The organism is Pseudoxanthomonas yeongjuensis, from assembly GCF_010093345.1.
Classification (GTDB): Bacteria; Pseudomonadota; Gammaproteobacteria; order Xanthomonadales; family Xanthomonadaceae; genus Pseudoxanthomonas_A; species Pseudoxanthomonas_A yeongjuensis.
Genome location: NZ_PDWT01000001.1, coordinates 1,493,441 through 1,548,545 on the forward strand (window position 1 = coordinate 1,493,441; position 55,105 = coordinate 1,548,545).

The 55,105-nt window shown below is 64.6% G+C and carries 57 protein-coding genes and 1 riboswitch (2 of these 58 cut by a window edge); of the genes, 22 read left to right on the plus strand and 35 right to left on the minus strand.

From position 1 onward, the window contains the following. A protein-coding gene (locus tag CSC74_RS06735; RefSeq protein WP_162313593.1) for a cytochrome b crosses the window boundary here: on the plus strand, positions 1-229 show its 3' end. It extends 392 nt beyond the left edge of the window; 229 of the gene's 621 nt are visible here — the last part of the coding sequence; its start codon lies beyond the left edge, outside the window; its stop codon occupies positions 227-229. Continuing rightward, the gene (locus CSC74_RS06740; RefSeq protein ID WP_162313594.1) at positions 219-803 is read left to right on the plus strand and encodes a YceI family protein; all 585 of its coding nucleotides are present in this window, start codon (positions 219-221) and stop codon (positions 801-803) included. The genes CSC74_RS06735 and CSC74_RS06740 overlap by 11 nt, the downstream gene beginning before the upstream one ends. 151 nt (positions 804-954) lie before the next feature. Here CSC74_RS06740 and CSC74_RS06745 read toward each other — a convergent pair whose 3' ends face one another. Further along, positions 955-1,176 carry a glutaredoxin family protein gene (locus tag CSC74_RS06745; RefSeq protein ID WP_162313749.1) on the minus strand — a complete coding sequence of 74 codons (222 nt, stop codon included), beginning with the start codon at positions 1,174-1,176 and terminating at the stop codon, positions 955-957. A 79-nt stretch (positions 1,177-1,255) separates the two neighbouring features. Between CSC74_RS06745 and CSC74_RS06750 the strand changes: the two genes are divergently transcribed. Beyond that, positions 1,256-2,638, plus strand: coding sequence for an L-serine ammonia-lyase (locus CSC74_RS06750; RefSeq protein ID WP_162313595.1), 1,383 nt, complete (start codon positions 1,256-1,258; stop codon positions 2,636-2,638). Positions 2,639-2,642: 4 nt separating this feature from the next. Then, on the plus strand, positions 2,643-3,314 hold the full coding sequence (locus CSC74_RS06755; RefSeq protein ID WP_162313596.1) for an alpha/beta fold hydrolase: 672 nt from the start codon (positions 2,643-2,645) through the stop codon (positions 3,312-3,314). Positions 3,315-3,638: 324 nt separating this feature from the next. Here the strand turns inward: CSC74_RS06755 and CSC74_RS06760 are convergent, their stop codons facing one another. The 4 genes from CSC74_RS06760 to metX form a co-directional block, all read right to left on the minus strand. After that, on the minus strand, positions 3,639-4,061 hold the full coding sequence (locus CSC74_RS06760) for a helix-turn-helix transcriptional regulator (protein WP_211369558.1): 423 nt from the start codon (positions 4,059-4,061) through the stop codon (positions 3,639-3,641). A 126-nt stretch (positions 4,062-4,187) separates the two neighbouring features. Then, entirely contained in the window at positions 4,188-5,267 is a 1,080-nt protein-coding gene (locus CSC74_RS06765) for a homoserine dehydrogenase family protein (protein WP_162313597.1), read from the minus strand. Continuing rightward, positions 5,264-6,508, minus strand: a complete 1,245-nt coding sequence (locus CSC74_RS06770) for an O-succinylhomoserine (thiol)-lyase (protein WP_162313598.1) — start codon at positions 6,506-6,508, stop codon at positions 5,264-5,266. Before CSC74_RS06770 ends, CSC74_RS06765 begins: the two co-directional genes overlap by 4 nt. Further along, positions 6,505-7,572, minus strand: coding sequence for a homoserine O-succinyltransferase MetX (gene metX / locus CSC74_RS06775; RefSeq protein WP_162313599.1), 1,068 nt, complete (start codon positions 7,570-7,572; stop codon positions 6,505-6,507). Before metX ends, CSC74_RS06770 begins: the two co-directional genes overlap by 4 nt. Before the next feature lie 79 nt (positions 7,573-7,651). Continuing rightward, positions 7,652-7,768: riboswitch (SAM riboswitch) on the minus strand. Positions 7,769-7,885: 117 nt separating this feature from the next. Here metX and CSC74_RS06780 point away from each other — a divergent pair. The 6 genes from CSC74_RS06780 to CSC74_RS06805 all read left to right on the plus strand — a co-directional run bounded on the left by CSC74_RS06780 (position 7,886) and on the right by CSC74_RS06805 (position 15,299). Beyond that, the gene (locus CSC74_RS06780; RefSeq protein ID WP_162313600.1) at positions 7,886-8,977 is read left to right on the plus strand and encodes an NHL repeat-containing protein; all 1,092 of its coding nucleotides are present in this window, start codon (positions 7,886-7,888) and stop codon (positions 8,975-8,977) included. Beyond that, complete coding sequence (locus CSC74_RS06785; RefSeq protein ID WP_246192966.1) at positions 8,977-9,906, plus strand: peptidoglycan DD-metalloendopeptidase family protein; 930 nt, start codon at positions 8,977-8,979, stop codon at positions 9,904-9,906. Before CSC74_RS06780 ends, CSC74_RS06785 begins: the two co-directional genes overlap by 1 nt. 168 nt (positions 9,907-10,074) lie before the next feature. Then, complete coding sequence (locus CSC74_RS06790) at positions 10,075-11,679, plus strand: peptide chain release factor 3 (RefSeq protein ID WP_162313752.1); 1,605 nt, start codon at positions 10,075-10,077, stop codon at positions 11,677-11,679. 3 nt (positions 11,680-11,682) lie between these two features. Further along, positions 11,683-12,600, plus strand: a complete 918-nt coding sequence (locus CSC74_RS06795; RefSeq protein ID WP_162313601.1) for a CPBP family intramembrane glutamic endopeptidase — start codon at positions 11,683-11,685, stop codon at positions 12,598-12,600. A 9-nt stretch (positions 12,601-12,609) separates the two neighbouring features. Beyond that, positions 12,610-13,281 carry a PAQR family membrane homeostasis protein TrhA gene (trhA, locus tag CSC74_RS06800; RefSeq protein WP_162313602.1) on the plus strand — a complete coding sequence of 224 codons (672 nt, stop codon included), beginning with the start codon at positions 12,610-12,612 and terminating at the stop codon, positions 13,279-13,281. Positions 13,282-13,349: 68 nt separating this feature from the next. Then, positions 13,350-15,299 carry an AsmA family protein gene (locus CSC74_RS06805; protein WP_162313603.1) on the plus strand — a complete coding sequence of 650 codons (1,950 nt, stop codon included), beginning with the start codon at positions 13,350-13,352 and terminating at the stop codon, positions 15,297-15,299. Positions 15,300-15,301: 2 nt separating this feature from the next. On the opposite strand, the gene CSC74_RS06810 is transcribed toward CSC74_RS06805, so the two are convergent. From CSC74_RS06810 to mtgA, 3 genes are read right to left on the minus strand one after another with little or no spacing between them, the layout of a single operon-like run. Further along, on the minus strand, positions 15,302-15,730 hold the full coding sequence (locus tag CSC74_RS06810; RefSeq protein ID WP_162313604.1) for a CBS domain-containing protein: 429 nt from the start codon (positions 15,728-15,730) through the stop codon (positions 15,302-15,304). Further along, positions 15,690-16,718 carry a glycosyltransferase family 2 protein gene (locus tag CSC74_RS06815; protein WP_162313605.1) on the minus strand — a complete coding sequence of 343 codons (1,029 nt, stop codon included), beginning with the start codon at positions 16,716-16,718 and terminating at the stop codon, positions 15,690-15,692. The genes CSC74_RS06810 and CSC74_RS06815 overlap by 41 nt, the downstream gene beginning before the upstream one ends. A 2-nt stretch (positions 16,719-16,720) precedes the next feature. After that, positions 16,721-17,449 (minus strand): monofunctional biosynthetic peptidoglycan transglycosylase, encoded by a 729-nt coding sequence (gene mtgA, locus CSC74_RS06820; RefSeq protein ID WP_246193019.1) that lies wholly within the window; start codon positions 17,447-17,449, stop codon positions 16,721-16,723. Positions 17,450-17,529: 80 nt separating this feature from the next. Here mtgA and CSC74_RS06825 point away from each other — a divergent pair, with 80 nt between their 5' ends. The 4 genes from CSC74_RS06825 to CSC74_RS06840 all read left to right on the plus strand — a co-directional run bounded on the left by CSC74_RS06825 (position 17,530) and on the right by CSC74_RS06840 (position 22,599). Further along, entirely contained in the window at positions 17,530-18,819 is a 1,290-nt protein-coding gene (locus tag CSC74_RS06825; RefSeq protein WP_162313606.1) for an aspartyl/asparaginyl beta-hydroxylase domain-containing protein, read from the plus strand. Further along, positions 18,816-19,709 carry an Hsp33 family molecular chaperone HslO gene (hslO, locus tag CSC74_RS06830; protein ID WP_246192968.1) on the plus strand — a complete coding sequence of 298 codons (894 nt, stop codon included), beginning with the start codon at positions 18,816-18,818 and terminating at the stop codon, positions 19,707-19,709. Before CSC74_RS06825 ends, hslO begins: the two co-directional genes overlap by 4 nt. A 103-nt stretch (positions 19,710-19,812) precedes the next feature. Further along, entirely contained in the window at positions 19,813-20,673 is an 861-nt protein-coding gene (locus CSC74_RS06835; RefSeq protein ID WP_162313608.1) for an XOO1806 family protein, read from the plus strand. 183 nt (positions 20,674-20,856) lie between these two features. Next, entirely contained in the window at positions 20,857-22,599 is a 1,743-nt protein-coding gene (locus CSC74_RS06840) for a tetratricopeptide repeat-containing sulfotransferase family protein (RefSeq protein ID WP_162313609.1), read from the plus strand. 22 nt (positions 22,600-22,621) lie between these two features. Here CSC74_RS06840 and CSC74_RS06845 read toward each other — a convergent pair whose 3' ends face one another. The 14 genes from CSC74_RS06845 to CSC74_RS06910 all read right to left on the minus strand — a co-directional run bounded on the left by CSC74_RS06845 (position 22,622) and on the right by CSC74_RS06910 (position 35,537). Further along, positions 22,622-23,596 carry a class I SAM-dependent methyltransferase gene (locus CSC74_RS06845; RefSeq protein WP_162313610.1) on the minus strand — a complete coding sequence of 325 codons (975 nt, stop codon included), beginning with the start codon at positions 23,594-23,596 and terminating at the stop codon, positions 22,622-22,624. 79 nt (positions 23,597-23,675) lie between these two features. Beyond that, positions 23,676-26,258 carry a TonB-dependent receptor plug domain-containing protein gene (locus CSC74_RS06850; RefSeq protein ID WP_162313611.1) on the minus strand — a complete coding sequence of 861 codons (2,583 nt, stop codon included), beginning with the start codon at positions 26,256-26,258 and terminating at the stop codon, positions 23,676-23,678. A gap of 296 nt (positions 26,259-26,554) precedes the next feature. Beyond that, a complete protein-coding gene (locus CSC74_RS06855; RefSeq protein ID WP_162313612.1) occupies positions 26,555-28,342 on the minus strand; it encodes a phosphoenolpyruvate carboxykinase (GTP) in 1,788 nt (595 codons plus the stop codon). Between the two features lie 110 nt (positions 28,343-28,452). Continuing rightward, positions 28,453-29,196, minus strand: coding sequence for a helix-turn-helix domain-containing protein (locus CSC74_RS06860; protein ID WP_162313613.1), 744 nt, complete (start codon positions 29,194-29,196; stop codon positions 28,453-28,455). A 102-nt stretch (positions 29,197-29,298) separates the two neighbouring features. Beyond that, the gene (locus tag CSC74_RS06865; RefSeq protein ID WP_162313614.1) at positions 29,299-29,793 is read right to left on the minus strand and encodes a GNAT family N-acetyltransferase; all 495 of its coding nucleotides are present in this window, start codon (positions 29,791-29,793) and stop codon (positions 29,299-29,301) included. 61 nt (positions 29,794-29,854) lie between these two features. Further along, complete coding sequence (locus CSC74_RS06870; protein ID WP_162313615.1) at positions 29,855-30,328, minus strand: AAC(3)-I family aminoglycoside N-acetyltransferase; 474 nt, start codon at positions 30,326-30,328, stop codon at positions 29,855-29,857. 72 nt (positions 30,329-30,400) lie between these two features. Further along, positions 30,401-30,892 carry an SRPBCC family protein gene (locus CSC74_RS06875; protein ID WP_162313616.1) on the minus strand — a complete coding sequence of 164 codons (492 nt, stop codon included), beginning with the start codon at positions 30,890-30,892 and terminating at the stop codon, positions 30,401-30,403. Positions 30,893-30,982: 90 nt separating this feature from the next. After that, complete coding sequence (locus tag CSC74_RS06880) at positions 30,983-31,363, minus strand: VOC family protein (RefSeq protein ID WP_162313617.1); 381 nt, start codon at positions 31,361-31,363, stop codon at positions 30,983-30,985. A 95-nt stretch (positions 31,364-31,458) separates the two neighbouring features. Next, positions 31,459-31,845, minus strand: coding sequence for a hypothetical protein (locus CSC74_RS06885; protein WP_162313618.1), 387 nt, complete (start codon positions 31,843-31,845; stop codon positions 31,459-31,461). Between the two features lie 102 nt (positions 31,846-31,947). Then, positions 31,948-32,367, minus strand: a complete 420-nt coding sequence (locus CSC74_RS06890; RefSeq protein ID WP_211369559.1) for a hypothetical protein — start codon at positions 32,365-32,367, stop codon at positions 31,948-31,950. Positions 32,368-32,490: 123 nt separating this feature from the next. Continuing rightward, a complete protein-coding gene (locus CSC74_RS06895) occupies positions 32,491-33,426 on the minus strand; it encodes a DUF4097 family beta strand repeat-containing protein (protein ID WP_162313619.1) in 936 nt (311 codons plus the stop codon). A 10-nt stretch (positions 33,427-33,436) separates the two neighbouring features. Then, positions 33,437-33,949: a hypothetical protein gene (locus CSC74_RS06900; protein WP_162312392.1), complete on the minus strand. Its 513-nt coding sequence runs from the start codon at positions 33,947-33,949 to the stop codon at positions 33,437-33,439. Further along, the gene (locus CSC74_RS06905) at positions 33,946-34,512 is read right to left on the minus strand and encodes an RNA polymerase sigma factor (RefSeq protein ID WP_162313620.1); all 567 of its coding nucleotides are present in this window, start codon (positions 34,510-34,512) and stop codon (positions 33,946-33,948) included. Before CSC74_RS06905 ends, CSC74_RS06900 begins: the two co-directional genes overlap by 4 nt. A gap of 416 nt (positions 34,513-34,928) precedes the next feature. Next, the gene (locus CSC74_RS06910; protein WP_162313621.1) at positions 34,929-35,537 is read right to left on the minus strand and encodes a TetR/AcrR family transcriptional regulator; all 609 of its coding nucleotides are present in this window, start codon (positions 35,535-35,537) and stop codon (positions 34,929-34,931) included. Between the two features lie 176 nt (positions 35,538-35,713). On the opposite strand from CSC74_RS06910, the gene CSC74_RS06915 reads away from it, so the two are divergent. The 4 genes from CSC74_RS06915 (at position 35,714) to CSC74_RS06930 (ending at position 40,236) form a co-directional block, all read left to right on the plus strand. Further along, positions 35,714-36,703 carry an alpha/beta fold hydrolase gene (locus CSC74_RS06915; protein WP_162313622.1) on the plus strand — a complete coding sequence of 330 codons (990 nt, stop codon included), beginning with the start codon at positions 35,714-35,716 and terminating at the stop codon, positions 36,701-36,703. Beyond that, positions 36,700-39,180, plus strand: coding sequence for an acyl-CoA dehydrogenase (locus CSC74_RS06920; RefSeq protein WP_162313623.1), 2,481 nt, complete (start codon positions 36,700-36,702; stop codon positions 39,178-39,180). Before CSC74_RS06915 ends, CSC74_RS06920 begins: the two co-directional genes overlap by 4 nt. 186 nt (positions 39,181-39,366) lie before the next feature. Beyond that, positions 39,367-39,846, plus strand: a complete 480-nt coding sequence (locus CSC74_RS06925; protein ID WP_162313624.1) for a hotdog fold domain-containing protein — start codon at positions 39,367-39,369, stop codon at positions 39,844-39,846. 3 nt (positions 39,847-39,849) lie between these two features. Beyond that, positions 39,850-40,236: a hypothetical protein gene (locus tag CSC74_RS06930; RefSeq protein WP_162313625.1), complete on the plus strand. Its 387-nt coding sequence runs from the start codon at positions 39,850-39,852 to the stop codon at positions 40,234-40,236. A gap of 82 nt (positions 40,237-40,318) precedes the next feature. On the opposite strand, the gene CSC74_RS06935 is transcribed toward CSC74_RS06930, so the two are convergent. The 4 genes from CSC74_RS06935 to CSC74_RS06950 form a co-directional block, all read right to left on the minus strand. Then, a complete protein-coding gene (locus tag CSC74_RS06935; protein ID WP_162313626.1) occupies positions 40,319-40,672 on the minus strand; it encodes a DUF1304 domain-containing protein in 354 nt (117 codons plus the stop codon). 103 nt (positions 40,673-40,775) lie between these two features. Beyond that, complete coding sequence (locus CSC74_RS06940) at positions 40,776-41,972, minus strand: NAD-dependent epimerase/dehydratase family protein (RefSeq protein ID WP_162313627.1); 1,197 nt, start codon at positions 41,970-41,972, stop codon at positions 40,776-40,778. Then, the gene (locus CSC74_RS17720; RefSeq protein WP_162313628.1) at positions 41,969-42,253 is read right to left on the minus strand and encodes a DUF1304 family protein; all 285 of its coding nucleotides are present in this window, start codon (positions 42,251-42,253) and stop codon (positions 41,969-41,971) included. The genes CSC74_RS06940 and CSC74_RS17720 overlap by 4 nt, the downstream gene beginning before the upstream one ends. Further along, positions 42,253-43,599 (minus strand): NTP/NDP exchange transporter, encoded by a 1,347-nt coding sequence (locus CSC74_RS06950; RefSeq protein ID WP_211369560.1) that lies wholly within the window; start codon positions 43,597-43,599, stop codon positions 42,253-42,255. The genes CSC74_RS17720 and CSC74_RS06950 overlap by 1 nt, the downstream gene beginning before the upstream one ends. Positions 43,600-43,827: 228 nt before the next feature. On the opposite strand from CSC74_RS06950, the gene CSC74_RS06955 reads away from it, so the two are divergent. Then, the gene (locus CSC74_RS06955) at positions 43,828-45,423 is read left to right on the plus strand and encodes a GMC family oxidoreductase (protein WP_162313629.1); all 1,596 of its coding nucleotides are present in this window, start codon (positions 43,828-43,830) and stop codon (positions 45,421-45,423) included. Here CSC74_RS06955 and CSC74_RS06960 read toward each other — a convergent pair. Together CSC74_RS06960 and CSC74_RS06965 are read right to left on the minus strand one after the other, a co-directional pair. Further along, a complete protein-coding gene (locus tag CSC74_RS06960; protein WP_162313630.1) occupies positions 45,420-46,172 on the minus strand; it encodes a hypothetical protein in 753 nt (250 codons plus the stop codon). The two genes, CSC74_RS06955 and CSC74_RS06960, sit on opposite strands and share 4 nt — an antisense overlap. 5 nt (positions 46,173-46,177) lie before the next feature. After that, positions 46,178-48,115: a M48 family metallopeptidase gene (locus CSC74_RS06965; protein WP_162313631.1), complete on the minus strand. Its 1,938-nt coding sequence runs from the start codon at positions 48,113-48,115 to the stop codon at positions 46,178-46,180. On the opposite strand from CSC74_RS06965, the gene CSC74_RS06970 reads away from it, so the two are divergent. Continuing rightward, a complete protein-coding gene (locus CSC74_RS06970) occupies positions 48,114-48,296 on the plus strand; it encodes a hypothetical protein (RefSeq protein WP_162313632.1) in 183 nt (60 codons plus the stop codon). The two genes, CSC74_RS06965 and CSC74_RS06970, sit on opposite strands and share 2 nt — an antisense overlap. 152 nt (positions 48,297-48,448) lie before the next feature. On the opposite strand, the gene CSC74_RS06975 is transcribed toward CSC74_RS06970, so the two are convergent. Next, positions 48,449-49,051 (minus strand): LemA family protein, encoded by a 603-nt coding sequence (locus CSC74_RS06975; protein ID WP_162313633.1) that lies wholly within the window; start codon positions 49,049-49,051, stop codon positions 48,449-48,451. An 81-nt stretch (positions 49,052-49,132) separates the two neighbouring features. Between CSC74_RS06975 and CSC74_RS06980 the strand changes: the two genes are divergently transcribed. Next, positions 49,133-50,521, plus strand: a complete 1,389-nt coding sequence (locus CSC74_RS06980; RefSeq protein ID WP_425501425.1) for a serine hydrolase domain-containing protein — start codon at positions 49,133-49,135, stop codon at positions 50,519-50,521. Between the two features lie 237 nt (positions 50,522-50,758). Here the strand turns inward: CSC74_RS06980 and CSC74_RS06985 are convergent, their stop codons facing one another. Continuing rightward, positions 50,759-51,118 (minus strand): hypothetical protein, encoded by a 360-nt coding sequence (locus CSC74_RS06985; RefSeq protein ID WP_162313634.1) that lies wholly within the window; start codon positions 51,116-51,118, stop codon positions 50,759-50,761. Between the two features lie 128 nt (positions 51,119-51,246). Beyond that, positions 51,247-51,693: a hypothetical protein gene (locus CSC74_RS06990; RefSeq protein WP_162313635.1), complete on the minus strand. Its 447-nt coding sequence runs from the start codon at positions 51,691-51,693 to the stop codon at positions 51,247-51,249. On the opposite strand from CSC74_RS06990, the gene CSC74_RS06995 reads away from it, so the two are divergent. Then, positions 51,692-52,279, plus strand: coding sequence for a hypothetical protein (locus CSC74_RS06995; protein ID WP_162313636.1), 588 nt, complete (start codon positions 51,692-51,694; stop codon positions 52,277-52,279). The genes CSC74_RS06990 and CSC74_RS06995 overlap by 2 nt on opposite strands. Positions 52,280-52,722: 443 nt before the next feature. On the opposite strand, the gene gcvH is transcribed toward CSC74_RS06995, so the two are convergent. The 4 genes from gcvH to CSC74_RS07015 all read right to left on the minus strand — a co-directional run. Further along, positions 52,723-53,118, minus strand: coding sequence for a glycine cleavage system protein GcvH (gene gcvH / locus CSC74_RS07000; RefSeq protein WP_162313637.1), 396 nt, complete (start codon positions 53,116-53,118; stop codon positions 52,723-52,725). An 89-nt stretch (positions 53,119-53,207) separates the two neighbouring features. Further along, on the minus strand, positions 53,208-54,314 hold the full coding sequence (gcvT, locus tag CSC74_RS07005; RefSeq protein ID WP_162313638.1) for a glycine cleavage system aminomethyltransferase GcvT: 1,107 nt from the start codon (positions 54,312-54,314) through the stop codon (positions 53,208-53,210). Positions 54,315-54,472: 158 nt separating this feature from the next. Then, the gene (locus CSC74_RS07010; protein ID WP_162313639.1) at positions 54,473-54,982 is read right to left on the minus strand and encodes a hypothetical protein; all 510 of its coding nucleotides are present in this window, start codon (positions 54,980-54,982) and stop codon (positions 54,473-54,475) included. 4 nt (positions 54,983-54,986) lie between these two features. After that, on the minus strand, positions 54,987-55,105 hold the 3' portion of the coding sequence (locus CSC74_RS07015; protein WP_162313640.1) for an NfeD family protein. 313 nt of this gene lie beyond the right edge of the window; the window shows 119 of its 432 coding nt (coding positions 314-432); its start codon lies beyond the right edge, outside the window — the gene reads right to left on this strand; it ends in the stop codon at positions 54,987-54,989.

Here is a 55,105-nt window from a genome sequence, read left to right on the forward strand (position 1 = left end):
CCCGCCCGACGAAGCCTTGCGCAACCTGGCGCACGAGGCGCACGAATGGGGCTTCTGGGTGCTGCTGGCGCTGGTCGTCGCCCACGCCGGCGCCGCGTTCTACCACCACTACTTCCAGCGCGACGCCACCCTCGTCCGCATGTTGCCGCGGCGTTCATCGGCGAGAGCCGATAACGTCCCCGCCCCCCCGTCCGACCCGAAACCCGAGGAATCTCCCCATGTCCCCTGATCCCAAGACGCGCAGCTTCACTTCGCCCGCGCTGACCGCCGCCGCGCTGGTGGCGATGATGGCCACCGCGCCCGCATTCGCCGCCGATTACGTGCAGGCCGCCGGCTCGACCCTGGTCTTCGCCAGCAAGTACGACGGCGAAGTGTTCACCGGCAAGTTCGCCAGCTTCACCACCACGCTGAGCTTCGACCCGGCCAACCTGGCGACCTCGAAGCTGGACGTGGTGATTCCGCTGGCCGGCGCCAGCACCGGCAACGGCGATCGCGACTCGACTCTTTCCAGCGGCGATTTCTTCAATGTCGCCAAGTTCGCCCAGGCCCGCTACAGCGCCAGCAAGTTCCGCTCGCTCGGCGGCAACCAGTATGCCGCCGACGGCAACCTGTCCCTGCGCGGAGTCAGCAAGCCGGTGACCCTGACCTTCACCTGGACGCCGGGCGCGCAACCGGTGCTCAGCGGCAAGGCCACGGTCAAGCGCCTGGATTTCGGCGTCGGCAGCGGCGACTGGGCCGACACCAGCAACATCCCGAATGAAGTGGCGGTGAGCACCAAGGTCGTGTTCAAGCCCGCGAAATAACGCACCCCGTAGGAGCGGGCCTTGCCCGCGATGCCTTTGGCCTTTGTAGATCCGAGCTTGCTCGGATGCCCTGGCTTCAAGGCGAAAAGCATCCGAGCAAGCTCGGACCTACGAAGATCAGGAACCAGGGCATCGCGGGCAAGGCCCGCTCCTACAGGAAGGCTTGCAAGCGTTCGCCATCGAACGGCCAATCCAGTTCCGCTCCCGTGGCCTCATCGCGCAACACCGGCACGCGCACGCCGTAACGTTCCTCCAGCGCCGCGTCATCGTCGATGAACACGCTCTCGAACTCCGGCACGCGGGCTGTGGCCAGCACCTCCAGGGCCAGGTCGCAGAGGTGGCAGTCGTCGCGCTGGTAGAGGATCAGGGGCAAGGCTCGTTTCTCGCGTCCATGGGTGGCGATGGTTGCCGCACGCAGGCAGTCCGTGCGGCCGAAGGCATAGAATAGCGGCATGGCAGTCAGCACTTTCGACCTTTTCAAGATCGGCATCGGGCCGAGCTCCTCCCACACCGTCGGGCCGATGCGCGCCGCGGCGCGTTTCATCGCGCGCTGGCTCGAAGAGCCCGGGCGCCTGCAGGAGGTTGCCCGGGTCCGTGCCGAGGTATTCGGCTCGCTGGCCCTGACCGGGCGCGGCCACGGCACCGACAAGGCGGTGCTGATGGGCCTGGAAGGGCACATGCCCAACCTGATCGACCCGGACGTGATCCCGACCGCGTTGGCGCGCATCCGCGGCGAGAAGAAGCTGCTGCTGGCCGGCCGCCATGAAGTCGCCTTCGACGAGAAGCGCGACCTGGTGATGAACAAGCGCCAGAAGCTGCCGTACCACACCAACGGCATGCGCTTCACCGCCTTCGATGCCAATGACGAGGTGATCGCCACGCGCGATTACTACTCGGTCGGCGGCGGTTTCGTGGTCAACCAGGACGATGCGGCCTCGGATCGCATCGTCGCCGACAGCACCGAGTTGCCGTATTCGTTCAAGAGCGGCGACGAGTTGCTGGCGAAATCGGCGGGCAGCGGGCTGAGCATCGCGCGGATGATGTTCGAGAACGAGAAGGTCTGGCGCAGCGAGGAAGAAATCCGCGCCGGCCTGCGCGAAATCTGGAACGCGATGCAGAGCTGCGTGGCCCGCGGCATCCGCCAGGAAGGCACCCTCCCCGGCGGCCTGCATGTCACCCGCCGCGCGCCCGCCCTGTTCGCCGAACTGTCGGGCAAGCCGGAAGCGGCGATGCGCGATCCGTTGACCACGCTGGACTGGGTGAACCTTTACGCGCTGGCGGTGAACGAGGAAAACGCCGCCGGTGGCCGCGTGGTCACCGCACCGACCAATGGCGCGGCCGGGATCATTCCGTCGGTGCTGCATTACTACGATCGTTTCTGCCCCGGCGCGAACGAGGAAGGCATCTTCACCTTCCTGCTTACCGCCGCCGCCATCGGCATCCTGTACAAGGAAAACACCTCGATCAGCGGCGCGGAAGTCGGTTGCCAGGGCGAGGTCGGCGTGGCCTGCTCGATGGCCGCCGGCGGCCTGGTCGCCGCGCTGGGCGGCACGTCGAGCCAGATCGAGAACGCGGCCGAGATCGGCATGGAGCACAACCTGGGCCTGACCTGCGATCCGATCGGCGGCCTGGTGCAGATTCCTTGCATCGAGCGCAATGCGATGGGCGCGGTCAAGGCGATCAACGCCGCGCGCATGGCCGCGCGCGGCGACGGCAAGCACAAGGTGTCGCTGGACAAGGTCATCAAGACCATGCGCGACACCGGCCGCGACATGCAGGACAAGTACAAGGAAACCAGCCGCGGCGGGTTGGCGGTGAACGTGATCGAGTGCTGATGGCGTGACCAGGTTCGTGCTGCTGCCCGGCATGGACGGCACCGGCGAGTTGCTCGCCGAATTCGCAGCGGCACTCGCGCCCGGGTTCTCCACGACCATCGTGGACTATCCGAAGGACGTCGCCCTGGACTACGGCGCGCTCACCACGCTGGTTCGCGGGCAACTTCCGCAAGACCAGCCCTACGTACTGGTTGCCGAATCCTTCTCCGGTCCAGTCGCGATCCGTCTCGCGGCCGGAAACCCCCAGGGCCTGCTTGCGATAGTGCTATGCGCCTCCTTCGCCAAGGCACCGCGACCGCGATTGCGGGCATTCACCGGTTTGCTGCGAAGCATGCCTTTCCGCAGGACGCCTGCCGCACTGTTGATGCCGCTGTTGATGGGCCGATGGTCGTCGCGCGAATGGGCCCGCCGGGTGCGGGCCACGATTCGTTCTGTCGAACCCGCAGTGCTGCATCACCGCTTGGTGGAGGTCGCCACGGTCGATGACAGCGCACTGATCGCGGACATCGCCTGCCCGTTGCTGTATTTGAAGGCGAGCCGGGATCGCCTGGTGCCGCACGATGCATGGACGACCATCCGCGACCTGAGCCGCCATGCGGTGTGCATCGAGATCGAAGGCCCGCATTTCCTGCTGCAGGCCAAGCCGGAGGAATGCGCCGCTGCGATCAGGCGTTGAATCCGAATCGAGATCCCGCAGGATCGAGCATAGCGACGTCCGCTCCACCCTCTCCCCCTGCGGGAGAGGGACAGCTTCGCGCAGCGAAGCAGGGAGAGGGGCGGCTTTTCCTGCAGAACACGCCGGGTTTCGCCCGGCGCTTCCCTCTTCCGCCCTTCGGGCACCCCGCCTTCGCGGGGGCAGGTTCTTCTCCCACAAGGGGAGAAGGGAAACTGTCGACATAACAACCCGGGAAATCTCCCCGAGTGCTGCGCCTATTGCGGGACGAGGCGGCCGAGCTTTTCCACTTTTCTGAAAAGGCCGCCCAGCCGATACGCGACAGCGTTAACCGGCTGCCGTCTTGCAAGCCGAAGGACTGGCGGCGCACTTGTCGGCGATCCGGTTGTCGCGATTCGCCAGGTCCGCGCCGACCCGGTAGCCGGCCATCACCATCAACATCAGCAGGATGGCGACCCACAATGCGATCCGGGCGATTTCCAAGGGCGGTTGCGGATGCTTCAGTGTCGCTTCGGCAGACGGGCCAATCGCTGGCATTGGCTCCAGCGTGGGTGTCAGCCGTGCCGGTTCCATGCCGAAGGCCGCCGCGATCGCCATTTTCGATTCCAGCGACGCGTTGCCGTCTGCTTCCAACCGCTGCACGGTCCGTGCGCTCAGGCCGGCCACGCTCGCCAGGTGTTCCTGCGACCAGGCGCGCTCTTCGCGCAACGCCTTGATCAGCTTCGTATCCACTTTCATTTCTACTGCCATGTGCCGGACCCTCGAGGATGATAAATGCCTCGGCAAGCGTGGTCCACGCATCCCACGGGCACCACGACGCGGACACGACAGGATTACGACAGTAGCCGTCGTTCCTGGAGGAGCGAAAGAAGCTGGCTATCCGTTGGCGATGCTCAATACATCATCCAGCAGCGCCGCAGCGGTGACTTCCGCCCCCGCGCCCGGTCCCTGGATCAGCAGCGGCTGCTCGCGATAGCGGTCGCTGAAGATCGCGACCCGGTTGTCGGTGCCGCTCCCGCCGCACAGAGGGTGGTCGGCCGGCAGGGCCTGCAGGCCGACACTGGCGCCTTCTCCATCGAAACGACCGAGGAAGCGCAGCTTTTCCCCCTTCCGGTACGCATCCTTGAAGCACGTGGCGAACGGCGCGTCCAGTAGTTCGAGCGCGCCATCCAGTTCATGGACCGCAAGCGCCGCCAGCTCCACCGGGACCAGCGACTCCACCCGCACCTCTTCCGCCGACAACGACAGTCCGGCGGCGCGCGCGAGGATCAGCAGCTTGCGGCGCACGTCCTCGCCGGACAGGTCGAGGCGCGGATCGGGTTCGGTGTAGCCGGCTTCACGCGCCTCGCGCACGAAACCCGAGAACGGGCGCATGCCGTCGTACTGGTTGAACAGCCACGCCAGCGAACCCGACAACACGCCTTCCACCCGATGGATTCGATCACCGCCGGCCACCAGCGCACGCAGGCTGCGCAGCAGCGGCAGGCCCGCGCCGACCGTGGCGCTGTCGCCGTAACGCGCACCCGAAGTCCGTACCGCGTCGGCGATGGCGTGGGCCCGGATCGACGCGCCGCCGCTGCCGAGCTTGTTGGCGGTGACCACGTGCACGCCGCGCGCCAGCCATTCGGCATGGCGATCGGCGACGATCTCGCTGGCCGTCGCATCGACCAGCACATCGCCGCGGCGCAACGCCTCGGTCTCGGCCCAGGGCGGCAGGTCGCTGGTATTCGGAAGCGATGCGCGCGCATTCTCCAGTGCTTGTTCGGGCGTCCCCTCGCAATCGTGGAGCACGCGAGAATTGGCCAGCCACGCGAATGCGGGTAATCCCGGATTTCCCTGCTGCAGGCGCTCGTATCGCTCCACGAAAGCAGTGCCGACCACGCCGGTGCCCAGCAACGCCAGCCTGGATGCCGGCACCGATCGATACGCCGTCGCCAGCTGGACGACACTGCTCATGCGTCGACCAGCACGCGTTTGTCCTCGGCGTCTTCCCGGGCCACGGTGCGCTCCGCGCGCAACAACGCCCGGGACAGGTCGGCGACCAGGTCTTCGGTCGATTCGATGCCCACCGACAGGCGCAACAGGCCGTCGGAGATCCCGGCTTTGGCCCGCGCTTCCGCGGTCATCGCTGCATGGGTCATCGAGGCCGGATGCGCGATCAGGCTTTCCACCCCGCCCAGCGATTCGGCCAGGGTGAAGTACTGCAGGCCATCGACGAAGGCACGCACCGCCGCCTCGCCCCCATGCAGTTCCACACTGAGCATCGCGCCGAAGCCTTTCTGCTGGCGCGCGGCCACGGCATGGCCGGGGTGCGAGGCCAGGCCGGGGAAATACACTTTCGACACCGCCGGATGTTCATCCAGCAAGGTGGCGATGGCGGTTGCGTTTTCCTGGTGCACGCGCAGGCGCGCGTCCAGGGTGCGCAGGCCGCGCAGGGTCAGGAAGCTGTCGAATGGCGAGCCGGTGATGCCCAGCGCGTTCGCCCACCACACCAGTTTTTCGTGGGTGGCGGCATCGCGTGCGACCACAGCGCCGCCGACCACGTCGCTGTGGCCGTTGATGTACTTGGTGGTGGAATGCAGGACCAGGTCGGCGCCGAACTCGAGCGGCTTCTGCAACGCCGGCGACAGGAAAGTGTTGTCGACCACGGTCAGCGCGCCGACCTTCTTCGCCGCCTCGATGACGAAGCGCAGGTCGGTGATGCGCAGCAGCGGATTGGAAGGGGTTTCGATCAGGACCAGCTTCGGCGACTGCGCCAGCGCCTCGGCCAGCGAACGCGGATCGGTCAGATCGGCGGTGATCAGCTCGAAGTGGCCTTTCTTGGCGAGCGCGTTGAACAGGCGCCAGCTGCCGCCGTAGGCATCGTGCGGAACGACCAGACGGTCGCCCGGCTCCAGCAACGCGTTCAACACCAGGGTGATCGCGGCCATGCCGGTGGACGTGACCACTGCGCCATGGCCGCCTTCCAGTTCCGCCAGCGCCTCGGCCAGCAGGTCGCGGGTCGGATTGCCGCTACGGGTGTAGTCGTACTGGCGCTTGTTGCCGAAGCCGTCGAAGCTGAAGTTGGAGGACAGCACGATCGGTGGCGTGACCGCGCCATAGGCGGTGTCGCGGTCGATGCCGGCACGCACTGCGGACGTGGCGGGACTACATTCCTGATCAAGGCTGGAAGCTTCGTTCTCGTTGTGGCGGCTCATGCGGTTTCTCCATTTTCGTTGCGGTCGGCATCGCGCAGCGCGGCTACCAGGATGTTGTCGATGCGGTCGGTTTCCTTGAGGAAGGCGTCGTGTCCGTAAGGCGAACGCAGCACGCGCAACTGTCCGCGCGTGCCCAGGCCTTCGACCAATGCCACTGAATCGGCCAACGGCACCAGGCGATCGCCCTCCACCGCGACCACCACGGTCGGTACGGCGACCTGTACGGGATCCAGGCGATGCAGGTCGATGGACTCGGACAGGCGCAAATAGGCATTGACCGGGGTGCGCGCCACGTATTGCGCGCCGGCGGCGTCCAGGTAGTCCTCGGCGGCGCAGCGCACGCGGCCGTTGATGACTTCGGGGGCGGCGTCGAAGCGCTCGTCGAATTCCTCCGGCGTGCGGTAGCTGAGCATGGCGAACTGCCGCGCCAGCGAAAGTCCCTGCGCGTCGGCGCATTGCAGCTGGCCCAGGGCCACGGCCTTGCGCTGCAGCGAGCGCCAGGCAGCGGCATAGGGATGCGCGCGATGGGTGCCGCTGACCGCGACCAGTTTGCGCAGGCGCGCGGGATGGCGCGCAGCCAGTTGCAGGCCGACCAGTGCGCCGTAGGAATAGCCAACGAAGGCGTGCAGCTTGCTGATATGCAGCGTGTCCAGCAACTGGACGATGGCGTCGGCCTGGTCGGCGGTTTCCAGCGGCACGTCGAGCTTGCCGTCCGCGCCGAGGTAATCGATGGCGAGCAGGCGGACGCTTGCGGGATCCAGCGCGCGTCCGCTTTGCGCCAGCGCGTTGGCCCAGCCGTTTTCGGGAAAGGTTTCGCTGGCCACGACGTGCCGATGCGCGGAAATGCCGCCGGCCACCAGTACGACCGGCAGGCTTGCTTCGCCGATCAATTCGTAGCGCAAGGTGACCTGGCGGATGCCGGCGTGGCGCAGTTCCAGGCGCAGGCTGATTTCGCCACGCAGCTCGCGCACGGCATCGGCACGCGGCTCGTGCGGCGATGGCTCGTACACCGACGGCGGAAGCGGGGAAAGGACGGTATGCAGGGCGGTGCTGGCGAAGCTCATGGCGGTATCCAGTAAGGGAACTTGGACTACAACCATCGAGCTTCGCGGAGCTCGCGTTCGCCGTGCGCTGGCACGGTACGAACCATCTTCCGGCAGACGCTGGGTCCCCGCAGGATTTGGCACCTGGGCGGCGCTTGCGCGCCACCTGGCTGCCCCGGCTTCATTGGGCCTGTCCCTCTGCCGGTCTCGATGGTGGAGCGAGCTTGCCAGCGGTTTTCCAGGATGTCAATCGCCTTATTCGGATAAAGCGATGGATTCATTCCTCGGGCTTCACGGGTCGCAAGCGACCTTGGCCTTAACGCATAATTATCAAATGAGACCCCATACGCTAATCGCCGGCCTGGCCCTGGCCCTGCTTGCCGCCTGCTCCACACTGCCACCACCCCACAACTCCACACCGGAGGCTCCCAAGGCCACGACCACGGTCGATGCGGTGATCCCGGAGGCCTGGGTCTCGACCGCGAACCCCGCCGACGAGCTCGACTCGCTGGCGGTCTGGCCTACCGAAGACGGACAGACCTGGCTGATCGCCACCGCCAAGTCCAGTCATAGCCTGGTCGTGTACGACGCCGAGACCGGCGAGCGCCTGCGCAGCGTCGGCGGTCCGGGCCAGGGTCCGCTGCAATTCGGCCGCCCCAACGGCATCGCCGTGTTCGGCGATCTGCTGTTCGTGGCCGAACGCGACAACCATCGCGTGCAGGTGCTGCAACTTCCCGGGTTCGCCTCGCTGGGCATGGTCGGCGAGGACATGCTGAAGGTTCCTTATGGCCTGTGGGTGCGCGAGATCGGGCCGGACGAGCTGGAAATGTTCGTCACCGACAGCTTCATGACCGATTTCAGGACCCGGGAACTGCCGCCGATGGCGGAACTGGACCAGCGGGTGAAGCGCTTTGAAGTGCATGTCGACGATGCCGGCAAGCTGCATTCGCGTTACCTGGGCGCTTTCGGCGACACCACCGAGGCGGGCGCCCTGCGCATGGTCGAATCGATCGCCGGCGACGCGGTCAACGATCGCCTGCTGATCGCCGACGAAGACCGGCGCGTGGGCTCGACCTTGCGCGAATACAACCTGGAAGGCCTGTATCGCGCCCATAGCCTGCCGTTGTTCGATGCCGATGCCGAGGGCGTGGCCTTGTGGACCTGCGATGCCGGAGAAGGCTACTGGATCGGCGTGGACCAGTTGCAACCGACCATATTCCGCCTCTTCGACCGCACCACGCTCAAGCCGGTCAAGACCTTCTCCGGCCAGGTGGTCGCCAATACCGATGGCCAGGTGCTGTACGCCGTGGGCACGCCACGCTTCCCGGCCGGCGCGCTGTACGCGCTGCATGACGACAAGGCGGTCGCCGCCTTCGACCTGCGCGATATCGTGCGTACCCTGGGGTTGTCGGACCGCTGCATGTAATGAAGACGCGATCGGCCGCCGTGGCTTTGCTGGCGGGCGCGGCCATGCTGGCAGGCGCGATCGACGCCGACGCCGCGCGCCTGTACCGATGGAAGGATCGCTACGGCGTGACCCAGTACGGCGATCAGCCGCCGGCGCAGGACGAGCTCCCGGCCAGCGACGTCAACGTCATCCGCTTCCGCAACCCGCCCGGCGCGCTGGTGCGGCTGCGGCTGGAGAACAAGGGCGGACGCTACCAGGCCTGGGCCGACAACCTGCTGCATGGGCCGGTCGAGGTGATGCTGCGCTTCAAGCGCAACCGCAATGTGTACGGCAGCCCTGCCCTGCCCGCCGAAGCCACGGTTCCTGCACGCAGCAGCGTGCTGGTGGCCACGGTCAGCATGACCGATCCGATCCGTGGCGGCGATTTCGAACTCTTGCTCGACGGACTGCCGGGCGATCCGGCCGCACAGCCGACCGCCTACGAATACCGCCTGCCGTTCGACTATGCGCGCGTGCGCGTCGACCAGGGACCCGGCGGCAGTTTCAGCCACAACGACCCGCAGAACCGCTACGCGGTCGATTTCGCCCTGGCCGAAGGCACGTCGATAGTCGCGGTACGCGAGGGCGTGGTGATGCAGGTGGAATCGGATTTCGACAAGGCCGGGCTCAACCGCGAGAAGTACGGCGGCCGCGCCAACTTTATCCGCATCCTGCACGACGATGGCAGCATGGCCGTCTACGCGCACCTGAAGCCGGAAGGCGTGCAGGTGCGCACCGGCCAGCGCGTGCGCCAGGGCGAGCGCATCGGCCTGTCCGGCAACACCGGCTTCAGCACCGCGCCGCACCTGCACTTCGTGCTCCAGGTCAATCGCGGCATGCGCCTGGAATCGATCCCGTTCCGCATGTTCGGGCCACTGGGGGAGCTGAGGTTTCCGAGCAGCCGGTGAAAGAGCAAGAATTGGTAGGTCCGCAAGTTGTCGAGTTGATGGTTGCAGCAGCGGCGCTCCCACCCACTGCGAATCACCAATCGGCGCCTCCCCGGGAGCCGCTATAATCCCCGACCTTCCTTTCCAGACCCGCGCCCGCAAGGCGTCGTCGCCATGTCCGCCGCTCCAATCCCAGATGTCGTCACCGAAGCCGCGCGCCGCCGCACCTTCGCCATCATTTCCCACCCCGACGCCGGCAAGACCACGCTGACCGAGAAGCTGCTGCTGTTCGGCGGCGCGATCCAGATGGCCGGTTCGGTCAAGTCGCGCAAGACCACCCGCCACGCCACCTCCGACTGGATGGCGCTGGAGAAGGAGCGCGGCATCTCGGTGACTTCCTCGGTGATGCAGTTCCCGTACGAAGGCCGCATGGTCAACCTGCTGGACACGCCCGGCCACGCCGATTTCGGCGAAGACACCTACCGGGTGCTGACCGCGGTCGACTCGGCGCTGATGGTCATCGACGTGGCCAAGGGCGTGGAAGAACGCACGATCAAGCTGATGGAAGTGTGCCGCCTGCGCGACACCCCGATCATGACCTTCATCAACAAGCTCGACCGCGAAGGCCGCGACCCGATCGACCTGCTGGACGAAGTGGAAAGCGTGCTCGGCATCCAGTGCGCGCCGGTGACCTGGCCGATCGGCATGGGCTCGCGCCTGAAAGGCGTCGTGCACCTGGTCAGCGGCGAAGTGCACCTGTACGAACAGGGCCGCAACTTCACCCGCCAGGACTCCACCATCTTCGCCTCGCTGGACGACCCGCAACTGGTGCAGCGCCTCGGCGAGGACCTGCTGGCGGGACTGCGCGACGAACTGGAACTGGTCCAGGGCGCCTCGCATGCGTTCGACCTCGGCGCCTATCGCGCCGGCAAGCAGACCCCGGTGTTCTTCGGCTCGGCGGTCAACAACTTCGGCGTGCAGCCGCTGCTGGACTTCTTCGTCGAGCACGCGCCGTCGCCGCAACCGCATGCCACCACCACGCGCGAAGTGAGTCCCACGGAGAACAAGCTGAGCGGCTTCGTGTTCAAGATCCAGGCCAACATGGACCCGATGCACCGCGACCGGGTGGCCTTCATGCGCGTGTGCTCGGGTCGCTTCAGCGCGGGCATGAAAAGTTTCCATGTGCGTACCGGCAAGGAAATGAAGCTGGCCAACGCCTTGACCTTCATGGCCAGCGACCGCGAGATCGCGGTCGAGGCGTGGCCGGGCGACGTGATCGGCATCCACAACCACGGCACCATTTCCATCGGCGACACCTTCACCGAAGGCGAGGCGATCAGCTTCACCGGCATTCCCAATTTCGCTCCGGAACTGTTCCGCCGCGCGCGCCTGCGCGATCCGCTCAAGCTCAAGCAGCTGCAGAAGGGCCTGGCCCAGTTGAGCGAGGAAGGAGCCACCCAGTTCTTCCGTCCGCTGATGAGCAACGACCTGATCCTGGGCGCGGTCGGCACACTGCAGTTCGACGTGGTCGCGTACCGGTTGAAGGACGAGTACGGCGTCGACGCCAGCTTCGAGCCGATCGGCGTGGTCACCGCGCGCTGGATCCGCTGCGACGATGCGAAGAAGCTGGAGGAGTTCCGCGACAAGAACGCGATGAACCTGTCCGTGGATGCCGCCGGCGCGCTGGTCTACCTCGCGCCGACCCGGGTCAACCTGCAACTGGCCCAGGAACGCGCGCCCGGCGTGCAGTTCCTGGCCACGCGCGAACATGCGCACAGCGTGGGCCTGGACTGATCCATGACGGCGGGGGAGGCATCCGTCGGATTCAAGCCGGTCCTGCTGCGATTGTTGCGCTCGCCGTTGCTGCGCATGATCTATTTCGTGTCGATGCTGTCGCTGTTCACCGCGATCGCGCGCTGGGTGGCGAAGGTAGCCGACACCCCCGCCAACAGCCTCAAGTCCATGAGCGCCAACCTGGCGTCCACCACTTTGACCGTACTGCCATTCCTGCTCGCCTATTGGCTGTTGGCGAAAGTGATCGAACGTCGCCCATTGAGCGAACTGGACTGGCGGAAATCGCCGCAGTTGCTCTGGGGCCTGCTCGCCGCGCTGCTGCTGTTCGCGCTGGTGACCGCCGAGCTATGGGCAGCCAATGCCTACACCGTCAGTGGCTGGGGCGATGCGCCGCTGTGGACCCTGTTCCTGCTGACCGCGGTAGTGCCGGGCATCACCGAGGAAATCATCAGCCGCGGCATCCTGTTCCGGCTCACCGAGGAAGGTCTCGGCACGTGGATCGCATTGCTGGTGTCGGCGCTGTTCTTCGGCTTCGCCCACATCACCAATCCCGGCGCCACTGCCTGGAGTTCGATCGCCATCTCGATCGAGGCGGGCTTGCTGTTCGGCCTGCTGTACCACGTCACCCGCTCGCTGTGGTGGTGCATCGGCCTGCATGCGGGCTGGAACTTCGTGCAGGGCGCGGTGTTCGGCATCCCGGTATCGGGCATCCCGGTGGATGGACTGCTCGAGTCGCAGTTGCAGGGGCCCGACTGGCTGGATGGCGGCGGTTTTGGTGCCGAGGCCTCGGTGCTGACCGTGCTGACCTGCGGAGTGATCAGTTTATGGCTGCTGCAGCGGATATTGCACGCACGCAGCATGGTGGCGCCGTTCTGGAAACGCGAACAGCGTACGGATGCAGGAGTTGCTGCATTGCGGTAGGTTGTACCCATGAGTGCCGACTCGACGCCCCCCGTGAAAAAAGAAATCGACATCCGCGACGAGATCGCCAGTGCGCTGACCCATGGCCTTGGCGCAGTCGCGGCGCTGGCCGGCGGTGCGGTGCTGATAACCCTTGCCGCAATCCACGGTGACGCCTGGCAACTCGGCGCGTCGATCGTGTTCGGTGCCAGCCTGCTGCTGCTGTACTTGGCGTCCACGCTCTATCACGCGATCCAGCATCCCGTCGTCAAGGGACGCCTGAAGGTTTTCGACCACTGCGCGATCTATGTGCTGATCGCCGGCACCTACACGCCGTTCACCCTGATCGGCCTGCGCGGTCCGTGGGGCTGGGGCCTGTTCATCGCGATCTGGACGCTGGCGCTGTCGGGCGTGGTGTTCAAGCTGTTCTACACCGGCCGTTTCAAGCTGCTGTCCACCGCCATCTACATCGCGATGGGCTGGCTGGTGCTGGTGGCGATCAAGCCTATGCTGAATTCACTGGATGCCTGGACCCTGGGCTGGCTGCTGGCCGGCGGCCTTTTTTACACCTTGGGCACGTATTTCTACCACCGCGAATCGATCCGTTTTTCGCACGCCATCTGGCATCTGTTCGTGATCGGCGGCAGCGTCTGCCACTTCATCGCGGTGACCGCGCAGGTGCTGCTCCCGAGACTGCACTGATCGTTGCAAGATGAACGGCAGCCGTGGCCGTTCGCGGGATCTGAACAACCGTTTTCTATATTGGCCGCATGAACGGAGTTGCAGCCAAGCCGACGCCTTTCTACCGGCGCAAGCCCTCGCGCAGGACCGTCGAGATCGCCGCCCTGCTCTTCGCCGCATTGGTGGTGCTGATCCTGCTGTTCGACTGGAACTGGTTCAAGCGTCCGCTTGAGCGGGTGGTCGAGGCGCGTACCGGCCGCACGTTCAAGATCGACGGCGATCTCGATGTGGACCTGGGAAGAGTCGCCTCGGTCCGCATGGACAAGCTGCGATTCGGCAATGCCGCCTGGTCCAGTGAGCCGACCATGGCCAGCGCCGATCGCGCGCAGGTCGACTTCGAATTATGGCCGCTGGTTTCCAGGCGCCAGGCGCGTATTCCCTGGATCCGCTTGTCGGCACCCAAGGTGCTTCTGGAAACCGGCCCCAAAGGCACGGGCAACTGGGTATTCGGCGACCGGTCGGGCGAAAGCACGGTCCGGTTCCAGCGCATCTGGATCGACGACGGGCGACTGCGGTTCTTCGACGCGGCCAAGAAAACCGACATCGACATTTCGGTCGATAGCGCAAAGGCCGATGCCAGGGATAAAGCGCCGCCCATCGATATCAGCGGCAAAGGCCGATGGACGGGAAGTGCCTTCCGACTCTCCGGCCGCGCCGAATCGCCACTCGCGCTCAGCGACAGCACCGAGCCCTATCGCATCGACCTGCGCGCAAGCGCAGGCCGCACCACGGCGCATGCGCGGGGCACGCTGACGGATCCTTTCAAGTTCCGCGATTTCGACCTGCGCCTGGCCCTGGCCGGACAGAACCTGGAAGACCTTTTCCCCTTGATCGGCGTCGCCACTCCGGCCACTCCGCCGTACCGCTTCGATGGCCGCCTGACCCGCAAGGACACGACCTGGCATTACGATAATTTCAATGGCGTGGTCGGCGACAGCGACCTGGGCGGTTCCGCGGCGGTGACCGTGGGGCGCGAACGTCCGTTGCTGGTGGCCGACCTTGTATCCAAGCGCCTGGACTTCGACGACCTGGCCGGTTTCGTCGGTGCCCCGACGCAAGCCGGTGGCAGCGAGGCGACCAATCCCGAACTCAAGGCACAGGCCGCGGCCCTGGCGGCGAGCCCGCGTTTGCTGCCCGACACGCCCTACAACCTGACCAAGCTGCGCTCGATGGACGCCGATGTGCGCTGGAAGGCGCATCGCATCAATGCGCCCAGGCTGCCCATCGACGACATGGACGCGCATCTCAAGCTCGATGCAGGCGTGTTGCAACTCGTGCCCTTGAATTTCGGCGTGGCCAGCGGCGACATCCGCTCCACCATCCGCATGGATGCACGCGAGAAAGTCATCCGTACGAACGCCCGGATCTCCGCACGACGACTCGACCTTTCCAAGCTCTTTCCGGACGTGAAGTTGACCCGGGACGCAGTGGGACGCGTCGGTGGCGATATCGCCCTCTCCGGCACCGGCAACTCCATCGCCGCGATGCTGGGCAGTGCCGACGGCGATATCGCCCTGGGCATGGGTCGCGGGCAGATAAGCAACCTGTTCATGGAGCTGGCTGGCATCGATATCGCCGAAGCCCTGAAATTCCTCGTGACCAAGGACCGCAAGGTGCCGATCCGTTGCGCCTTCGGCGACTTTTCCGTGGACGACGGACTGATGCAGTCGCGCGCATTGGCGTTCGACACCGCCGATACGATCATCGTCGGCAACGGCAGGATCAGCCTGAAGGACGAAACATTGGACCTGGAGCTCAGGCCGCGGCCGAAGGACCGCAGCATTCTGGCGTTGCGATCGCCGCTGGTCGTGGGCGGCAGCTTCAAGGACCCTTCGTTCCATCCCGATTTCAAGCGTTTGGGACTGCGCGGCGCCGTGGCCATCGCGCTGGGAAGCGTCGCACCGCCTGCCGCCCTGCTGGCCACCCTGGAACTGGGTCCGGGCAAGGACAGCAGCTGCGGCGGCAAGTACGCGAAATAGCCCTAGCTCGCGATATACCTTTGCAACTGATCCAACTGGACCTTCTGGTCCTCGATCACCGCCTTGACCAGGTCGCCGATGGAGATCACCCCGATCACCTCGTCGTCCTCGACCACCGGCAGGTGGCGGATACGGTGCTCGGTCACCATCTGCATGCAGCGCTCGACGGTTTCGTTGGGACCCACGGTGATCACATCGGCGGTCATGATTTCGCGCACCGCCGTGTCGGATGAAGAGCGGCCATGCAACACCACCTTGCGCGCGTAATCGCGCTCGGACACGATGCCGGCCAGGCGAGCGCCATCCATCACCAGCACCGCGCCGATTCCCTTCTGCGCCATCAGCCGGATGGCGTCGATCACCGAATCGCCGGGGGCGACCGCGTGGACTTCAGGGGCCTTGCTTCCCAACAGCTGGCGTAGCGAGTGCATCGCTTTCTCCTTCGATACCGGGTTGCTGTGCCGAGGATACTCCTCCGGCGCCGGGTTGCCAGACATCCACCAGGTACAACGGGCGCTGCTTGGATTCGTCGTACAGACGACCGAGGTATTCGCCGATCAGGCCAAGCGCGATCAACTGGATTCCGCCCAGGAACAGGATGACCGCCATCATCGTCGGCCAGCCCGCAACGCGGTCGCCGTAGATCGCGGCCTTGAGCACGATCCAGATCGCGAACACGAAGGCGAAGGCCGCGGCCGCCAACCCCAGGTAGGTCGCCACGCGCAAGGGCGCCGTGGAAAAGCTGGTGATGCCTTCCAGGGCGAAGTTCCACAATTTCCACAACCCGAACTTGCTGCTGCCGGCCAAGCGCGCTTCGCGCCGATAGGGAATCGCGACCTGGTTGAAGCCGACCCAGCCGAACAGGCCCTTCATGAAACGGTGGCGTTCGCGCAGTTGTCCCAGCGCCTGCAGCGCGCGCGGCGAAAGCAGGCGGAAGTCGCCGGTGTCGGCGGGAATGGGAGTCTTGGACAAGCGCCCGATCACCCGATAGAACCCGGCCGCGGTAACGCGCTTCAGCCAGTTTTCGCCTTCGCGCTGGATGCGCGTGCCATGCACGTCGTCATAGCCTTCGCGCCACTTGGCCACGAATTGCGGGATCAGTTCCGGCGGATCCTGGCCATCGGCATCCAGGATCAGCACCGCGCCGCATTCCACCTGGTCCAGGCCTGCGGTCAGTGCGAGCTCCTTGCCGAAATTCCGCGACAGGCGCAGCAGGGAAACCCGCGGATCCTGGCGCGCCAGGCGCTGCATCACCTCCCAGGTGCCATCGGTACTGCCATCGTCGACATACAGCATCCGGCCATCGATCGCGTCCAGACGGCTCAGCACCGCAGCGATGCGCGGATGCAGCGCGGGCAGCGATTCTGACTCGTTGCGCGCGGCTACGACTATGGTCAGGCGTTGTGGAATTCCGGTCATGCTCAGTCCAGCGTCTGCAGGTAAGCGGGGCCGCCAATCTGGCGGACCTGGCGTTGTATCCAGTTGGCCCGGCGCTGCACGAACGGCCCGGGTCGGGCCACGCTGTAATGCCGTGGCGCGGGCAGCACCGCGGCCAGGCGCGCGCTTTCCGCCAGCGACAGGCGGCTTGCGTCCTTGCGCCAGTAACTGCGCGCGGCGGCCTGCGCGCCATAGATGCCATCGCCGAATTCGGCGATGTTGGCGTACACCTCCAGGATCCGCGCCTTCGGCCACATCGCCTCGATCAGCAGCGTGTACCAGGCCTCGATGCCCTTGCGCACCCAGCTGCGGCCTTGCCACAGGAACAGGTTCTTGGCCACCTGCTGGCTGACCGTGCTGGCGCCGCGCACCTTGCGGCCCTTGGCGTTGTTGGCGCGCGCCTTTTCGATGGCCTTGAAATCGAAACCGCTGTGGGTGGCGAAGTTCTGGTCCTCGGCAGCCACCATCGCCACCGGCAGGTTGGCGGAAATGCCTTGCATGTCGCGCCAGTCGTAGGCCACGCGGAAAGACCAGTCGCCGGAACCCCAGGCCTCGAACTGGCGCGCGACCATGAAGGCCGAGAACGGCGGATCGACGAAGCGCAGCACTGCCACCTGGACCACGCTGGCCGCGGCGAACAGCAATGGCAACGCCAGCAACCAGCGCAACCAGCGACGCTTCCTGGGTGACCGGCCAAGTTGTGCAGTATCGATGGCATGCCCCCGGAAGGCGGTCTGGAACAGACTAAATGTTAACCTTTCGCCCTGACTCACGCGCGCCGATACCATCTGCAATGACAACTTCGGGAAGTTCGATCGCAAGCCTGATGGCGGACGCCGCCGAATCGATGCGGCGCGGACAGAGCGCTGCCGCGGCATCGCGCTGGCAGCAGGTGCTCAAGCTCGATCCGGAGCACGCAGCCGCCCTCAACTACCTGGGCGCGCACGCGTTGGCGCAAGGCGATCGCGCCAGCGCCCTCGAATACCTGCAGCACGCGGCCAACGCCGACCCCGGGCTGGCGATCGCGCACGCAAACCTGTCGCGCCTGCATAGTCAGGAAGGCAATGCCACGGCCGCGCTCGAAGCCATCACCCGGGCGATCAACGCCGAGCCGACCGCATGGGGCGCGCATTTCGAGAAAGCCCGCCTGCTGCAAGCCGCCGGCCGCCAGCGCGAGGCGGGCGCGGCCTGGGGCAATGGCTTGCAGTACATGCCGGAGGGCGCAAGAACCTCCCCGCAACTGCAACAGGTAGTGCAACAGGCCATGGCCGCCGTTTCCGCGAACCAGGAACAGCTCACCCTGTTCCTGGGCGAGCGCCTGCATGGACTGCGCGAAGGCCGCGGGCACCGCGAACTGGAACGATTCGACCACTCGCTGGACATCCTCAGCGGACGCAGGAGTTTCGTGACCGCACGTCCATTGACGCTGCCGATCCCAAGGCTGCCAGCGATCCCCTTCTTCCACCGGGAGGATTTCGAATGGGTCCCACAGGTAGAAGCCGCTTTCCCCGCAGTCCTGGAAGAATTGCATGGCCTGCTGGCTTCCAATGAAGGTTTCGAGCCTTATGTCCAGACCGCCGCCGGTCAGCCCAAGGGCCAGTTCGAGGCGCTGGACCAGAAGCTGGACTGGAGCGCGTATTTCCTGTGGAAGAACGGCCAGCGCATCGACGCGCATGCCGATCGCTGCCCGCGCACCGAAGCCGCCATCGCCCTGGCGCCGCAGATATCGGTGCCCCGGCGCGCGCCAGTGATCTTTTTTTCCGCGCTCAGGCCCGGCACCCACATCCCGCCCCACAACGGCGCCACCAACGCCCGCCTGACCGTACACCTGCCGCTGATCGTCCCGCCGGACTGCGGGCTGCGCGTCGGTGAGGAAACCCATGTCTGGGAGCCGGGCAAGCTGGTCCTGTTCGACGACACCATCCGCCACGAAGCCTGGAACCGCAGCAAACAGCTGCGCGTAGTGCTGATTTTCGACGTATGGCATCCCATGCTAACCCCGTTGGAACGCGAGATGGTCGCCCGCACCATAGAAGGCATGATGGCTTTCTATGGCGAAAACGCCGACTTGGGAGAACTGTGAGTAATTCGAACGACACCCGGACCCGCTTTTTGCTGCCCCGGGCCGGGGTACGCGGAATCTGCGTGCGCCTGCAGGACACCTGGCGGGACATCCTGTCGCACGCCGAATATCCGGACATCGCCCGCGGACTGCTGGGCCAGTCCTGCGCCGCTGCCGCCCTGTTCACCGGCCACGCGAAAGTGAACGGCCGCCTTTCCCTGCAGTTGCGCAGCCGGCATGCGGCGCTGCGCACCCTGTTCGCCGAATGCACGGCCCAGGACACATTGCGCGGCATCGCCCAAATCACGGAAGGCATGGACGCCCCGGGCGACCTGCACCAGCTCGGCGACGATGCCCTGCTGGCGATCACCATCGAGAATCCAGGCCTGGATCCGCGCGAACCACAGCGCTATCAGAGCCTGGTTCCGTTAAAGGCAGCGACATTGTCCGAGGCCTTCGAAAGCTATTTCCATCAATCCGAACAGCTGCCCACCCGCCTGCTGCTGGCTGCCGATGGGGATCGTGCCGCCGGACTGATGCTGCAGAAGTTGCCCGGCGACGAAGGCGACAGGGACGGCTGGACCCGTGCCGGCGCTCTGTTCGACACGCTCAGGGCGGACGAGCTGCTTGCCGTTCCCACCGACGCACTGCTGCACCGGCTATTCCATGAAGAGGGCCCGGAGATCCTGGCCGAGCGCCCATTGCGCTTCGCCTGTTCATGTTCACGTGAGCGGGTCGGGTCGATGCTGCATTCGCTGGGCCCGACCGAGGCCCGGGCCGCCCTGGCCGAAGGCCAGGCCGAGATCCGTTGCGAATTCTGTGGGCAACGCTATCTGTTCAGCGCCGCCGGGATCGAGGAACTCTTTGCTTCGCCGCCGGTCGGAATGCAGGCGCCCGAACGGCTCCAGTAGCTTTTCGGGACGCCCGGGGACTTGTTAAAGAAACATAAACCGAATAGCATCGATTCCCCTCCTTGGGGAACTCCGCAGCGGAGTTTGGAGACTAAACCGGGCCATGAAACTGCGTCCATTGCACCTGCCGCTTGTCCTGTTGCTCGCCTTGTGCGTGGCGACGGGCGCGCATGCGCAATCCAAGCCGCAGGCTTCAAAGCGCGACTCCACCGTGCTGCCTGTCTGGAACAACACCAGCGGCAAGGTCGAAGCCGTATTGCTGCTGGAACCCACTGGCGAAGCCGCTGCCGGCGCCCGCTGGCGTCTGGGCAGCAACACCCTCGGCGCGGCCTTCGGGCTGGAAGCCGGCGATTCCCTGGGTCTGGTCTGCAATCGCCAGAACGGCATCACCAACAGCATCGGCAGCCTGATCAGCAATTGTGCCGTGGCCGAACTCACCGACGACGGTGACGGCAGCAGCCAGCACATCAGCGCCGGCGCCACCCTCAGCCGCCCCGGCGGCAAGCTGGGCTTGTCGGCAGGGACCGGCCGCGACACCCTTCCGGCCTGGTTGTCTTCCAATGCCGGCGCCCGGGTCGAACAAAACGACCTGGCCGTATTCGGCCAGAAGAACATCGGCCGCGAAGGCTTCGTCCGCATCGGTGGTGCCGTTGCCCGCGCACGCTTGGTTCCGATCGCCGACGTCCCGGCCATGGCCGATCGCTGGAACAGCAGAAGCCTCAGCGTGGGCGGCGGCTTCGGCGCCTTCAGCGCGAACATCGTCGGCCGCGTGGTCGACGTCCCCGGCCAGCCCGGGAAATGGGAAGGCCTGGGCCTGGGCCTGACTTGGCGCACGCCGTGGAGCGGCCAGCTGACCGTTGGTGCCGAGAACGTGGTCACCCGCGGCAAGAACCCCTTCTCGCCCAGCAATGAAAGCGGCGACGAAGGCACCGTACCCTACGTCCGCTACGAGCAGGATCTCTGATCCGACCAGTCTCGGGTCACGTCAATCCACCGCGATGCGCGGTTCTTTCTGTCCCCACTCCTGCGGCCCCGCAATGAGTCGCCCGCTCTTTTCGCCGGCGTCGCCGTCGCATGTCACGATCCTGAACCTCCTTGGCCCGAACATGAAGCCTGGCCCGTCGCAGGCCGGTTTTTGTGATTGATGATGGACAAAGAACTCCAGGAAATCTCTTCCCTGCTTCAGCAACGCGCGTTTGCGCAGGCGGAACAACGCCTACGGAAGCTGCTTGCAGGATTTCCGGAGCATCCGGCGGTCCACCGGATGCTGGCCTTGCTTGCCTCGGGCATGGGTCGGAACACCGAGGCGCTGCAGCACATGACCCGCGCCTCGGCACTGGCGCCGGAATCGGCGGAATTCCATTTTCAACTCGGCAGCCTGCTCGCTGCTGCCGGGCACTATGCGGAAGGCCTCGAACATTTCACCGCCGCCACGCGGTTACAGCCCGGCTTCGCCGAGGCTTGGCATTTCCAGGGCATCAGCCTGGTGCGCATGCAGCGCGACAGGGAAGCCTTGCCGGCGCTGCGCCGTGCTCGCCAGATCGCACCGGAGAATCCCAGGATCCTGGAAGCATTGGCCGAGGCCGAATTCCGTTGCGGATATCCAGCCGATGCCCTGCCCTTGTGGGAACATCTGCAGCAGGTGCGGCCTGGCGATACGCACATCGTGCTCAGAAAGGGCGAAACCCTCAGTCGTCTCGGTTTCCTCGATCGATCCATCGCCACTTACCAGGCGGCACTGGAGCAACTCCCCGACTCCAGCGAGCTGTGGATGGCGCTTGCGCAAGCCCAGGAAGACCAGGGCGACCGCGAAGCCGCCCGCCAGGCTTTCGAACGGGCATTGGCCTTGCGTCCGGGCTGGGCGTTTCCGTTGGGCGGCCTGTTGGGTCTGCAGCGTGGACTGGCGCCACAGGCCCTGATCGACTCGGCCATTGCGCTCCTGGCTTCGGCCTCGCTGTCCGATCACGACCGCTCGCTTGTAGGGTATGAACTTGGCAAGGCATTCGACGCCAAAGGCGAATACGCTGCGGCCATATCCGCCTGGGCGGATGCAAATACCGCCAGGCGACGGATGACCGGCCCTTACGACCCTGCGGAGTTGCAGCTCATGGTCGAGCAAGCCATGGGCAACGGTCAAACCTCCCTGCCAGCGCGGTCCCTCGCGCTCGGCAACCAGGATTCGCGCTTCGTCTTCATCGTCGGAATGCCGCGTAGCGGCACTACCTTGACCGAGCAGATCATCGCCGCGCATCCGCTCGCATTCGGTTGCGGGGAACTTCCCGATATGGCACTCATCGCAAGAGACTTGCGATGGCCGAAGAACGCCTCCGGATCAGACGACCGGATGCTCCAGCAAGCCATTGCCCGCTATGTGGATGCCGCTACGCGGCATTCCCCAGCCGAGGCAGTCCGACTGATCGACAAGGCCCCACTCAATTTCTTCCACCTGGACCTGATCGCATTGCTGTTCCCGCGCGCACGCGTGATCTGGTGCCGTCGTGATCCGCGCGACATTGCGATCTCGATCTATGGCGAGAACTTCGCTCTGAACGAAAAGTACGCCAGCGATTTCTTCGGCATAGCGCATTACATCGAAATGCAGCAGCGACTGATGCGCCACTGGCAGAAGGTGTTGCCTATCCCGATCCTCGAGTCGAGTTACGAGCAATTGGCCACTTCCATAGAACCCGAAGCCAGGCGCATCATCGACTTTGCAGGCCTGCCATGGGATCCGGCTTGCCTGGAGTTCCACCTCAGCGACCGTGGTGTGCAGACGCCGAGCCGTTGGCAGGTCAAGCAACCCATCCACACACGCTCGATAGGACGCTGGCGCAATTACGCCCCGGCACTCGGGCCGGCATTCGATTCGCTGGCGTCCTGCCGGGATTGAGGCCTGCCGTCGCCTGCATCGATCAGGATGCGACGACCACTCCCCACCCAAGCACGCCCTCGGACTGCTCGATTACCCGGCAACTGACGTCCGCTCGTGGCCGGATCTGACGCAACGTGGCGACCATGTCGCCCAGCGCCTGTTCCTGCAGCGCATGGCTCACCATCTCGTCGGTGCGCACCATGGCTGTCAGCAGCGCGTCGCGATAGGCATCCAGCCTTGAAAGCCGGCTCGCCGCATTACTGCCGCCGCTGCCGAAAACAAGAGCATGGATCCATGTCCGGGCCTCCAACAGCAGATCGGGGACCCCGCCAGCCTCGATGCTCTCGCCAACCTGCCGCATGGCAAGGTTGTATGCATCCTTGCAACGGCGCGCTTCACCTTCCTGCGCCGGACCGATGCCGCCCGATCGCGCCAGATCGGCCCATGGCAACACTTCGCGTGCGGCCTGGACGAGTCCGTCCGGCGCAAGCAGCAATCGCTGATTGTCCAGCTCGCACCGCCCCACCTTCACCAGCACCGATCCGGCGTGATGGAGGATGAAGGCTGCAGTACCGCTCGCCCCGCAGACGCGCAGGCATTCACGCAGCGCCTCTGGCCATTGCCCGTATTCCAGGCCGTACTGGCTGACGACCAGATCGAAGCTCTGCCCGGGGAACGGAAGCCGCTCCATAGGCACGCCCGGATGGAAACGTATGGCCGCATGCTCCCCAGGATCATGCCAGGCCGGCGCGACCGCAGCCAGGTCGACCGCATCGATGGAAATATCTCCTTCCAGCCGGCTCTGTTCCCACGCCAGCATCGGCAATGCGCCGTTGCCGGTGGCGATGTCCAGCATGCGATCGCCGGGTTGCAACCGCTCGAACAGCGGCCGCCAGAAATCGGCTATGGCACCGGCGTAATTGCCCGCGAAACTGCCCGCGCAGGAATGCAGCGCGCCATTGGCCCAATAGGACGACCAGGCGTTCCTGCGCGCGGCGGAATTGTCGATGCTCATGCCCATATTGTGCGGCTACAGGCAAAAAAAAGAAGGGCCCCGTTTCCGGGGCCCCTCTGAACTGCTTCAAACGCGTTGCTTAGAACGTCTGCGTGTAACGGAAGTACGTGGTACGGCCATACGCGTCGTACAGGTAGAAGTTCCACGGACGGCCGTCGTACGGGACTAGCTCCGGATAACGATCACCGACATTGGTGGCACCGATTGCAATGGTGGCATTCCACGGCGACTTCCAGCTGAACTGGAGATCGTGGGTCGAGTAACCGCCAACTGGGGTGGCCGAACGATCCTGTCCACCAATGTAGTTGGTGTTGAAATCAACAGAAAAATCGCCATAGCTCCACCTGTTCTGCAAGGTAGCGCGCAGATCCGGCGCACCGCCCAGACCAAGCTGGTCGATCATCTCACCCGTCGTGTCCTGGATGTCGAACTTGTTGATGTAGGACACCGACAGCCTGTTCTCCAACTTGCCCATGCTATCCAGGTCGAAGCTCGTGTTCAGGCGGAAGTCCAGACCTTCTGTTTCCAACAGGCCCTGGTTGGCATAACCAGCTTCGATCGTACGTGCACGGCCATTGGGAGCGCGCTCCAAGCCGAATCCGGTCGGGCATGCGCCATAGAGGCCCGGGTCGTTAGAGCAGTTGATGATGTCCTGCGCGCTGATCTGCGAGATCGTGTCCTCGACCTTGATGTTGTAGTAATCCAGGCTCAAGTCCAGCCAATCGAACGGATCGTACACAACACCCAAGCTCCACTGCTTCGACTGCTCAGAAGAGAGATTCGGATTGGAGGTGAAGAACGTGTCGACCTGCACGCTGCAGGTGGACGGACGGCCCAGAGCCGCGCAAGACGCGGGATCCTTGACGGGCTCTGCCGAGAAGGTGCGTTCAGCGGTCAGGATATCCAAGCCCGGCGCACGGAAACCTTCGCCGTACGAGCCACGGAAGGTCAAGTTATCCAGCGGCTGCCAACGACCGGCGATCTTCGGCGAGAAATCGTTGCCGTAGTCGCTGTACTTGTCATAGCGGCCTGCAACGGTGATGTCGAAGGTGCTGGTGAACGGGAATAGCCACTCGAAGTAACCCGAGTGCACATCGCGGCTACCGGCCGAGGAACCGCCAGAAGAGCCCAGCACCACGCCAGCGCGCGAAAGCGAGTCGTAGATATCCTGGAACTCGTCCTTGCGGTATTCCGCACCAATGACCGCGTTGGACACGCCACCGCCCATCTCGAACAAATCGAAATTCACCGAGCCGAACACTTCCTGCGTCTTCCAGAAGGAATCACGGCCAATCGTGGCGGTGAAACCGTTCAAGGTTTCCTGCGAGGCGCCGAACGGATCGGCGAAAATGTAATCGCCGTTATTGGCAGCTTGGGCAGCCAAGGTCTGGATGATGTAGCCGCGGCCAGTTTCCTTGTAGCTGTAGTTGGTGCGACGGACGCCAAAGTCGGTGCTGATCTTATCGGTCAGCTGACCCTGGAAGCCGATCATGAAATCGCTATTGACGGTATCGGTGAAATTGTCGCGGTTACCGGCGGCAGCAAACCGATGGAAGAAGTAGGTCGGCAGGCCATCGCCCGGGGTCACGTCGTTGATGGTGCCATCTTCTACTGCGACCACGCCCGGAACCGGCGCGTAGCGACCGAAGGTTTCCACCCTCGTCTGCGTGGCGGTCATGTAGACGGTCCAGTCGTCGTTGATCTGGTAATCGCCGCGGACGAAGATCGCCTTGTTGTCGACCGAGGCTTCATTGGCAGCCACGGTGTTGAAGTTGAACGAGCACTGCTCCGGGCCACTCGGCAGACCGGTGTCGGGATCAAGAGGCTGGCTCAGGTAAAACCCATTGGAGTTGCAAGCAAAGCCCGGAACCGCTGCGGGAGCCGCGCCATCGCCGTCCGGGCCCACGCCGGCGTACCAATCGTAATAGTTGTTGCCATAGGTCGTAGCACCAATCTCGTCGCCACCAATCTGATCGCGGGTGAAGACCATGCCGCGACTGGACTTGGACACGCCGCCGATCAGGCGACCGCGGTCGCCGGAAACGCCGAAGACGACCGAAAAGTCTTCCGTGTCGCCACCCTGGATCTTGGTCTGGCCGACGCCGTAACGCAGCTCGACGCCGTTGAAATCCTTGCGCAGGATGATGTTGACCACGCCGCCGATCGCGTCGGAGCCGTACACGGCCGATGCGCCGTCGGACAGGATCTCGATGCGCTCGACCGCAGCCAGCGGAATGGCGTTGAGGTCGGAACCGCTGGAAGCGGACATCGGGTTGGTCGGGGCGCGGTGGCCGTCGATCAGGACCAGAGTACGGCCCGAACCAACACCACGCAGGTCAACGGTGGCCAGTGACTGTGCGGAGCTGCCGGACTGCGGCTTGAAGTTGCCGAACGAAGCGAACGTGCTGTCGCGCAGCACGTCGGCAACGGAAATGTCGCCGCTGGCATCGATGGAGGCGCGATCGATGACGGTGACCGGAACGGCACCTTCGATTTCAGCGCGCTTCAGGCGCGAACCGGTCACTTCGACACGGTCAAGGGTCTTTGCTTCTTGTTCGGTGTCGGTAGCTTCCTGGGCAAATGCATTGCCGGAAACCAGCGCCGCCGCGCTGGCGAACAACGCGAACTGAATCGCGCCTGGCAGCTTCTTAAGGTTGGTCATTTGATGCTCTCTCTCAAGGTCGAGTTGAAGACCAGGTCGCTAGGACCCAAGCCAAATAAACAGACGCGAAATGGAGCAACGTCTGGTGCCCGAAGGATAACGTAATTTTTACGGTAGTGGTTGCAACTGATATGAAAACTCTGTCTTTTAGAATTTTCTTCTTTAAAAACAGACAGTTATTCGTTACCAATTCGTGATCAAGATACAATTTCGCCTGTTCATAAAAGCACGATTCGGAATTCCGGCTGAATGCCATCTGTCTCTGCAAACATCAAATGCAGTTCCGGCATATGACATCAACTTAATGCGGCAAGGGTCCGTTGGGCTTCGGCACAGAGTTCATCAGGCATGGCGGGGCCGTAGCTGCGCAGGTATTCGCTGATTTCATCGAACTCGTCCCTCCAGGCATCCGGATCGACCTTGAACAGGTCAGCCAAGGTTTCCGCAGTCATCCCGACGCCTTGCAGGTTGAAATGTCCCGGCTTGGGCAGCAGTCCGATGGGCGCCTCGATCGCTTCCGCCCTGCCCTGCACGCGCTCGATCATCCATTCCAGCACCCGCAGGTTCTCGCCGAAGCCCGGCCACAGGAACTGGCCATCCTCGCCCTTGCGGAACCAGTTGACGTGGAAGACCTTCGGCAGCTTCGCCCCGGGCTGGTCGAACGAGAGCCAGTGGGCGAAGTAATCGGCGAAGTTGTAGCCGCAGAACGGTTTCATCGCCATCGGATCGCGACGCATCACCCCGACCGCGCCGGTAGCGGCCGCAGTGGTTTCCGAACCCATGCTGGCGCCGACCAGCACGCCATGGGTCCAGTCGCGGGCCTCGAACACCAGCGGCACCAGCGAGGCGCGGCGACCGCCGAAGACGATGGCGGAAATCGGCACGCCCTGCGGATCTTCCGCACGTGGCGAATAGCTCGGACACTGCTTCGCGGAGACCGTGAAGCGCGAATTGGGATGCGCAGCCGGGCCATTGGCCGGATCGTAGTCGCGGCCCTGCCAGTCCTTCGCCGGCACACGCTTGTCCAGGCCTTCCCACCACGGCTGGTTGTCGTCGGTGACGGCGACATTGGTGAAGATCGTGCCGTGTTGGATGGAAGCCAGCGCATTGGGATTGGATTTCTCCGAAGTGCCAGGCGCGACGCCGAAGAATCCCGCTTCCGGGTTGATCGCGTACAGGCGGCCATCGGCGCCGGGTCGCATCCAGCAGATGTCGTCGCCCACCGTCCACACTTTCCAGCCGGCCTCGCGGTAGCTTTGCGGCGGGATCAGCATGGCCAGGTTGGTCTTGCCGCAGGCCGACGGAAACGCCGCGGCGATGTAGTGGACCTCGCCTTGCGGATTCTCGATGCCGACGATCAGCATGTGCTCGGCCAGCCAGCCTTCGCGCCGCGCCTGGTGCGAGGCGATGCGCAGCGCGTGGCATTTCTTGCCGAGCAGGGCGTTGCCGCCGTAGCCCGAACCGAACGACTTGATGGTCAGTTCTTCCGGGAAATGCATGATGAAGCGACGCTCTGGATCCAACTCGCCAATCGAATGCAGCCCCTTGACGAAGCTTCCCTCGCGCTCGATCCGCGCCAGCGCCGCCGCGCCCATGCGGGTCATGATGCGCATGTTGGCGACCACGTACGGGGAATCGGTGATCTCCACGCCGCAGCGCGCCAGCGGCGAATCGATCGGACCCATGCAATAGGGGACCACGTACAGGGTGCGGCCGCGCATGCAGCCGGCGAACAATGCGTCCATCTGCGCATGGCCATCAGCCGGTGACATCCAGTGGTTGTTGGGGCCGGCGGCATCGCGTTCGGGCGTGCAGACGAAGGTCAGGTGTTCGACCCGGGCCACATCGCTGGGACTGGAACGATGCAGCCAGCTGTCGGGATGGGTATCCGGATTCAGCGGCAGCAAGGTGCCGTCGGCCTGCATCTGTTGCACCAGCGCGGCGTATTCGGGATCGCTGCCGTCGCACCAATGGATGTGGTCGGGCTGAGTCAGCGCCGCGGCTTCAGTGACCCACTGATTCAGGTTGTCGAGCTGACTGCCGGCGGGGCTTTTCCCGTCGATGAAAGAAACCGCTGCATTCATGCTTGCCCTCCCAGGCCAACCATATGGTTACGTATGTAACTGTGCAGTTTACGCGCGCCGGCCGGGAGGGTCTTGCTGCAGCGCGGACGCTCGATCGCCTGAAAACGTTATCAGCCTGGCTGCGCGCGTCGATAGGGCTGGAACAACTGCAGCAACCACGGCTTCTGCGCCAACACCAGGCTCACGCCGACGCGCTCCTGCGCATCGAGAGTGGCATCGCGCGCCAGCAACGCGTCGAACTCACGCGCCAGTTCTTCCAGGCGCAGGCGCAACTGCTTCACCCCGTCGATGCTCAGGCTGCCGCTCAACAGCAGCAACGCATCCTGCTCGCCATCGAAGGGATCAGCGAAGAAATCGCCGAGCAGGCTCTTGCGGAAGTAACGCTCCATCGGTCCGTCGGCGCGCCAGCGGAAATTGCGCGCGGTCAACGGGCGGCCGCGATTGCCTGGCATCAGTTCGATGATCCCCAGCCGGTCCAGCCGCACCAGCAACGCGGTCCATTGCGCCAGGGTGAACTCGAACTGGGCCAGCACGTCATCCTGGTGCCAGCGATTGAGGGTCAGGAACAGCGCCAGCAACAGGACCGGTTCGCCGACCAGCGCCTGCTCCTGTTCCTCGCTCAGGTTGGCCATGGCAGGACGCCCGCGCGCAGCCTCGGCGCTGAGTTCGGCCAGGCCCACGTCCAGCGCATCGCAGACCTGCTCCAGGCGTTGCAGGCTCATCGCCCGTTGCGAGAACATGCGCTTGATCGCCGCCTCGCTCAGTTTCAGGCGTGCCGCCAGGTCGCGATAAGTCATGCCCTGGGCGCGCAGGCAGCGCTTGAGGGCATCGATGAGTTCGAGCGAGATCGCCATGGGTATCAAATTACTATACGTGGCGACCCGTGTCGCTCAAGCTTGTCGACGAGTGTTGATCCATGGGTTGATCGCCAGGGTGGACCGCCCGCGCAAGAGCGATCAGGCCTTCGCCACCTGCAGCGAGACCTGCTTGGAGCCGTTACCCAGCCACTGGCTGCCGACCTGGTGGAAGCCGAACTTGTCGTGAAAGAGGCGCGAGGGTTCGTTCGGAGGAACGACGTTGTATTCGCAGGCGATGGTGGCGATGCCGTTTGAGCGGGCGTAATCGAACAGGTCTTGGTAGAGCAGCATGCCCAGCCGCAATCTCCGGTAGTCGCCGCCGACGACGATCCGGTCCACGTACAGGAAAGCGTCGTGACACGCAGCGAACCACTCGAAGTTTTCGTTGGCGTGGCCGCAGCCGTCTTCCATGGCGAGGAGGAAGGCGGCGACGGCTCCATCGACGGTCGCGACCTTGTGGTAATTGGCCAGGCCGTGGAGCTGGCGCAGCCGTGCTTCGTCCATCGGGCTGGTGTGCCTGACTTCGGCGGCGTTGAGGGCGACCACGGCGGCGAAGTCCGCTGCATCGGCATCGCGGAGGGCGATTTCTCTCATGGGATTCCGGATACCTGCGGGCTTGATCGGGCTGCGAGGCGACTTCGGCTCGGATGGGTGGTCAGGCGGCCCCGCGCGGGGCTACCCCTATGTCGAAGTGCATCACGTCCTCGCGGATGCCAAGTTTCGTGTACAGGGCAATGGCCGGGTCGTCACCATAGTCCGCCTGGACGAAGATAACGTACGCCCCCAGCCTGGCGGCGATGTCCTTGAGCGCTTCGATGAGGCCGGTTGCAACCCCGCGCCGCCTGCACTCTTCCTCCACGGCAAGATCGTAGATGTAGATCTCGCTGCGTTCCTGCTCGAATTTTTCGAGGACGTACGCGACCAGCCCACCGATGACATGACCATCGTCGAATGCCGCAAGCGTGATGAAGGTTTCGCTGTCCAGCAGCCTGGTCAGGTAAGTCGATCGCGGCTGCTTCTCCGTGAACGTGTCTATTTCACCGAACGCCCTGCCAAGGACACCCAGCATGGCGCGCATCTCCGCGATATCGGCAGAGGTCAACCGGCGAATCGAGATCGGAGTTGTCATGAGGCCGATGGTTGCCTTACGGCTGGATCAAACCGGCCCGCGAAGCGGGCTCGCCTTGAATGAAATGAATCGTCAGGCCTGCTGCCAACCCGCCTTGTGCGCATCCGGGTTCTTGTCCGCGACAAGGTTCAGTCTGATGCCATGCTCAAGAAAGGCCTTGAGGCCGGCAAGCGTCCAGGTGAACCCTTGGGTCGACTCGCCAACGTACTTGACGAGCTCGTCTCCGTCGCCCGTCCAGCCAGACTCTTTGACGACGACGTAGGTCGTTGCATCGTTGCGCGCGGAGAAGATCCACTCAACCGTGGTGCGACCACTGTATCCGTCCCACTCGATCACAATCCGCCTGTCGGGTTCGATGGCCTCTACTAGCACCGACGTGGATGCCCCGTACATCTCCCAGTCCCACCTGACCTCATGACCAGCCTTGAGTCGACCACTGCTCCTTGTGAACCAGAATTTGGTTGTAATGCCCGGATCGATGAAAGCCTCGAAAACTTCAGCGACGGGTTTGCGAATGAGCATTTCCGCCTCCGCAACGGGCGCTTTTGTGATCTCGACCTTCATGACAACCTCCCTTGCAAGCCTGAGGCCTGAATCAGACCGCACCTCGATGCGTCGTCGGCCTCGATGAATTGCTGGATGGCAACGCCCTGCTCATTGGCCAGCGGGCGGTTGCCAGAGCTCGACCTTGTTGCCTTCGGGGTCGATCACCCAGCCGAATTTTCCCTGCTCGGAACTGTCGGTCTTGTCGACGACGTTGCAACCTTCGGCACGCAGCGCAGCAAGCAGGCCGTCCAGATCCGCGACACGGAAATTGATCATGAAAGACGCGGGGCTCGGCTCCATGTACTTGGTATCCTGGGCGAACGGACTCCAGATCGTCATGCCTGGCCGGCTGTCGGCGCCTCCCCACTGGAAAACGGCCCCGCCCCAGTCGGTTACATCCAGACCAAGGTGATCGCGGTACCAGGCGCCAAGCGCTTTCGGGTCCGCTGATTTGAAGAAGATCCCGCCAATACCGGTGACGCGTTCCATGGCCTGCTCCATAGGTGGCCGACAGATTTTCCGCGGTCTGACCCCTGAATCAAGCCGACCCGCGAAGGGGCTCGGCTTGAATTAATTGTCAGGGCTCACTGCCTGGCACAAGACGGCATGTCTTCAGGTGCCGGGCTCATGAACCTGGTCTTCCCGTTACAGATTGAATAGCTGAACGACGTGCTCGCCAGGCCTGCATCCGGAATTGTCTGGGAGTGCAGTTGCTTGCCCGATGCATCGGTCAGAAGAACAGTCGTTTTATCCGGATTTCCAGAACTGCCCGACGTGGCAAATGCCAACACATGACCATCTCCGAGCTCAAGCTTCGCTGTTTGTCCCGACGGGATCTGGATATCGAATGTGACCGGCGTTGCGCCATCCTGCTGCAGCGAGCCGACGAACTGGACGCTGGCTGGCGTTACCGCAAAGGCTGATGCGCAAAGACCAAGTAACGCGATTGAGACTACCGGTGCTTGCTTCATTGTCCATCTCCAGGTTGTGTGATGCTTGTTTGCGAGACCCAACTCCTGAATCAAGCCGGCCCGTAAAGCGGCTTCGGCCTGAATGAATTGTCGGGGTCCATGCTAGCCATCCGCAAGAGACGACTCCCGCTCCGGGTCGCCGAGAAGAAAGGTATCGCCAATGGTTGCAGTGATGCTGCCAGTGCCCATGCTGCGGATCTCCCAGTACCAAGTGTCGTAACGGGTCTCAAAAGTACCCCGGGCGGAGCATGGGCCATGGAGGAAGAAGTCGTGCTGTTGGCGCCCGGAAACAAGCACCGCCCTGTCAAGGAACGCTCGAACCTGATCGGGCGTGACAGCAAACGCGGCGCAGGCCTCTTCTTCGGGACCAATGCCATTTTCTGTCACGACGATCCTGGCGATGGGGCCAATCGGGCTGGATGAAACCATGGCCGGGACAAGTAGTCCGGCGAGCAATCCAAAGCATGCGAGGTGTTTGGTCATGCGGCCTGACGTCTGTTTCACCACCACCTTGTGTTTCACTGGCCGCCCCGGTGACATAAAGGACCCTGCTACGGCGACCTATGCCATCAGACCCGGTCCAGCCCGCAATGGGCCGAGGCTATCAACTCCGGCAGCGACCCACCATCTCGCACTTCAGGGCCTCTATTCCAGCCTGAGCTCGGCATCCCCGGAGAACGTCTCGATGCCGATTTCCCCATCGCCGCTGCCATAGCGGGTGCTGAAGCTGGAACCCGGGCCGAATTCCGGCTTCTCGATCTTCGCGCCGGGGGCCTTGAGGGTGCCGCTGAAGCTTTCCCCGCGCACCTGCGCCGACAGGTCCCTGGGCAGCACCAGGAGCAGGCCGCCGCTGACGCTCTCGAAACGGATTTCGCCCTTCGGCGCCAGCGCCGCGCGGATCGTGGCGTCGCCGCTGACGGTATTGGCCGACAGCTCGCTGACGCGTTCGCCGTTGACCGCGATGTCGATGTTGCCCGACACCGTTTCCGTCTTGACCTCGCCATTCATGCGGCCGCGCAGGATCAGATCGCCGCTGACGCTTTCCGCATGCACGTCGGCGCTGTTGACGGTCAGGCGCAGGTTCCCGCTGACGCTTTCCACATCGACCTCCCGGGGCGCGGCAGCCACGACCACGTCGCCGCTGACGCTGTCGATGGACAGCTTGGCCGGGGCCACGCCGGATACATCCACGTCGGCCGCGACCGAGTCGATTTCCAATTCGGCGCGCAGCGGCACCATCAGTTGCAGGTCGGTCGATCCGGACTTGTTGCCGCCCCAGCCGCTGCTTTTCGGATACCGCACCCGCACCTCCAGGTGCTGGCGGTCGCCCTCCACTACCAGTTTCTCGACCCCGTCGCCGAGGCTGCCGCTGATCTTCACTTCGGCGCGGTCCCAGGCCCGCACCTGGATGCGTCCCTTGAGGTTCTCGATGTCGATGCGGCCGGTCGGATCCAGCGGGCGGGTTTCGTCGATCGGCGTGGCCGCCAGCGCCGCGCCCGGCAGGGCGAGCAGCAGCGACAACAACAAGGGCGAGAGCCGGGCATGATGCGAGGGGGCGGAACGATTCCTGGCGATGTTCATGGCGATTTCCTCAAGTCAGGCCCGCGCGCCGGGTCAGTTCCAGGCGGCGTGCATAGGTGCGGCGTAGCTGGTCGAGCAGGAAACGCGCCTCGGGATCGCGGTCGATGGCGCCGAGGATCTGCGCGGCACTGCGATCCAGGTCGCCGAAGGCCGGGGCCAGTTCCGGATGGGTGCCGGCCTGCTGCAGGCGGGCCAGGGCATTTTCGTAATCCAGGGTCATCGACACCGCCTGCTGGCGGATCAGCGGATTGCCCTGGCGCGGCGCGGGATCGGCGGGATTCAACTGCCAGACCACGCCGATTGCGAGCAGTACGGAAGCCGCCATCGCCCATGGCGCGAACCTGCGCGCGCGCGCGCTGCGCTGGACACCCTCGGCGGCCGCCTGCCGAGGCGTTATCGCGATGCGCGCGGCGATGCCTGGCCACAGGTCGCCCTGCGGCTCGATATCGCGGCGCAATGCTTGCAGTTGCCAGCGCAGGGCGTCGTCATTCCGGTTCTGTGTATTCATGTCATGCGTGCTCATGCCTCACCTCCCAGACGCCCGCGCAGCAACTGGCGCGCGCGATGCAACTGTGCTTTCGAACTGCCTATCGCCATGCCAAGCTCGTTGGCGATCTCTTCATGCTTCCAGCCTTCCACGTCGTGCAATACCAGCACCGCGCGGGCGCGCGGCGGCAACGTGGCCACCGCGCGCTCCAGGTCCATCGACAGGGCCGTGCCGTTGCCGGCTGAATCGGCGATGCCCAGGTCCTCTATCGCGTCCTCGTCCTCGCTGAAACGCGGACCGCTGCGGCGGCTGCGCAACTCCATCAACGCGGTAGTGACCGCCAGCCGGTGGAGCCAGGTGGAGAAGGCGCTTTCGAAGCGGAATCTCGGCAGTGCCTGCCAGGCGCGGACGAAAGCTTCCTGGGTCAGGTCCTCCGCACGTACGCCCTGCGCACCTACCAACCGCACGATCACGCCATGCACCCGGCCGGCATGGCGGCGATAGATCGACTCGAAGGCGTCCGCATCGCCGGCCGCGGCCGAGCGCGCGAGTGCGGCATCGGTTGCGGCGGCCACTTCAGCAGTGGTCGTTTCGGTCATCAAGGCGCTCATGGCGGCGGTCAGCATAAACACTGGGATGCGGTCAGGTGGGTTTGGGTTTAAGGAGACCCAAGGCGAGGTCGAGCTTCACGGGCTTTGGGCTTTGGCTATTGCCCTGGCCTTTTCAATTCCCGTTAGGGTGGGGTTTCTTTGGTTACTTTGACCAGCCCTTCGGCGGGCTGTTGAAAAACGCCTCTTTGCCGTTCTTAAAGATAAAGTGACTCGCGCGTAGCGCGGCTTTCAACAGCGAAGCTGGTCAACGCCTTGCTTCAAGACAAGAGCTGGGAGCGATCCCCGCCTGCGCGGGGATGACGAGCAAAAGCACCCCTCCTCCTCAACCGCTGGTCGCGACCTCGATCTCTCCTGCGTTTCGCGCAAGAGAGGAGGCCAGGAGCAAGCTCAAGGGCGAGCTGGGCTCAGTCCGGGATCAGGGTGCTGATCACGTGCTCGACGTAGGCCTCGAACTCTTCGTGGTGCAGGCGCGGCTGCTGCAGTTGCAGGGCCAGTTGCAGGAAGCCGAGGTAGGCCGAATAAGCCAGGCGGGCGCGGTGCTGGGCCTCGGTGCGGGCCATGCCGGCCTGCCGGAACGAAGCGACCAAGTAGTCGAGGCGCCGCTGCGAGACCCGGTTGATCACCGGCTGCACCGCCGGATGGTCCAGCGCCTTCAGCAGCTCGCTGTATATAACGTGTGGCTTGACCTCGTGGGCGACCAGCAGGAACAGCTCGCGCAGGCGCGCGCGCGGATCAGGCACCGCTTCCAGGCTGCCGAACACGCTTTCCTGCTCGATCGCCTCCCAGCGCTCCAGCGCCGCCTGCAGCAACGCGTCGCGGGACGGGAAATGCCAGTAGAAACTTCCTTTGGTGACGCCCAGCCGCCGCGCCAGCGGTTCGACCGCGACAGCGGCGACGCCTTGCTCGGCGACGAGGTCCAGCGCCGCCTGGGCCCAGTCCTCGGCACTGAGCCGGGCGGTGCGCGGAGTGGCGGAGACGCCGGGAGTGTGGGAATCGGGGGTCGAGGTGCTCATGCCTGCATTTAACCATACGCCGTAGTTTGTTGGGGTATGTTTTGTCGCGCTGCACCTCACCCTGCCGGAGGTCGCAGCTTGTCCCAGCAAGAGCCTGACAAGGAATCGGCAAGGCATCACGGAATCGCCGCCGTACCGATTGACTACTCTGAATCGGAAGATCCATACTAGCCCGTATGGTATTTACTTCCCATAAGACATCACCAGCCCGGCAACTGCCTGCGCAGTCGAAGGCACTCGTGGGCGCCGACGGCCTTGCGTTGGCGGCGACGGCTTTCCCCACGGCATCATCGCTGCAGACTTCCGACACGTTGCTGTTCACGCATGGCTTCGGCCAGACGCGTGGCGCTTGGCAGCGCAGCGGCATGGCCCTGGCGGCCGAGGGATATGCGGGTCTTTCCTACGATGCGCGCGGCCATGGCGAATCGGAACGCAATCCCGCCGACCTGTCCTACACCGGGGAACAGTTCGCCGACGATCTGATCATCGTCGCCGGCGAGCAGACCCAGCCGCCGGTGCTGGTGGGCGCGTCCATGGGCGGGCTGTTCGGCATGATCGCCGAGGCTCGCTGGCCCGGATTGTTCCGGGCGATGATCCTGGTCGACATCACTCCGCGTTGGGAAGAGGCCGGGTTGCAGCGCATCCTCGGTTTCATCACCGCGTTCCCGCAGGGCTTCGACTCGCTGGATCACGCCGCCGACATCATCGCCGCCTACCTGCCGCACCGCCGCGCGCGCAAGAGTCCGGAAGAGTTGCGTGAGCTTTTGCGCGAAAGCGAGGACGGACGCTGGCGCTGGCATTGGGATGCGCGCCTGGTCGACGACCTGGTCCGCGACTGCGCCCAACACCAGGACGACATCGCCGAATCCGCGCGCGCGCTACGCTGCCCGGTGCTGCTGATCAGCGGCGGACGCAGCGACCTGGTTTCGGCCAGGACCGTGGAGGAATTCCAGTCGCTGGTGCCTCACGCGCAGCATGCGCACCTGCCGCAGGCCACGCATATGCTGGCCGGCGACGACAACGACACCTTTACCGCGACCGTGCTGGAATACCTCGCCGGGCTACCGGCGGCGGCCTGCCCCGACGCAGCGACGATTTCCACTTCGCAACACCCCGCCTCAGGCGAATCCGCCGTCACCAAGTCCGTACCTGGAGCAAGTCCATGAGCATCGTCATTCCCTTCCTCGCCTTCCTGCTGGTCGGTGCGTTGGCCGCCTACCATCGCCTGCGCCTGGCCTACTGGGCTGCGATCACCGCGACCCTGCTGGTGGCCTGCTGGTTGCTGGGCGCCAATCCGGCCGCGACGATCGTGGCCGCGGTGCTGGTGGCGCTGATCGCGGTGCCGCTGCTGATTCCCGGTCTCCGCAAGGCATTGGTTACCACGCCGTTGCTGAAGTTCTTCCGCAAGGTCCTGCCGCCGCTGTCGCAGACCGAACGCATCGCCCTGGAAACCGGTTCGGTCGGTTTCGAAGGCGAATTGTTCACCGGCGATCCCGACTGGAACCAGTTGCTCAGCCAACCGAAGCCGCAACTGACCGCCGAGGAACAAGCGTTCCTGGATGGCCCGGTGGAAGAGCTGTGCCGCATGACCAACGATTGGGAAATCACCCACGTGCATGCCGACCTGCCGCCCGAGCTGTGGGACTACATCAAGAAGAACAAGTTCTTCGGCATGATCATCCCCAAGGAATACGGTGGCCTCGGCTTCTCCGCGCTGGCCCATCACAAGGTGATCCAGAAGCTGGCCTCGGTTTCCAGCGTAGTCAGTTCCACCGTCGGCGTGCCCAACTCGCTGGGCCCGGGTGAACTGCTCAACCACTACGGCACCCAGGAACAGAAGGACTATTACCTGCCGCGCCTGGCCGTCGGCGAGGAAGTACCCTGCTTCGGCTTGACCGGTCCGTTCGCCGGTTCCGACGCCACCTCCATTCCCGATTACGGCATCGTCTGCAAGGGCGAATGGAACGGCGCCCACGTGCTCGGCCTGAAGCTGACCTTCGACAAGCGCTACATCACCCTGGCGCCGGTGGCGACATTGATCGGCCTCGCCTTCCGCATGTACGACCCGGATGGCCTGATCGGCGACACCCGCGACATCGGCATCACCCTGGCGCTGTTGCCGCGCGATACCGACGGCGTTGAAATCGGCCGTCGCCATTTCCCGCTCAACTCGCCGTTCCAGAACGGGCCGATCCACGGCAAGGAAGTCTTCATCCCGCTGAGCCAGCTGATCGGCGGCGTGGACAAGGCCGGCCTGGGCTGGAACATGCTCAACGAGTGCCTGGCCATCGGCCGTTCCATCACCCTGCCCTCCACCGCCAGCGGCGGAGCCAAGGCCGGCGCGGTGGTGACCGGCGCCTACGCCCGCATCCGCAAGCAGTTCGGTCTGTCGGTCGGCCGCTTCGAAGGCGTGGAGGAAGCGCTGGCACGGATCGGTGGCAAGGCCTATGCGATCAGCGCGCTGTCGCAGGCCACTGCCGCGGCGGTCGATCGCGGCGACGTGCCCTCGGTGCCGTCGGCGATCGCCAAATACCACTGCACCACCATGGGCCGCGAAGTGGTGACCGATGTGATGGACGTCATCGGCGGCAAGGGCATCATCCTGGGGCCACGCAATTTCGCCGGACGCGCCTGGCAGGCCTCGCCGATCGCGATCACCGTGGAAGGCGCCAACATCATGACCCGCAGCCTGCTGATCTTCGGCCAGGGCGCGATCCTCTGCCATCCGTGGGTGATGAAGGAAATGAAGGCCGCCAGCAACCCGGACTTCAAGGCCGGCCTGGAGGAATTCGACCGCAATCTGTTCGGCCACATCGGCTTCGCCATTTCCAACGCGGTGCGCTCGTTCTGGTTCGGCCTGACCGGGGCGAAGATCGGTTCGGCGCCGGGCGACGACTACACCCGCCGCTACTTCCGCAAGCTGGACCGCTATTCCGCCAACCTCGCCCTGATGGCCGACGTGTCGATGCTGTTGCTGGGCGGCAAGCTGAAGTTCAAGGAGTCGTTGTCCGGCCGCCTCGGCGACGTGCTCAGCCACATCTACCTGACCAGCGCCATGCTCAAGCGCTACCACGACGAAGCCGCGCCGGCCGCCGACCAGCCGCTGCTGGCCTGGGCCTTCCACGACAGCGTGCACAAGATCGAGCTGGCGCTGTCCGGTGCGCTGCGCAACTTCCCGATCCGTCCGGTCGGCTGGTTGCTGTGGGCGCTGGTGTTTCCGTGGGGCCGCCGCGCCGAGGCGCCGAGCGACCGCCTCGGCCATCGCGTGGCCGCGTTGCTGATGACCCCGAACGAAGCCCGCGACCGCCTCGGCAACGGTGTGTTCCTGACCCCGTGCGAGAACAACCCCGGCGGCCGCATCGACAGCTACCTGGCCAAGGCGATCCTGGCCGAGCCGGTGGAACGCAAGTTCCTCAAGGCGCTGAAGAACAGCGACATCGAGGCGCTGGATTTCGCTTCGCAGCTGGATGAAGGCGTGCGCGAAAACTGGATCACCGCCGAGGAGCGCCAGCAGTTGGAAGAGCTGCGCGCGATCACCCTGGAAACGATCACTGTGGACGACTTCGATACGCATGAACTGCGTTCGGCGGGTTATTACGATAAGCATCCGGCCGAGAAGGCGAAGTCGCGCGAGGCGGCTTGATGCCCTCTCCCCTTGCGGGAGAGGGACAGGCCCGAAGGGGCCAGGGAGAGGGGAGGATTGACGCAAGGGAGCGTGCAGCAGCAAGCGCAAGAGCACACTCGCTGCGCTCGTGCCCCTCTCCTGCCCTCCGGGCATCCTCTCCCGCGAGGGGAGAGGAGTCACCATGTTTTCCTGGAGCAGTGATCCATGAGCGCTTCCGTATTGCAGCTCTACAACAACCTCACCCGCAAGCCTTTCGGCAACTGGCTGTTCTCGCGCGCGGTGTGTTTCAAGGCGCCCTACTTCGGCAGCATCAAGCCGAGAATGACGGTGCTGGAGCCGAATCGGGCAGAAGCCACGATCAGGCATCGCCGCAGCGTGACCAACCACCTCGGCACCGTGCACGCCATCGCCTTGTGCAACCTGGCCGAGTTCACCGGCGGACTGATGACCGACGTCAGCATTCCCGCGTCGATGCGCTGGATTCCCAAGGGCATGAGCGTCGAATACCTGAAGAAGGCGGTCGGCACCCAACGTGGCGTGGCCACCCCGGAATTCCCGCCACACGAAGCGGCTGAAGGCTACGAACTGCCGGTCAACGTGGTGGTCACCGACCCGCAGGGCGAGACGGTATTCAAGGCGCGCATCTCGATGTGGGTGTCGCCCAAGCCGGCGCGCAGGGACTGAACCGTGTCCCGCGACCTGCTGGTGCAGCTCTGCGGGATCCACAGTTTCGTTTTCGCCGCGATCCACCTGGCGTTCTGGAAACTGTTCGACTGGAAGCGTGAGCTGTCGAAGATCGGCCTGCCCACGCGTGCGGTCACCCAGATCCTCAACCTGCGCCTGATCTATTTCTTCCTCGGCATCGGCGTGCTGTGCTTCGTCTTCACCCGTGAATTGCACGCGACACCATTGGGGCGGGCGCTGCTGGTATTCATGTCGTTGTTCTGGGTCGGACGGACGATCGAGCAGTTCGTGTTCCTGCGCGTCAACAAGCCGCTGGTGCATGTGCTGACCGCGCTGTTCGTGATCGGCGCGGTCCTGTTCGCATCGCCCATGTTGCCCGCATCGCCGTAGGAGCGACGTGAGTCGCGAAACCGCCATGCGTCCCTTCGCGACTCACGTCGCTCCTACGCGAACCCGCGCCCGCGCGCGGCGGTTACGGCAATGAACAGACCGCCGCAATCGCGGCGATCGCCGGGACGCCCTGCACGAAGAAGATCCGCTTGTTGACGCTCCAGGCGCCGTAGAGCGCGGCGGCGACCACGCAGCCGAGGAAGAACAGCACCACGTTCCATTGCCACGTGTACAGGAACCAGAGCAGGCCCGCGGCCAGGAAGCCGTTGTACAGGCCCTGGTTGGCGGCGAGCACGCGGGTGGTCTCGGCCTTCTCCGGCGTGTTGCGGAAGGTCTTCAAGCCGAGGGGCCTGGTCCACAGGAACATTTCCAGGACCAGGAAATACACGTGCAGCAGCGCGACCAGCACGACCAGGACATGGGCAAGGATCAGCATGAGGGTTCCACCGCGGGGAGCAGCGCCCAGCATACCCAAGCGCCCGGCGCTCCAGGAGTACGGATGGCGGCGATTGACTGACCGGCCCGGTCGTGTCGAAGCGTCAGCCTTTGATGTGCTGGCTCCAGGCCCTCAGCACGGCCGCTTCGCGCTCGGGCGACAGCCCTGCCTTGGGCGACGCGCGGCGCGCTTCGGGAAGTGCCCTCCACCATTGCAGCGTGTCGTCGACCGTTTCCTGCAGCGACCGGTACTTCAGCCCGGCGGCCTGTGCCTTGGCCGTGCTGCGCTGGCCGAATCCCGCGTACTCGCCGGTCGGTGGAATCCACACCGGCATGTCCTGCCAGGCGCTGACCTGCTGCGCTTCAAGGAAATCCGCGGGCACCCAGGTCACGGTGGAGCTGGCTTCCGGCGGTTGCGGGCACGGCGCGCGGATGCACTGGATGTCGTTGGCGGCGGTGCCGGCGCGTTGGCAGGCGGCGAGCAGCGAACCCATGCTGATCGCCCCGGGCGCGGCATCGGCATTGAATACGCCGGTGCTGCCGGACTCGATGGCGTGGAGGATGAACCCGGCCAGGTCGCGTACGTCGATGAACTGGGTCGGGTCGCTGGCCGAACCCGGCGCGAGGATCTCGCCCCCACGCGCGGCGCGCGCCGGCCAGTAGGTGAAGCGGTCGGTGTTGTCGCCGGGACCGACGATCAGGCCAGGTCGGATCACGGTGGTCTGGCCGGGCAGTTCCTTCTCCGCCGCCTGCTCGGACAGCGCTTTCAACGGGCCGTAATTCTCGCCGGTGATTTCCTTCGCTGCTTCCGGATCGGCCATGGTCAGGACGACGGAGGACTCGTCGGCACCGGGCTTGCTGTTGTCGGCGTAGACGGAAATGGAGGAGATGATCACGTACTGGCCGGCGCGCTCGCCGAGCAATCGCGCCGAGCGGGTGACATCGGCGGGGAAATAGGCGGAAGTATCGAGCACCGCATCCCAGCGCCGCTTGCCTTCCAGTGCGGACAGGTCGCTCTTGCGATCGCCGCGCAGCTGCTCGATGTCCTTGAATTCCTCGCCGCTGAAGCGGGTCGGATTGCTCTTGCCGCGGTTGAACAGGGTCAACTGATGACCATTGGCGCGCGCGGCTTCGACGAAATGCGGGCCGAGGAAACCGGTCCCGCCGAGTACCAATATCTTCAGTGGCTTGTCGGCCTCGCGTTTGATCGCATCGCGACCGACGGCGCGCGCGCAACCTGGCAGCGCCAACCAGGCGGCGGCGGCGGAAGTGGTCATGAGGAAGTCGCGGCGAGTGGTCATGCGGGCTTGCCTTCTGCGATGCGGTGCCGGGCAGCTTGCGCCGCGGCGGCCACGCGCTTCATGCGCCAGAAGTCATGCGCATCGCACAACCGCCCAACGCCGCAAAGCGTTGTGGGCCGAGGCGTTGCGCTCGGCCGGCAGTTTGGAGGCCTCACCATGTTGCGGAAAGTCTTCAGGCCGATGGGGGTTGTCCACAGGAACATTTCCAGGACCAGGAAATACAGGTGCAGCGCGGCGACCAGCCCGACCAGCCCGACCAGCACTTTTGCCAGAAGCGGCATCACGATTTCTCCACGGTTCCACGTTCGGACGGCAGCTTCTTTTCTTCGCGCAACAGCCGCCACGCACTGGCGGTCATGACCCCGGCGAACAGCAGGCCCACGCCGAATACGACGTGCGAGCCAAAGGCCGACAACGCCTTGTACGTCCACGAAAAGGTGATCTCGCCACCCCGGAAAAAAGCCGTGTCGATCGCGGCGCCGGCCTTGTACCGCCACTGCCGGTCGACGCGGGTGTAAATGGTTTCGCGACCGGGCTTCATCAGCGAAAACTCGTTGGAGCGCGTCACCACCTGGACGATGCCGACGATGATTGGCAAGGGCGAAGCAGTCAGCACCGCAAAACCCAGGAGCAGCGCCGCCATCGGGATCATCAGCACAGGCAGCAGGCCAAAGCGCGAAAGCAGAGTGCGGGTGATGAACAGTTGCACGACGAGGGTGAGCACGTTCACCGCGATGTCGATGCCGGCGTAATACGCCGTGCGCGCCTCGGCGGTGGCGAAACCCTCGCGGGCTATGGTTGCCTGCTGGTTGTACAGCAATTGGCCCACGCCCACGCCGAGAAAGACCATCGCCGCCAGCCAGCGCAGGAGCGGCTCCTTCACAATCAACTTCAGGCCGGCCAGGATATCGCCGCCCATCGCGCTTTCGTTGTCGCGGCCGATCTTCTGCTCGCGCTGGATGGCCCAGTGGCGCAGTCGCCAGATGCAGACCAAGCAGGCAGTCAGGAAAACGGCGGAAACCAGCATCAGGTTCGCCAGTCCCACTTTTTCGGCAAGCGTACGGGTGATGGCCGGACCGGTGAACGCGCCGATCGTTCCCGCCGCACCGATGTACCCGTAGTACTTCTTCGCATCGGCATTGGAAAAAACGTCGGCCATGAACGACCAGAACACCGCCACCGAGAACACATTGAACACCGTCACCCACAGGAAAAACAGCAGTCCGCGACCCGGAATGTGGCTGTGGAACAGCGCGTAGAAGCCGAACAGGCAGGCGATGAAAAAGCCGAACAACGCCGGCAGGAACACGCGGCGGGGGAAGCGGCTGACCAGCACACCGTAAACCGGCTGCGCAACCAGGATCAGGATGAAAGTGCAGGTGGACAGCACCTGCAGGATCAATTCCTTGAGCGGTATGCCGTGTCCGGCGAAGAATCGGATCATCGCTGGCGGGAACACGGCTTCCACCTCGCTCGATGCGCCCATCGCGTCGCGCACCGGGCGCAGCACGTAGTAACCGCTGAGCAGGCAGAAGAAGTACAGGAACGACCACCACAGCGCCGGCGATTCGGCCAGCGCATTACGGAAACGGCGGTGCCAGGGAAGCCCGTCCATTGCGGAATTCATCAGCCGACCCGCCCCCCGTTGCGCATGCCCGTCCCCATCGCCCGCATCCTCATCCGCTGGAATGCGCGCAAGTTATCCGATGCACTGCAACATCGCCAGCGCTTTCGTCCGACGCCGCTGCGTCGCAATTCAGCGACTTGGCCGCATGGCACCGGCTGCCGGCATGCTGAGAGCATTTGCTCTAGCCCCGCCCGTTAGGTTCGCTGGACCCTTGAAACAGGCTTCCGCGTGTACGACTACATCATCATTGGCGCTGGTTCCGCCGGCTGCGTGCTGGCCAATCGTCTTTCCGAAGATCCGACCGTCAAGGTACTGCTGCTGGAAGCCGGCCCGCGCGACTGGCATCCCTTCATCCACATGCCGGCCGGCCTGGCCAAGCTGGTCGGCCAGAAGGGCGTGAACTGGAGCTACGACACCGCGCCCGAGCCGCAGCTCAACAACCGCCGCCTGTGGTGGCCGCGCGGGAAGGTGCTGGGCGGTTCCAGTTCGATCAACGCCATGTGCTATATCCGCGGCGTCGCCGGCGACTACGACGACTGGGCAGCGGCCGGCGCCGAGGGCTGGGACTGGAACGGCGCCCTGCCCTATTTCAAGCGCGCCGAACGCAATTCGCGCGGCAGCGATGCCCTGCATGGCGCCGATGGCCCGCTGTACGTTTCCGACCTGCGCTACGTCAATCCGCTGTCGTCGGTGTTCATCGAGGCCGGGCAGCAAGCGGGCTTCGCGCGCAACGACGACTTCAACGGCTCCGAACAATCCGGCATCGGCCTGTACCAGGTCACCCAGAAGGACGGCGCGCGCTGCTCGGCCGCGGTGGCTTACCTGCGACCAGCGAAATCGCGGCCCAATCTGGACGTGGTCACAGGCGCGCTGGTGCGCCGCATCGTCCTGGAAAACGACCGCGCGGTCGGCGTGGCCTATGCCCGCGGCGGCCAGGAAGTGCAGGCGCGCGCCCAGCGCGAGGTGCTGTTGAGCGGCGGCGCGATCAATTCGCCGCAACTGCTGATGCTGTCGGGCATCGGTCCGGCCGATCATCTTCAGGAACACGGTATCAATGTGGCCGTGGATTCGGCCTGGGTCGGCCGCAACCTGCAGGACCACCTCGACGTTTCCACCCTGAACCATTCGACCCGGCGCGTCACCTACGACCGCCTGAGCGACATGAAGGTCGCCTTCGATTATTTCCTACGGGGCCACACCGGCCCGGGTACCAGCAACATCGCCGAGGCCGGCGGCTTCGTGCGCTCGCAGTACGCGCCCGATGCGCGCGCAGACATCCAGTTCCATTTCATCCCGGCCATGCTCGACGACCATGGCCGCCACCGCCTGCCGGGCGACGGGTACACCTTGCACGCCTGTTTCCTGCGCCCGCGCAGCCGTGGCCGCATCGCCCTTGCCAGCGCCAATCCCGCCGACAAGGCGCGGATCGAGGCCAATTATCTGGGCGACGCGGAAGGATTCGACCTGAAGATGTTGGTCGAATGCGCGAAGCTGTCGCGCGAACTGTTCGCGCAGAAGGCCTTCGACGAGTACCGCGGCGCGCCGATCTTTCCGGCGCGCAACGACCTGTCGGATGCCGAGCTGGCGGAATTCGTCCGCGCCAAGGTCGAGACCGTCTACCACCCGGTCGGCACCTGCCGCATGGGCAGCGACGGAACCTGCGTGGTGGACAGCCAGTTGCGCGTCAACGGCGTGCAGGGCCTGCGCGTGATCGATGCATCGGTGATGCCGTCGTTGATCGGCGGCAACACCAACGCGCCGACGATCATGATCGCCGAGCGGGCCTCCGACCTGATCCTCGGGAAAACTACGCTGGCCGCCTAATCGGCGTTCGTTGCCGGTGCCAGCCGTCCTCCGGGCGCGATCGTCCTGGCTGCCGGCAACATGGATTGCAGGTAGGCCGCGTAGGCGGCGAACTCGCCATTGCCGGCACTCGCGATCTGCATTTCCAGTTGCGCCAGCAACCGGTCCGCGCGTGCGGCGGAGCCGGACTCGCGCAGATAATTGGCCGAAACGAACAGGTATTCGAGCCGCGTGCCCTGCGCCAGCGATTCGTCCGCCAGCCGGTCGAGCATGATCGCCAGCGCCGCCTGCCGATGCTGATGCGCGCGCGCCGGATCGCCGGCCAGCGACTCGAAGTCGTAGGCCAGGATCCGGTGCACCAGCGCGTTGCGTTCCGGGGTCAGGTCGCGCAGCGCATAGATCGCCTCGGCCCGCTGCAACCTGCCGGCGATATCCGGCTGCGCTTGCGCCGATCGTGGCTGCCGGTCGAGGAATGCGGCAATGCGTTTCCTTTCTGCATGACCCAGCCTGTCGTCACCGATGAAGCTGGCGAAACCAGAGCCCTCGCAAAACCAGATTCCCTCGGCGGCGGTCACCGGCACGAAGACCTGATCGTACTTCTCGGGCCAGTCATAGACGTAGGAACCCGAACTGGCCAGCGTCGTTATCCGGCAGGGCTTGCCGCCGACCGGATCCTGGATTTCCCGTTCCGCCCAGGTCACTGCGCCGGCCGCGCCACTTGCGACTATCGCCGTGGCGAGCAGCAACCCTTTCCCGGCGACGGCGTGCACGTCGGCTAGCCTCGCTCCAGCATCGCCGGCAATGGGCAATGCAGCACGCCGCAGATCGTGCGCAACAGTTCCGATTCGGCCACGCTGATCCGGCCGTCGTGGCTGATCGCGGCAGTGATCGATTCCACCATCACCTGCTTGGCCAGTGGATCCAGCGCATCCAGCCCTTCCCACACGCTTTCGAGCGCCAGCACGCCATTGGCCGGCGGCGCGTAGGGAAGATGGTCGCGCGGCAGCACCCGCTGCAGGCCGCTCAGGTAGGCATGCTGCGCGGTCACGGGATCGTCGCTACCGGATTGCGCCACTACCGCCAGCAAGGTGGCGAACTCCTGCTTGAGATTGCCGGGCTTGCGCCGGCCGAAGCGCGCGTAACGCTCCGGGTCCAGCGATTCGCGGACCTGCACTTCCAGCAGCTTGGCCAGGCAATATTCGAACAGCGAAACCTGGCCGTCCGCGTGGACCATCGCATGGACGGTGGCGAGGAACGTGTCGAGCTCGGGACGCGGGCGCAGGCGCAGCACCGGGAACGCCAGCGACGCCAGCGGCAGGCGCAGCATGGGGTGCAGCGAACCGAGATGCTGTTGCCTGACCGCCCAGGCTTGCGAAGCCGCCTGTTCGCCCAGGCGCGCGACCACTTCGATGCGCTGGTTGGCGGCGATGGCCGCATCGTCGTCGACCAGCATGGCCAGCAGCAACGGCATGACGCTTTCGCGCCGCGCCGCCAACGCGCGCAATTCCGGCGGCAGCGACTCGACGATGCTGCCGGCGCGGCGGTAGTCGTCTTCGGCCGGCGTGCCCACCTGCGCCGACACCATCGGTGGAGTGATGCTGATCCGGCGCGAGAGCGGCGGCAACGGCGGTGGCGCGGGTGAGGAAGGCGTATGTGAGGAAGGCGTGGGATTGGCCAGGCCCATGGCCAGGTCTTCCTGCATGCCGTCCGGAGGTGACGCCATCCAGCGCGCCGACAACTGTTGCAGCTGCTGCTCGTTGAACGACGGATCCAGCAGGCGGATGCGTTGCAGCAGCGGCGGATGGGTGGCGAACATGCTCGCGACCGACAGGCCTTCGCCGAACAGCATGTGGCTGACTTCCTCGGCCTTGGATTTGTCGGTGAGCCGGGAACCTTCGTGCAGGCCGCCGATCTTCTTCAAGGCGCCGGCCAGGCCGGTGGTCTGGCGGGTGAACTGCACCGCCGAGGCATCGGCCAGCAACTCGCGCTGGCGGCTCACGCCGGCCTTGATCATGCGCCCGAAGAACGCGCCGATGCCGCCGACCACCAGCGCCACCAGGGCGATCACCAGGATCGCGTTGCCTTCCTTGCTGCGCCCGCCGCGGCCGTAGATCAGCACGCGTTGGCCGATGATGCTCAGCATCATGATGCCGAACAGCGTACCCATCAGGCGGAGGTTGAGGCGCATGTCGCCATTGAGGATGTGGCTGAACTCGTGCGCGATCACCCCCTGCAGTTCGTCGCGATTGAGCCGTTCCAGCGCGCCCCGGGTCACGGCCACCGCCGCATCGGAAGGCGAATAGCCCGCGGCGAAGGCATTGATGCCGGCCTCATGCTCCATCACGTAGAGCTTGGGCACCGGCACGCCGGAGGCGATGGCGATTTCCTCGACCACGTTGCGCAGACGGCGCAACTGGAAGTCGCTGGTGTCCTCCGGCACTGCGGTGGCGCCCATCTGCAGCGCCACCGATTCGCCGCCACCGCGCAGCGAAGCCATGCGGTACATCGAACCCAACCCGATCACCGCGATCGTGCCGAGCGTGGAGACGAACAGCAGCCCGGCCACACCTCCGGCGCTTCCCATCTGCGTCCCCAGCAACAGCAGCACCGCCAGGTCCACCGCCAGCACGATCCCTCCCACCGCCAGCGCGAACAGCACCACCATGCGGGTGGAGCTGCTGCGGGCCTTGGCCTGGTGTTCGAAGAAGTTCATGGCAGCTTTGGGGTTGGGGGTTGGTTTTTTTGATTTTGCTTTTGGTTTTAGGAATTCCCGGCCCGCTTGCGGACCAGGCAGCTCCATCGCCGGACGCGCCGTTAGGGCGGCTTTTTTTGGTTACTTTGACCAGCCCTTCGGGCTGTTGAAAAGCGCCTCTTTGCCGTTCAAAGAAAAGTGACTCGCGCATAGCGCGGCTTTCAACAGCGAAGCTGGTCAACGCTCTTGCCTACGAAGTAGCCAGCGCAAGAGCGACCCCTCATCCGCCCTTCGGGCACCCCCGCCTTCGCGGGGGCAGGCCCTTCTCCCCGCAAGCGGGGAGAAGGACGCAGGTCAGAACTGCACCTTCGGCGCTTCCCGCACTTCCGCCTTGTCGGCCGGGATATCCAGCAACGCGGCAGGTCCGAAATTGAACATCCCCGCCAGCAGGCTCGAAGGAAATACTTCGCGCTTATTGTTGAACGCCATCACAGAATCGTTGTAAGCCTGACGCGCGAACGCGACTTTGTTTTCAGTGCTGGTCAACTCTTCGGTGAGCTGCATCATGTTCTGGTTCGCCTTCAGGTCCGGATAGGCCTCGGCCACCGCGAGCAAACGCCCGAGGCCCGCATTCAGCTGCCCTTGCGCCGCGGCCAGTTGCGCCATGGCGGCGGGATCGCCCGGATTGGCCTTGGCGGCCGACAAGCCCGACTGCGCGGCGGAGCGCGCCGCGATGACCGCTTCCAGCGTCTCGCGCTCATGGCTCATGTAGCCCTTGGCCGTTTCCACCAGGTTGGGAATCAGGTCGAAGCGGCGCTGGAGCTGGACGTCGATCTGCGCGAACGCATTCTTGAAGGCATTGCGGGCCGTCACCAGGCCGTTATAGATGCCGACGCCCCACAGTCCGGCGACTAACGCAAGACCCACAATCACCAGCAATATGAACAAGATGGTCATTGAATCTCTCCCTGTTTGTGCAATTCCAAAAACCGGCGTTATTATCCGGAACGGCTACAGCTTACGCAGGCGCGACAGACGATGAAAGACAAAGGCAACTGGCGGCCCACACGGTCCCTTTGCACCGGGTTGCTGGGCATGCTGCTGCCGCTGACCATGTCGTCCACCGCGCAGACACCGCTGCGCTGGAACCCGCCGCCGGAAAATACTGCCGGTGCAGCGCGCCATCCGTCGCCGACGCAACCACAGGCCTACCGCGCCAACCTGGCCGACCGGCGCGTGCTGCCGCTCGCCCAGGGGTTCGATGTCGCCGCATTCGAGAATGCGGCCAATGCGTTGACCGTGGGCGAACGCGTGCCCGGCCTGGCCATGGCCATCGTCCAGAACGGGCGCGTGCTGAGTGCCCGTGGCTATGGCGTCACCGATGTCAGTGCGCCGCAACAGATCGATGCGCATACCGTGTTCCGCCTGGCGTCGCTGTCCAAGGCCTTCGCCGGGACCATGACCGGCCTGCTGGTCAACGACGGTTCGCTGCGCTGGGACAGCAAGGTGCACGACTACGTGCCCAGCTTCCAGCTCAGCGACCCGGGTGCGACCCAGCGCGTGACCGTGGCCGACCTGCTCAGCCACCGCGTCGGATTGCACGACCACAACGCATTCGACAAGGACATCGAGGCCAACGCCGAGTACTACAACGTGGCCCGGAAACTGGCCGACGCACCGCTCGATTGCATGCCCGGCCAGTGCTACGCCTATCAGAACGTGGCCTTCAGCCTGATCGGCGACGTGGTCTTCGCCGCCACCGGCAGCTTCTACGACCAGGCGGTGGATCGCCGCATCTTCAAGCCGCTGGGCATGAACGATGCGAGCATCGGCCTGTCGGGGATCGAAAGCAGCGCGCGCTGGGCGCGCCCGCACATCCGCAGCCGCAATGGCTGGGCGTCGCTGATGCCCAAGCCCACCTATTACCGCCTGCCACCGGCCGCCGGCGTCAACGCCAGCGCCAGCGACATGGCCCAATGGCTGATCGCGCAAACCGGGCACCGTCCCGATGTGCTGCCCGCCCCATTGCTGGCGACCCTGCATGCACCGCTGGTCAGGACTCCCGGCGAGATGCGCGCGGGATGGAGGCGCGAACGCATCGAGTCGGCCAGCTATGCGCTGGGCTGGCGCGTGTTCGATTACGCGGGCCACCAGGTGGTGTTCCATGCCGGCGCCGTACAGGGCTATCGTGGCCTGATCGCGCTGGTGCCGGAGCGCGACCTGGGCATCGCCATCCTCTGGAACAGCACCAGCGGCCTGCCTACGGGTTTGCTGCCCACGATGCTGGATCGCGCCATCGGCCTGCCTGCCCAGCAATGGCTGGATACGCCGATCGGCAACGACCTGCTGATGGCCGATTCCACCGATGGCTCCGACAAGGACGACAGCGGCGCCGCTTCCGACAAGGCCAAGGCCGCGCCGAAGTAAACACGTCGACGCAAATACGCCGACGTGAATCCGCGTTTTCCAACCTGAGGCAAGGCCCGCAAACCTGCACCGATGCCTTATGGGTGCGTTCCGCTTTCCAGCGCCGACCTCAGGCCCTTCTCGTAATCCTTGCCGACCACGCTGTCGAGCAGGAGCGCGCCGAACCAGCGACTGACCGGGTTGTACCCGTGCGCGCTGCCATGCCCCGGATCACGCAGGTGCCGCTGCCATCCGCCCTCAGGCGATAACCGGCCATGGCCTGGCTGTCGCCGAAGTCGGCACGTTGACGATTTTGCCGTCAGGCATGCATTCGATGATTTCCCGACTGCCGCCGCCGATCGCGATACTGCCGATCCAAGCCATCGCGCCAGCACGACGGCCGGACCGCTGCTGGCGTACTTCGCCTCCGTATCCAGGGCTCAGACCACGACGCCCACTGGTTGAAGCACCGGAGCGCGTTGAGTGGCGAAGGCTTCGGCCGGCGGAAGTCCGATCACGACCGATCGCTACAGATGACTGCTGGCCGCAAGCGGCGGGCCGCACCAGCACCACACCCGGCAGCACCAGTACCGACCACAGCCGATTGAACGGCTCCATGTCTTCTTTCCGGAGCGCGAAACACAGGCCACCGCTTCGCCCATAAAAAAACTCTCTCCCCGCTGGGCACCGGGGAGAGAGTTTCATGGCATTACAGGTAATCGGGATTACTTATTATTGGACCAGCTTCAGATCAGCGGAGCGGGGGTCGGCGGCAGTGCTACCGGGGCCCTTTTCTTGGCTTTCTTGGCCGGCTTTTTGGCGGCTTTCTTGGCAGCCTTTTTGGCAGGCTTCTTCTTGGCGGCCTTTTTGGTAGCTTTCTTCGCAGCCTTCTTGGCTGGCTTCTTCGCTACTTTCTTGGCAGCCTTTTTCGCGGCCTTCTTGGCTGGCTTCTTCTTGGCTACTTTCTTGGCAGCCTTTTTGGCGGTCTTCTTGGCAACCTTCTTAGCCGGCTTCTTCTTGGCTACTTTCTTGGCGGCCTTCTTTACCGTCTTCTTCACGGCCTTCTTGGCCGGCTTCTTCTTGGCTACCTTCTTGGCGGCCTTCTTTACTGTCTTCTTCACGGCCTTCTTGGCTGCCGATTTCTTGGCGGCTTTCTTGGCGGGTTTTTTCTTAGCAGCTTTCTTCGTTGCCATGTTATGGCTCCTCGTCAGTGACTATGGATTGGTGAATCCGTTTACTAAAGCCCAGTTGCAATGGAACGCCGCGGGAGTCGGACCCGCAGGCAGCCGCCGTCGCGCCAGGCGCGTCGGAACGGATGGTGGCAAGCCCAGCCGGGACGGCTGCGGCCTGTTCGCGCCGGTGGACGCGGATAAAAAAACACCCGCGTCGCGGAGGACGCGGGTGCGGTATCGGGAATGGTCGGGGGTTTTCTTGGAGGAAGCGAAGCCTGCGTCCGTCATGCCGAGGGCGCGGGTGGGGGGCCGTTTTGTTTTGCTCGATGTTGAGATGACTCGGCTCGCTTGCTTCCGCAGGAAATGTCTGCTGGGGCGAAACCTAATCACGCTTTTTCAATGTGTCAACAGTTTTGCAAAAATATTTTTGCCCGGGTCAGTGCCAGGCGCCCTGCTTCGCCGCATCGCATTTCCCCGCATCGGCACGCGCGACACGCATCGGGCGGCGCGCCGCAATCAGGCGTTATTAAAAAACGCCGCGTTTAATGCGCTTTTTCCGCAACGATTGTTCCGGACGATCGGAACGACTCGTGCGTTCGATGCTTGACGGACGCATCCGCGAAACCCCTGCCGAGGAATAAACAGGGACGTTTTCCGGGGCGGGCGCAGCGCCTGGATTTGGCGTCGCGCCAGTCCAAATGCGCGGATTTGCGCGAACTATTTCGCCCGATCGGCGCCTTCGCAACGACTGTCGCGGTCGCGAAACCGCGTTCGCGCGCGGATGCATGCAGACATCCGCGCGCGCGATTCCGAACGGCCGTCGAGTGCCGTCGCCCATTCCGGGAAGCGAAGTTTTTCGGCCGGACCGTTTCCTGGCACGGCCAACGGACGGATCCGATGATGGACGGGTCGGCTGCTTCGCCGGACATGGGCGATGGCTGGCGCGGAACGAGGAAAGAAATTCGATGGCACCGGAAATGCGAACCCGCAAAAGCAGACCGGCCGCACGAGGCGGCCGGAAAGCGGATAGGCGGAGAGTCGACTACGGGACTAGTGGTCCTCGTCCTCGAGCAGTTCGGCGTAGTCGTCGGGGGCCAGCAGGTCGTTGAGCTGGTCCGGCTCCTCGATTTCCATCACGAAGATCCAGCCTTCGCCATAGGCATCCTCGTTGATGGTCTCGGGCTTGTCGGCTAGGTCCGAGTTCACCTCGACCACGGTGCCGGTGAGCGGGCTGTACACGTCGGAGGCCGCCTTCACCGATTCCACCACCGCCGCAGCGGTGCCGGCCTCGACACGGTCGCCAACATTCGGCAGCTCGACATAGACCAAGTCGCCGAGCAGGCCCTGGGCATGATCGGAAATGCCCACGGTGACGCGGCCACTGCCTTCGACGCGTGCCCATTCATGGGACTTGAGGAATCTGAGGTCGCCGGGAATCTCGCTCATGTTGCTGCTCCGGGGGGATCGGGTTGTGGGAAAGGACGGCGCTTAGTTTAACCAAGGAATTGGTTTAGTGAAGGAGAAGACGCGCAGGTTCAGCCCAGTACTCCGGGTTGTGCCTGGCCATCGCGCACGAACGGGAACCTGACCGTGCGTACCGGCACTTCGCGTCCGCGGATATCCACGCGCACTTCGCCGGGATCGCCCGCCGGCACGCGCGCGAAGGCGATGGCCTTGCCCAGGGTCGGCGAGAAGGTGCCGGACAGGATCTCGCCCTCGCCGTTGGCGGTCAGGACCTTCTGTCCATGGCGCAACACGCCCTTCTCGTCCATCACCAGGCCGATCAGCTGGCGCGGCGCACCGGCAGCCGCCTGCGACTCGAGCACGCCGCGGCCGATGAAGTCGCGGCCCTCGTCCAACGTCACCGTCCAGGCCAAGGCGGCTTCATAAGGCGTGGTGGTTTCGTCCATGTCCTGGCCGTACAGGTTCATGCCTGCTTCCAGGCGCAGGGTATCGCGCGCGCCGAGGCCGGCGGGCTTCACTCCCGCAGCCAGCAATGCATTCCAGAACGCGACCGCCCGCTCCTGCGGCAACACGATCTCGTAACCATCCTCGCCGGTGTAGCCGGTGCGGGCGACGAACAACGGCACGCCGTCGGCGGTCTGCGCCTCGGTCGCGGCGAAACGGGCCAACTTGTCGGCGGCGGCGCGGTCGGATTCGCGCAGCAAGCCGATCACCTTCTCGCGGGCGCTCGGTCCCTGCACCGCGATCATGGCGAACTCGGGGCGCTCCTTCACCTCCACGCCGAAGGCGGCGGCCTGCTTGCCTATCCAGGCCAGGTCCTTGTCGCGGGTGGCGGCGTTGACCACCAAGCGAAAGAAATCGTCGGCCAGGAAATAGATGATCAGGTCGTCGATGACGCCGCCGTTCTCGTCCAGCATCGCGGTGTACAGCGCCTTGCCCGGCTTCTTCAGCTTGTCCACCGAATTGGCCACGAGGTGGCGCAGGAATTCGCGGACGCGCGCGCCATGCAGGTCGACCACGGTCATGTGGCTGACGTCGAACATGCCGGCCTCCTTGCGCACCAGGTGGTGTTCGTCGATCTGCGAGCCGTAATGGATCGGCATGTCCCAGCCGCCGAAGTCGACCATCTTGGCGCCGAGCGTGCGGTGGGTGTCGTTGAGGATGGTTTTCCGGGTCATGGCGGCGTCCTGCAAAAGAGGGCCATTATCCCAGATCAAGTCGTGGGAGCGGCGTCCCCGCCGCGAGCTCCTGCCTTGGACCAGAAACGGATCAGGATTGGAGAATCGAGGCGGGAAGCTGGAAGCAAGGACTCGCGGCGGGGACGCCGCTCCCATGGCTACTGTTCGCCGTAACCTTCATTGACGCAGTCCACGCGCGCGGGGTCGAGTGCGGTGAACTTGCCGCTCTTCAGGTCCAGGCGCCGTGCCCAGGCGACATCGGCCAGGTATTCATGTTCCAGGTCCTGGCGCACCACCGCGATCACCCTGGGATCATCGACCTTGTCCACCCGGCAAGTTCCGGCCTGCCAGAAAAAACCCTTCGCCACCTTGGGATAGGCTTGCGCATCGGTGATCGTCCACAAGGCCAGCGGTCCGTCGCGCCCGGCCAGTCGGCCGGCAGTCACATAACGGATCAGCGGCTCGGTATCGGGATCCGGGCTGGCATCGGCAAGCAAACCGATGGAGTAGTCGCAGACGTGGCCCGTGTCGGTTGAATCGGAGAGACAGGCACCGCCGACCTCGCTCAATCCTTCGGGATACGGCGGCATGGTTTTCCCGACCAGTTCGACGGCGCTTGCGGCCTGCGGCAAGGCCATCGACAGCAGCAGTGCCGGCCAGGCGCGCATGCGCTCAGGCTTCCTGGACCTTCAGCGTCATGCCATCGACCGCGACGACGCGTACCGGTGTGCCGGCCGCCAGATCCGGGCCCTGCACTTCCCAGTACGCATCGGCGATCTGCACCCGGCCGT

Bases quoted from the DNA above. Each gene is read 5' to 3' on its own strand.
- CSC74_RS06740 (WP_162313594.1), top strand. From the start codon at position 219: ATGTCCCCTGATCCCAAGACGCGCAGCTTCACTTCGCCCGCGCTGACC.
- CSC74_RS06750 (WP_162313595.1), top strand. From the start codon at position 1,256: ATGGCAGTCAGCACTTTCGACCTTTTCAAGATCGGCATCGGGCCGAGC.
- CSC74_RS06760 (WP_211369558.1), bottom strand. From the start codon at position 4,061: ATGGCAGTAGAAATGAAAGTGGATACGAAGCTGATCAAGGCGTTGCGC.
- CSC74_RS06765 (WP_162313597.1), bottom strand. From the start codon at position 5,267: ATGAGCAGTGTCGTCCAGCTGGCGACGGCGTATCGATCGGTGCCGGCA.
- CSC74_RS06770 (WP_162313598.1), bottom strand. From the start codon at position 6,508: ATGAGCCGCCACAACGAGAACGAAGCTTCCAGCCTTGATCAGGAATGT.
- metX (WP_162313599.1), bottom strand. From the start codon at position 7,572: ATGAGCTTCGCCAGCACCGCCCTGCATACCGTCCTTTCCCCGCTTCCG.
- CSC74_RS06780 (WP_162313600.1), top strand. From the start codon at position 7,886: ATGAGACCCCATACGCTAATCGCCGGCCTGGCCCTGGCCCTGCTTGCC.
- CSC74_RS06785 (WP_246192966.1), top strand. From the start codon at position 8,977: ATGAAGACGCGATCGGCCGCCGTGGCTTTGCTGGCGGGCGCGGCCATG.
- CSC74_RS06795 (WP_162313601.1), top strand. From the start codon at position 11,683: ATGACGGCGGGGGAGGCATCCGTCGGATTCAAGCCGGTCCTGCTGCGA.
- trhA (WP_162313602.1), top strand. From the start codon at position 12,610: ATGAGTGCCGACTCGACGCCCCCCGTGAAAAAAGAAATCGACATCCGC.
- CSC74_RS06805 (WP_162313603.1), top strand. From the start codon at position 13,350: ATGAACGGAGTTGCAGCCAAGCCGACGCCTTTCTACCGGCGCAAGCCC.
- CSC74_RS06810 (WP_162313604.1), bottom strand. From the start codon at position 15,730: ATGCACTCGCTACGCCAGCTGTTGGGAAGCAAGGCCCCTGAAGTCCAC.
- CSC74_RS06815 (WP_162313605.1), bottom strand. From the start codon at position 16,718: ATGACCGGAATTCCACAACGCCTGACCATAGTCGTAGCCGCGCGCAAC.
- CSC74_RS06825 (WP_162313606.1), top strand. From the start codon at position 17,530: ATGACAACTTCGGGAAGTTCGATCGCAAGCCTGATGGCGGACGCCGCC.
- CSC74_RS06835 (WP_162313608.1), top strand. From the start codon at position 19,813: ATGAAACTGCGTCCATTGCACCTGCCGCTTGTCCTGTTGCTCGCCTTG.
- CSC74_RS06840 (WP_162313609.1), top strand. From the start codon at position 20,857: ATGGACAAAGAACTCCAGGAAATCTCTTCCCTGCTTCAGCAACGCGCG.
- CSC74_RS06845 (WP_162313610.1), bottom strand. From the start codon at position 23,596: ATGAGCATCGACAATTCCGCCGCGCGCAGGAACGCCTGGTCGTCCTAT.
- CSC74_RS06850 (WP_162313611.1), bottom strand. From the start codon at position 26,258: ATGACCAACCTTAAGAAGCTGCCAGGCGCGATTCAGTTCGCGTTGTTC.
- CSC74_RS06855 (WP_162313612.1), bottom strand. From the start codon at position 28,342: ATGAATGCAGCGGTTTCTTTCATCGACGGGAAAAGCCCCGCCGGCAGT.
- CSC74_RS06860 (WP_162313613.1), bottom strand. From the start codon at position 29,196: ATGGCGATCTCGCTCGAACTCATCGATGCCCTCAAGCGCTGCCTGCGC.
- CSC74_RS06865 (WP_162313614.1), bottom strand. From the start codon at position 29,793: ATGAGAGAAATCGCCCTCCGCGATGCCGATGCAGCGGACTTCGCCGCC.
- CSC74_RS06870 (WP_162313615.1), bottom strand. From the start codon at position 30,328: ATGACAACTCCGATCTCGATTCGCCGGTTGACCTCTGCCGATATCGCG.
- CSC74_RS06875 (WP_162313616.1), bottom strand. From the start codon at position 30,892: ATGAAGGTCGAGATCACAAAAGCGCCCGTTGCGGAGGCGGAAATGCTC.
- CSC74_RS06880 (WP_162313617.1), bottom strand. From the start codon at position 31,363: ATGGAACGCGTCACCGGTATTGGCGGGATCTTCTTCAAATCAGCGGAC.
- CSC74_RS06885 (WP_162313618.1), bottom strand. From the start codon at position 31,845: ATGAAGCAAGCACCGGTAGTCTCAATCGCGTTACTTGGTCTTTGCGCA.
- CSC74_RS06895 (WP_162313619.1), bottom strand. From the start codon at position 33,426: ATGAACATCGCCAGGAATCGTTCCGCCCCCTCGCATCATGCCCGGCTC.
- CSC74_RS06900 (WP_162312392.1), bottom strand. From the start codon at position 33,949: ATGAGCACGCATGACATGAATACACAGAACCGGAATGACGACGCCCTG.
- CSC74_RS06905 (WP_162313620.1), bottom strand. From the start codon at position 34,512: ATGACCGAAACGACCACTGCTGAAGTGGCCGCCGCAACCGATGCCGCA.
- CSC74_RS06910 (WP_162313621.1), bottom strand. From the start codon at position 35,537: ATGAGCACCTCGACCCCCGATTCCCACACTCCCGGCGTCTCCGCCACT.
- CSC74_RS06915 (WP_162313622.1), top strand. From the start codon at position 35,714: ATGGTATTTACTTCCCATAAGACATCACCAGCCCGGCAACTGCCTGCG.
- CSC74_RS06920 (WP_162313623.1), top strand. From the start codon at position 36,700: ATGAGCATCGTCATTCCCTTCCTCGCCTTCCTGCTGGTCGGTGCGTTG.
- CSC74_RS06925 (WP_162313624.1), top strand. From the start codon at position 39,367: ATGAGCGCTTCCGTATTGCAGCTCTACAACAACCTCACCCGCAAGCCT.
- CSC74_RS06935 (WP_162313626.1), bottom strand. From the start codon at position 40,672: ATGCTGATCCTTGCCCATGTCCTGGTCGTGCTGGTCGCGCTGCTGCAC.
- CSC74_RS06940 (WP_162313627.1), bottom strand. From the start codon at position 41,972: ATGACCACTCGCCGCGACTTCCTCATGACCACTTCCGCCGCCGCCGCC.
- CSC74_RS17720 (WP_162313628.1), bottom strand. From the start codon at position 42,253: ATGCCGCTTCTGGCAAAAGTGCTGGTCGGGCTGGTCGGGCTGGTCGCC.
- CSC74_RS06950 (WP_211369560.1), bottom strand. From the start codon at position 43,599: ATGAATTCCGCAATGGACGGGCTTCCCTGGCACCGCCGTTTCCGTAAT.
- CSC74_RS06970 (WP_162313632.1), top strand. From the start codon at position 48,114: ATGGCAGCTTTGGGGTTGGGGGTTGGTTTTTTTGATTTTGCTTTTGGT.
- CSC74_RS06965 (WP_162313631.1), bottom strand. From the start codon at position 48,115: ATGAACTTCTTCGAACACCAGGCCAAGGCCCGCAGCAGCTCCACCCGC.
- CSC74_RS06975 (WP_162313633.1), bottom strand. From the start codon at position 49,051: ATGACCATCTTGTTCATATTGCTGGTGATTGTGGGTCTTGCGTTAGTC.
- CSC74_RS06980 (WP_425501425.1), top strand. From the start codon at position 49,133: ATGAAAGACAAAGGCAACTGGCGGCCCACACGGTCCCTTTGCACCGGG.
- CSC74_RS06985 (WP_162313634.1), bottom strand. From the start codon at position 51,118: ATGGAGCCGTTCAATCGGCTGTGGTCGGTACTGGTGCTGCCGGGTGTG.
- CSC74_RS06995 (WP_162313636.1), top strand. From the start codon at position 51,692: ATGTTATGGCTCCTCGTCAGTGACTATGGATTGGTGAATCCGTTTACT.
- CSC74_RS06990 (WP_162313635.1), bottom strand. From the start codon at position 51,693: ATGGCAACGAAGAAAGCTGCTAAGAAAAAACCCGCCAAGAAAGCCGCC.
- gcvH (WP_162313637.1), bottom strand. From the start codon at position 53,118: ATGAGCGAGATTCCCGGCGACCTCAGATTCCTCAAGTCCCATGAATGG.
- gcvT (WP_162313638.1), bottom strand. From the start codon at position 54,314: ATGACCCGGAAAACCATCCTCAACGACACCCACCGCACGCTCGGCGCC.
- CSC74_RS07010 (WP_162313639.1), bottom strand. From the start codon at position 54,982: ATGCGCGCCTGGCCGGCACTGCTGCTGTCGATGGCCTTGCCGCAGGCC.